At 44.3% G+C, this 57,671-nt stretch carries 50 protein-coding genes (2 of these 50 only partly in view); 25 read left to right on the forward strand and 25 right to left on the reverse strand.

The annotated features are described in order from the left end of the window. A protein-coding gene (locus LJ707_RS09140) for an alkene reductase (protein WP_228950502.1) crosses the window boundary here: on the forward strand, window positions 1-712 show its 3' portion. It extends 362 nt beyond the left edge of the window; 712 of the gene's 1,074 nt are visible here — the last part of the coding sequence; the start codon falls outside the window, past its left edge; the stop codon is at window positions 710-712. Here LJ707_RS09140 and LJ707_RS09145 read toward each other — a convergent pair. Further along, window positions 697-939, reverse strand: coding sequence for a hypothetical protein (locus LJ707_RS09145; protein WP_228950503.1), 243 nt, complete (start codon window positions 937-939; stop codon window positions 697-699). The two genes, LJ707_RS09140 and LJ707_RS09145, sit on opposite strands and share 16 nt — an antisense overlap. Before the next feature lie 228 nt (window positions 940-1,167). Between LJ707_RS09145 and LJ707_RS09150 the strand changes: the two genes are divergently transcribed. From LJ707_RS09150 to LJ707_RS09170, 5 genes are read left to right on the forward strand one after another with little or no spacing between them, the layout of a single operon-like run. Continuing rightward, on the forward strand, window positions 1,168-1,971 hold the full coding sequence (locus tag LJ707_RS09150; RefSeq protein WP_228950504.1) for an SDR family oxidoreductase: 804 nt from the start codon (window positions 1,168-1,170) through the stop codon (window positions 1,969-1,971). Further along, window positions 1,968-2,402 (forward strand): DUF2147 domain-containing protein, encoded by a 435-nt coding sequence (locus tag LJ707_RS09155; RefSeq protein WP_228950505.1) that lies wholly within the window; start codon window positions 1,968-1,970, stop codon window positions 2,400-2,402. The genes LJ707_RS09150 and LJ707_RS09155 overlap by 4 nt, the downstream gene beginning before the upstream one ends. A gap of 17 nt (window positions 2,403-2,419) precedes the next feature. After that, on the forward strand, window positions 2,420-2,620 hold the full coding sequence (locus LJ707_RS09160; protein WP_228950506.1) for a hypothetical protein: 201 nt from the start codon (window positions 2,420-2,422) through the stop codon (window positions 2,618-2,620). A gap of 3 nt (window positions 2,621-2,623) precedes the next feature. Continuing rightward, on the forward strand, window positions 2,624-2,977 hold the full coding sequence (locus tag LJ707_RS09165) for a hypothetical protein (RefSeq protein ID WP_228950507.1): 354 nt from the start codon (window positions 2,624-2,626) through the stop codon (window positions 2,975-2,977). Window positions 2,978-2,990: 13 nt separating this feature from the next. Continuing rightward, window positions 2,991-3,899 carry an AraC family transcriptional regulator gene (locus LJ707_RS09170; protein WP_228950508.1) on the forward strand — a complete coding sequence of 303 codons (909 nt, stop codon included), beginning with the start codon at window positions 2,991-2,993 and terminating at the stop codon, window positions 3,897-3,899. A 121-nt stretch (window positions 3,900-4,020) separates the two neighbouring features. Here the strand turns inward: LJ707_RS09170 and LJ707_RS09175 are convergent, their stop codons facing one another. Together LJ707_RS09175 and LJ707_RS09180 are read right to left on the reverse strand one after the other, a co-directional pair. Then, window positions 4,021-4,896, reverse strand: coding sequence for an AraC family transcriptional regulator (locus LJ707_RS09175; protein ID WP_228950509.1), 876 nt, complete (start codon window positions 4,894-4,896; stop codon window positions 4,021-4,023). Between the two features lie 60 nt (window positions 4,897-4,956). Then, window positions 4,957-5,697, reverse strand: a complete 741-nt coding sequence (locus tag LJ707_RS09180) for an SDR family oxidoreductase (RefSeq protein ID WP_228950510.1) — start codon at window positions 5,695-5,697, stop codon at window positions 4,957-4,959. A 187-nt stretch (window positions 5,698-5,884) separates the two neighbouring features. Here LJ707_RS09180 and LJ707_RS09185 point away from each other — a divergent pair, with 187 nt between their 5' ends. After that, the gene (locus LJ707_RS09185; RefSeq protein ID WP_228950511.1) at window positions 5,885-6,652 is read left to right on the forward strand and encodes an SDR family NAD(P)-dependent oxidoreductase; all 768 of its coding nucleotides are present in this window, start codon (window positions 5,885-5,887) and stop codon (window positions 6,650-6,652) included. 89 nt (window positions 6,653-6,741) lie between these two features. Further along, window positions 6,742-7,659, forward strand: coding sequence for an AraC family transcriptional regulator (locus tag LJ707_RS09190; protein WP_228950512.1), 918 nt, complete (start codon window positions 6,742-6,744; stop codon window positions 7,657-7,659). A 13-nt stretch (window positions 7,660-7,672) separates the two neighbouring features. On the opposite strand, the gene LJ707_RS09195 is transcribed toward LJ707_RS09190, so the two are convergent. The 3 genes from LJ707_RS09195 to LJ707_RS09205 form a co-directional block, all read right to left on the reverse strand. After that, window positions 7,673-8,395, reverse strand: a complete 723-nt coding sequence (locus LJ707_RS09195; protein ID WP_228950513.1) for a LytTR family DNA-binding domain-containing protein — start codon at window positions 8,393-8,395, stop codon at window positions 7,673-7,675. Continuing rightward, window positions 8,373-9,443 (reverse strand): sensor histidine kinase, encoded by a 1,071-nt coding sequence (locus tag LJ707_RS09200; protein WP_228950514.1) that lies wholly within the window; start codon window positions 9,441-9,443, stop codon window positions 8,373-8,375. The genes LJ707_RS09195 and LJ707_RS09200 overlap by 23 nt, the downstream gene beginning before the upstream one ends. A 123-nt stretch (window positions 9,444-9,566) precedes the next feature. Further along, window positions 9,567-10,010, reverse strand: a complete 444-nt coding sequence (locus LJ707_RS09205; protein WP_255678821.1) for a helix-turn-helix domain-containing protein — start codon at window positions 10,008-10,010, stop codon at window positions 9,567-9,569. 95 nt (window positions 10,011-10,105) lie between these two features. Between LJ707_RS09205 and LJ707_RS09210 the strand changes: the two genes are divergently transcribed. From LJ707_RS09210 to LJ707_RS09235, 6 genes are all read left to right on the forward strand, one after another. Beyond that, entirely contained in the window at window positions 10,106-10,849 is a 744-nt protein-coding gene (locus tag LJ707_RS09210; protein ID WP_228950516.1) for an SDR family oxidoreductase, read from the forward strand. Between the two features lie 326 nt (window positions 10,850-11,175). After that, window positions 11,176-13,551, forward strand: a complete 2,376-nt coding sequence (locus tag LJ707_RS09215) for a TonB-dependent receptor (RefSeq protein WP_228950517.1) — start codon at window positions 11,176-11,178, stop codon at window positions 13,549-13,551. A 31-nt stretch (window positions 13,552-13,582) separates the two neighbouring features. Beyond that, window positions 13,583-14,404: a DUF4249 domain-containing protein gene (locus LJ707_RS09220; protein WP_228950518.1), complete on the forward strand. Its 822-nt coding sequence runs from the start codon at window positions 13,583-13,585 to the stop codon at window positions 14,402-14,404. A 332-nt stretch (window positions 14,405-14,736) separates the two neighbouring features. Beyond that, on the forward strand, window positions 14,737-15,627 hold the full coding sequence (locus LJ707_RS09225) for an SDR family oxidoreductase (protein ID WP_228950519.1): 891 nt from the start codon (window positions 14,737-14,739) through the stop codon (window positions 15,625-15,627). A 4-nt stretch (window positions 15,628-15,631) separates the two neighbouring features. Continuing rightward, entirely contained in the window at window positions 15,632-16,558 is a 927-nt protein-coding gene (locus LJ707_RS09230) for an NAD(P)H-binding protein (protein WP_228950520.1), read from the forward strand. Window positions 16,559-16,578: 20 nt separating this feature from the next. After that, entirely contained in the window at window positions 16,579-17,502 is a 924-nt protein-coding gene (locus LJ707_RS09235; protein ID WP_228950521.1) for an AraC family transcriptional regulator, read from the forward strand. A 68-nt stretch (window positions 17,503-17,570) separates the two neighbouring features. Here LJ707_RS09235 and LJ707_RS09240 read toward each other — a convergent pair whose 3' ends face one another. The 8 genes from LJ707_RS09240 to LJ707_RS09275 form a co-directional block, all read right to left on the reverse strand. Beyond that, the gene (locus LJ707_RS09240) at window positions 17,571-18,479 is read right to left on the reverse strand and encodes a hypothetical protein (RefSeq protein ID WP_228950522.1); all 909 of its coding nucleotides are present in this window, start codon (window positions 18,477-18,479) and stop codon (window positions 17,571-17,573) included. A 107-nt stretch (window positions 18,480-18,586) separates the two neighbouring features. After that, window positions 18,587-19,036, reverse strand: a complete 450-nt coding sequence (locus LJ707_RS09245) for an AraC family transcriptional regulator (protein WP_228950523.1) — start codon at window positions 19,034-19,036, stop codon at window positions 18,587-18,589. Between the two features lie 308 nt (window positions 19,037-19,344). After that, window positions 19,345-22,068: a glycoside hydrolase family 2 TIM barrel-domain containing protein gene (locus LJ707_RS09250; RefSeq protein ID WP_228950524.1), complete on the reverse strand. Its 2,724-nt coding sequence runs from the start codon at window positions 22,066-22,068 to the stop codon at window positions 19,345-19,347. 10 nt (window positions 22,069-22,078) lie between these two features. Further along, a complete protein-coding gene (locus LJ707_RS09255; RefSeq protein WP_228950525.1) occupies window positions 22,079-23,722 on the reverse strand; it encodes a glycoside hydrolase in 1,644 nt (547 codons plus the stop codon). A 45-nt stretch (window positions 23,723-23,767) separates the two neighbouring features. Beyond that, the gene (locus LJ707_RS09260; protein ID WP_228950526.1) at window positions 23,768-25,333 is read right to left on the reverse strand and encodes a RagB/SusD family nutrient uptake outer membrane protein; all 1,566 of its coding nucleotides are present in this window, start codon (window positions 25,331-25,333) and stop codon (window positions 23,768-23,770) included. A 17-nt stretch (window positions 25,334-25,350) separates the two neighbouring features. Continuing rightward, on the reverse strand, window positions 25,351-28,467 hold the full coding sequence (locus LJ707_RS09265) for a SusC/RagA family TonB-linked outer membrane protein (RefSeq protein WP_228950527.1): 3,117 nt from the start codon (window positions 28,465-28,467) through the stop codon (window positions 25,351-25,353). A gap of 236 nt (window positions 28,468-28,703) precedes the next feature. Beyond that, window positions 28,704-32,066: a DUF5107 domain-containing protein gene (locus tag LJ707_RS09270; RefSeq protein WP_228950528.1), complete on the reverse strand. Its 3,363-nt coding sequence runs from the start codon at window positions 32,064-32,066 to the stop codon at window positions 28,704-28,706. Between the two features lie 13 nt (window positions 32,067-32,079). Beyond that, window positions 32,080-33,426 carry a sugar porter family MFS transporter gene (locus LJ707_RS09275; RefSeq protein ID WP_228950529.1) on the reverse strand — a complete coding sequence of 449 codons (1,347 nt, stop codon included), beginning with the start codon at window positions 33,424-33,426 and terminating at the stop codon, window positions 32,080-32,082. A gap of 169 nt (window positions 33,427-33,595) precedes the next feature. Here LJ707_RS09275 and LJ707_RS09280 point away from each other — a divergent pair, with 169 nt between their 5' ends. After that, a complete protein-coding gene (locus LJ707_RS09280) occupies window positions 33,596-34,498 on the forward strand; it encodes an AraC family transcriptional regulator (RefSeq protein ID WP_228950530.1) in 903 nt (300 codons plus the stop codon). Between the two features lie 200 nt (window positions 34,499-34,698). Further along, window positions 34,699-35,712 carry a mechanosensitive ion channel family protein gene (locus LJ707_RS09285; protein ID WP_228950531.1) on the forward strand — a complete coding sequence of 338 codons (1,014 nt, stop codon included), beginning with the start codon at window positions 34,699-34,701 and terminating at the stop codon, window positions 35,710-35,712. 42 nt (window positions 35,713-35,754) lie between these two features. Here LJ707_RS09285 and LJ707_RS09290 read toward each other — a convergent pair whose 3' ends face one another. Further along, entirely contained in the window at window positions 35,755-36,234 is a 480-nt protein-coding gene (locus tag LJ707_RS09290) for a PA2169 family four-helix-bundle protein (RefSeq protein ID WP_228950532.1), read from the reverse strand. Between the two features lie 149 nt (window positions 36,235-36,383). Between LJ707_RS09290 and LJ707_RS09295 the strand changes: the two genes are divergently transcribed. Then, window positions 36,384-37,715, forward strand: coding sequence for a putative sensor domain DACNV-containing protein (locus LJ707_RS09295; RefSeq protein WP_370632387.1), 1,332 nt, complete (start codon window positions 36,384-36,386; stop codon window positions 37,713-37,715). Window positions 37,716-37,785: 70 nt separating this feature from the next. Here the strand turns inward: LJ707_RS09295 and LJ707_RS09300 are convergent, their stop codons facing one another. Then, on the reverse strand, window positions 37,786-38,877 hold the full coding sequence (locus LJ707_RS09300; protein WP_228950534.1) for a PAS domain-containing sensor histidine kinase: 1,092 nt from the start codon (window positions 38,875-38,877) through the stop codon (window positions 37,786-37,788). Between the two features lie 108 nt (window positions 38,878-38,985). Here LJ707_RS09300 and LJ707_RS09305 point away from each other — a divergent pair, with 108 nt between their 5' ends. Both LJ707_RS09305 and LJ707_RS09310 read left to right on the forward strand, forming a co-directional pair. After that, window positions 38,986-39,216 (forward strand): hypothetical protein, encoded by a 231-nt coding sequence (locus tag LJ707_RS09305; RefSeq protein ID WP_228950535.1) that lies wholly within the window; start codon window positions 38,986-38,988, stop codon window positions 39,214-39,216. A gap of 189 nt (window positions 39,217-39,405) precedes the next feature. Next, the gene (locus LJ707_RS09310; RefSeq protein WP_228950536.1) at window positions 39,406-39,801 is read left to right on the forward strand and encodes a hypothetical protein; all 396 of its coding nucleotides are present in this window, start codon (window positions 39,406-39,408) and stop codon (window positions 39,799-39,801) included. A gap of 178 nt (window positions 39,802-39,979) precedes the next feature. Here LJ707_RS09310 and LJ707_RS09315 read toward each other — a convergent pair whose 3' ends face one another. The 4 genes from LJ707_RS09315 to LJ707_RS09335 all read right to left on the reverse strand — a co-directional run bounded on the left by LJ707_RS09315 (window position 39,980) and on the right by LJ707_RS09335 (window position 42,705). Continuing rightward, window positions 39,980-40,402 carry an organic hydroperoxide resistance protein gene (locus LJ707_RS09315; RefSeq protein ID WP_255678825.1) on the reverse strand — a complete coding sequence of 141 codons (423 nt, stop codon included), beginning with the start codon at window positions 40,400-40,402 and terminating at the stop codon, window positions 39,980-39,982. A 27-nt stretch (window positions 40,403-40,429) separates the two neighbouring features. Next, entirely contained in the window at window positions 40,430-41,107 is a 678-nt protein-coding gene (locus tag LJ707_RS09320; protein WP_228950537.1) for a type 1 glutamine amidotransferase domain-containing protein, read from the reverse strand. 423 nt (window positions 41,108-41,530) lie between these two features. After that, on the reverse strand, window positions 41,531-41,950 hold the full coding sequence (locus LJ707_RS09330; protein WP_228950539.1) for a MarR family winged helix-turn-helix transcriptional regulator: 420 nt from the start codon (window positions 41,948-41,950) through the stop codon (window positions 41,531-41,533). A 164-nt stretch (window positions 41,951-42,114) separates the two neighbouring features. After that, the gene (locus LJ707_RS09335) at window positions 42,115-42,705 is read right to left on the reverse strand and encodes a TetR/AcrR family transcriptional regulator (protein ID WP_228950540.1); all 591 of its coding nucleotides are present in this window, start codon (window positions 42,703-42,705) and stop codon (window positions 42,115-42,117) included. 256 nt (window positions 42,706-42,961) lie between these two features. Here LJ707_RS09335 and LJ707_RS09340 point away from each other — a divergent pair, with 256 nt between their 5' ends. The 5 genes from LJ707_RS09340 (at window position 42,962) to LJ707_RS09360 (ending at window position 49,757) form a co-directional block, all read left to right on the forward strand. After that, entirely contained in the window at window positions 42,962-44,023 is a 1,062-nt protein-coding gene (locus LJ707_RS09340; protein ID WP_228950541.1) for an efflux RND transporter periplasmic adaptor subunit, read from the forward strand. Between the two features lie 9 nt (window positions 44,024-44,032). After that, window positions 44,033-47,140 carry an efflux RND transporter permease subunit gene (locus LJ707_RS09345; protein WP_228950542.1) on the forward strand — a complete coding sequence of 1,036 codons (3,108 nt, stop codon included), beginning with the start codon at window positions 44,033-44,035 and terminating at the stop codon, window positions 47,138-47,140. A gap of 10 nt (window positions 47,141-47,150) precedes the next feature. After that, window positions 47,151-48,437: a TolC family protein gene (locus tag LJ707_RS09350; RefSeq protein ID WP_228950543.1), complete on the forward strand. Its 1,287-nt coding sequence runs from the start codon at window positions 47,151-47,153 to the stop codon at window positions 48,435-48,437. Window positions 48,438-48,487: 50 nt separating this feature from the next. Then, on the forward strand, window positions 48,488-49,075 hold the full coding sequence (locus tag LJ707_RS09355; protein ID WP_228950544.1) for a TetR/AcrR family transcriptional regulator: 588 nt from the start codon (window positions 48,488-48,490) through the stop codon (window positions 49,073-49,075). Between the two features lie 139 nt (window positions 49,076-49,214). Further along, window positions 49,215-49,757: a hypothetical protein gene (locus LJ707_RS09360; protein WP_228950545.1), complete on the forward strand. Its 543-nt coding sequence runs from the start codon at window positions 49,215-49,217 to the stop codon at window positions 49,755-49,757. Between the two features lie 222 nt (window positions 49,758-49,979). Here LJ707_RS09360 and LJ707_RS09365 read toward each other — a convergent pair whose 3' ends face one another. The 3 genes from LJ707_RS09365 to LJ707_RS09375 all read right to left on the reverse strand — a co-directional run bounded on the left by LJ707_RS09365 (window position 49,980) and on the right by LJ707_RS09375 (window position 54,374). Beyond that, complete coding sequence (locus LJ707_RS09365; RefSeq protein WP_228950546.1) at window positions 49,980-51,767, reverse strand: M1 family metallopeptidase; 1,788 nt, start codon at window positions 51,765-51,767, stop codon at window positions 49,980-49,982. 381 nt (window positions 51,768-52,148) lie between these two features. Then, a complete protein-coding gene (locus tag LJ707_RS09370) occupies window positions 52,149-53,153 on the reverse strand; it encodes a hypothetical protein (protein WP_228950547.1) in 1,005 nt (334 codons plus the stop codon). A gap of 168 nt (window positions 53,154-53,321) precedes the next feature. Next, a complete protein-coding gene (locus LJ707_RS09375; RefSeq protein WP_228950548.1) occupies window positions 53,322-54,374 on the reverse strand; it encodes an aldo/keto reductase in 1,053 nt (350 codons plus the stop codon). Window positions 54,375-54,649: 275 nt separating this feature from the next. On the opposite strand from LJ707_RS09375, the gene LJ707_RS09380 reads away from it, so the two are divergent. Continuing rightward, window positions 54,650-55,537, forward strand: a complete 888-nt coding sequence (locus LJ707_RS09380) for a helix-turn-helix transcriptional regulator (protein WP_228950549.1) — start codon at window positions 54,650-54,652, stop codon at window positions 55,535-55,537. Between the two features lie 53 nt (window positions 55,538-55,590). Here LJ707_RS09380 and LJ707_RS09385 read toward each other — a convergent pair whose 3' ends face one another. Further along, complete coding sequence (locus LJ707_RS09385; RefSeq protein WP_228950550.1) at window positions 55,591-56,175, reverse strand: Crp/Fnr family transcriptional regulator; 585 nt, start codon at window positions 56,173-56,175, stop codon at window positions 55,591-55,593. Between the two features lie 23 nt (window positions 56,176-56,198). Further along, a protein-coding gene (locus tag LJ707_RS09390) for a TonB-dependent receptor (protein ID WP_228950551.1) crosses the window boundary here: on the reverse strand, window positions 56,199-57,671 show its 3' portion. It continues 945 nt past the right edge of the window; only the last 1,473 of its 2,418 coding nucleotides appear in the window; its start codon lies beyond the right edge, outside the window; the stop codon is at window positions 56,199-56,201.

Raw genomic sequence — 57,671 nt, forward strand, 5'->3', positions numbered from 1 at the left:
AGGTATAAAAGGACAACAGCACTTCACCTCACAAGGTATGAAGGATTACGAAACACCCAGGGAATTGACTACCCGGGAAATCAAACAGATCGTTAAGGATTATGGACAAGCTGCCCGCAATGCCATCGAAGCAGGCTTCGATGGTGTTGAACTGCATGCCGCATTCGGCTACCTGCCGAACCAGTTCTTATCAGAAAGTGCAAACCTGCGCACAGATGAATACGGAGGAAGTGTGGAGAACAGGAACCGTTTTGTGCTCGAAGTGATGCAGGAACTGGTTGATACTGCAGGTTTTGATAGAGTTGGCATCAAACTTTCGCCAACCGTATATTACAACAACATTGAAAATAGTGACCCCGTTGCACAATTTGCACCACTGATCGAAGGTTTGAACCAATTGCCGCTGGCTTATATCCATCTGATGAATGGCTTGTTCCCATTGGATAACTACCCGCAATATCCTAAAAATGCGGTCGAAACATTTGGAAAGATCAGTAAACATTTAGTTATCGCCAATGGCGGGTTTGATAAAGACAGTGGTGAAGCAGAACTGGAAAAAGGCATAGCGAAAATAATTGCTTACGGCGCACTATTTCTGGCTAACCCGGACCTGCCAAAGCGCTTCGAATTAGGGGCCGGATTCAATGAACCGGATAGAGCGACGATGTATGGTGGAGGTGAGCACGGGTATACAGACTATCCTTTTCTATAAATGATCGTATACCATACCTGGTAAGCATAGAATTTTCTCGACGTAGTATCGCTCTCATATTCAAGTGCCGAATTAGTCTGGTGATAAGGATGTTGCTCAAACAGAAAATGATAGTGCTGCTGCTCTTTCAGAACCGTTTTTGATTTCAGGAGTTTGAAGAAGAAATCACCTCCAGACAAAGTACCCAGGCCGCCTACGATTCCGAATATTCTTTTACTGTATTCCATCTCGTTATAGAAACGGTAAAGTTACCAGCAACAACAGGTAATAATTACTCGAAAAGATTTAAGGAATTATTAAAATGCTGAAACAGCGTGCTCCATCTTGGTCGTTACATTAGCAACGAAGATCAGGCTGGATGTGCTATCTGAATTTCGGCTACAACATTGCGAGTTTCGAATACATTCAACCTCCACGCATCCTGCAATTTTGCTGTATAATAAATATCAGCAAATATGGATTTAAAAAATAGTACAGTACTGATCACCGGCGGAACCAGTGGTATCGGTTTAGAACTTGTTAAACAACTTACAGAACTCGGCGCGAATATCATGATTACCGGTCGTGACCTGATTAGGTTAAGCGAAACTCAAAGCCAGTTCCCGAAGATTCACATCTTTCAGAGCGATGTAAGTGATCAGGACAGTATCAGGAATCTATACAACAAGGTTTCGAAACAGTTTCCTGATCTGAATATTCTTATTAATAATGCAGGTGAAATGCGCCTGCTCGATCTGCAGGATAACACGTTAAGTCTGGAAAATTTGACCCGCGAGATCGATATCAATCTTTCAGGCACGATACAAATGACGCACCAATTCCTGCCGCATTTGTCCAAACAGCCTTCGGCAGCCATTATAAATGTTTCTTCAGGTATCGCTTTCATGCCCTTTTCAGTTGCGCCGGTTTACAGCGCCTCTAAAGCGGGGGTACGTGCTTACACGCAGGCCTTGCGCTTGCAGCTTAGAGGTACTGCCGTAAAGGTTTTTGAAATGATCCCTCCAGGCGTTAAAACTAACCTGCAAAAGGATTGGGTATTACCAACAGACTCAAATTCTTCATTAACAATGGACGTGGATAAAATGGTAAAAGTGGCCATTGAAGGGTTGCAGAAAGATAAAATAGAGCTCAGGCCGTTTCTGATCAGCATCATCAAATGGGCAAGCAGGATCGTTCCGGGCGCCCTGATCAATTTCGGTCACAAAGAGTTCGAAAGATTCAAACAGTTAAATACAAACGCAAAATACTCAACAAGATGAAACGAACAATCTTATCGTTCATGCTGCTGTTCGCAGCTATGACATCCTTCGCCCAAAAACTATCCGCAGACCAGATACTCGGTACCTGGCAATGCAGTGATTATAAAATAGAGGTTTATAAATCGGGAAGTACCTATTCAGCCAAACTACTGTGGTCAAAGTATATGTTCGAGGCTGATGGCAAAACATCAAAGAAGGACAGCAAGAATCCCGACGAAAAGCTTAAGGACAGGCCGGTACAAGGTCTAACACATATCACCTCGCTTACCTATAAAGACGGTGAATACGCAGACGGTAAATTGTACAGCGTACAGGATGGCAATACTTACAGTATAAAAGGTAAATTGAATGGCATAAATGATCTGGAAACCCGTGGTTATAAAGGAGTGCCAATGCTGGGAAAAACTTTTAAGTGGAAACGAGTACAGTAGCCCATTAGAATCAAAACATGAAAGACATACAAAACGACGAGCTATCGAGATTATGGTTTATGATTTGCAATGCCGTACCACCGGTGGGTATCTTCCTGTACTTCAGGCACAGAGAACGTTATCCAAATAAAGCCAGAAGAGCGTTAACCAGCGCAATGACCGGCATACCCATGGCACTGGTTATGGGTTATATTATCAACAATCAAATTACTAAATAAGCTATGATCAAAAATATCATCTCTTTACTATTACTGATCGTTACTGTATCTCTGAGCTTTAAACATGCCTGGGATACCGCACATTATCAAAACCATCCCGAATCTTTTAAGGTGATGGAGAGTCTGGGGATCAGCAAGGCCGCAGTTCCGGCATTGGTAGTTTTAACATTATTGACGGGGATCCTTACATTGATACCAGGAACCTTTTTTCTGGGTAACATGATCAATGCGATCTCTATCGTGTTCATTATGGGCATGGCGTTAAGAACAGAAAATACAAAGATGGCCCTGATCGAGGTCCCATTCCTGATCATGCCCTTATTGATGATCTGGTTGAAATATCCTTTTAAAAATTAAACTATCTTGTGATATGCAAAATGCCAAGCCATACCGCATCAGTTCAATAACAGAGATACATCGACTGATGGCGTTGCCTAAACCGCAACATCCGCTGATCAGTATCGTTGACCTGAAAGGACTAAAAAATGACCACGACATAGATGCCGTGGTGTTTGACCTCTATGTTATCTCGATGAAAAGAGGCTGCGACAACCTGATCTACGGTCAACAAAAATACGACTTCGATGAAGGCCTGATGGCTTTCTTATCACCCGGCCAGCTATTACGGGGTGATAAGAATGGCATACCTGCCAAACTGGAGGGCTGGATGCTTTTTATTCACCCGGATTTTTTATGGAACACTTCTCTCGCCGCTAAGATCAAAAGATATGAGTATTTTAGCTATGCGACGCATGAAGCGCTGTTCTTGTCAGACAAAGAGGAAATGATCATCAATGATATTATCAGAAATATCAAAAATGAATATCATTCCAATATCGATAGTTTTAGCCAGGATATTATGATTGCGAATATTGAAACACTGCTAAATTATGCCGAACGCTTTTATCAGCGCCAGTTCATCACACGTAAAATAACTAATCACAAAATTCTGGAACGGTTGGAGAATATTCTAAGTGCATACCTTGACAATGAAGCGTTACTCTCCAAGGGTGCGCCAACCGTTCAATACCTTTCTGAAACGCTAAATATGTCTTCTAAATACCTAAGCAGCTTGCTCAAACAGTTGACCGGGCAGACTACACAACAGATCATTCATAAAAAAATGATCGATAAAGCCAAAGAGCAGCTATCGACCACGACGCTTAGTGTCAGCGAGATAGCCTATGGTCTCGGATTTGAACATTCGCAGTCATTTAGTAAGTTGTTCAGAAGTAAAACTAAGCAGTCTCCGCTGGAATTCAGGGCCTTATTCAATTAACTGATCAAACGTATAAATCAAAAAAGCATAGTAAGTTACATGGCATTACCGCCGCCTTTTTTGAGTATGATGCGTAAGGAAAAGATATTAACAGGGATGCATTTTCCGCGTGTCAATTCTGTCATAGCATATTTTGCCTGAATTGCGCCGGAGTTATCCTGGTTTGCTGTTTGAACAGTTTGTTGAAAGACTGAGGATGCTCAAAACCTAAGCGGTAAGCAATCTCGGCAGTGGTCAGGTCGGTCTGGTTCAGCAGCATCTTTGCTTTCTCTATCAAAGCCAAATGAATATACTGTTGCGTAGTTTTACCGGTGAGTGACCGGAGCATGTCAGAAAGATAGCGTTGCGAAACGTTCAGGTGGGCAGCAATATCCAAGGGTGATGGCAAACCGCTGACGAGTGCATCGTTAAAGCGCTCGGTCAGCCACTTGTCCATATTAGCGATGAGTTCATGATGGAAATTTTTCCTTGTCAGGAACTGCCTGTTGTAAAAACGGTTGCTGTGGTTCAGTAATAGTTCCAGTTGAGACACCAGCACGTCAGTACTGAATTGGTCTATCGTATTATTTAATTCGACGTTGATAGCTTCGAAAAGTGCTTCTATCGTCAACTTTTCTTTAGCCGAAAGGAACAAAGCTTCTGCAACCTTATAATCAAAGAAACCGTAGTGATAAATTCCCTGTGAAAGGGAATATCGTGTCAGCAGGTCAGTATGAAAGTACAAGGCGTAACCCTGATAGTCTTCGGGTTCGGCCGTCATTTGTACGAGTTGTCCCGGCGCAAGAAAAGCCATTCCCCCTTCTTTGAAATCATACGTTCCGGGCCCGTATTTTACGCTCCCATTAAAATTTCTTTTGAAGGTGATCTTATAAAAGTCAAGCTCCACCCAGTTTCCCGCATCGCGTAAGTCGATGTTCACCTTATCATAATCAACTAATGTGATCAGCGGATGAGCAGGCGCATTGAGCCCCATGCGGCGCGTCAGATCGGTTATCATATCAAATTTTAGGGTGTTCACCTGCTTCTGCTTTCAATATGTATATGTAAATATACTTTTTTAACCCTGAACGGATGGCCGGACCACGATGTCACCAACATCTACATTCTGCGGCTGGCTGATGGCATAGGCAACAGCCCGTGCAATAGCCTCAGGAGGAATAGAGATCTTATCAGCGGTCTCTTGGCTCGCTGAACGTATCGCGTCATTTTTAATGTTGCTCACAAACTCTGTTGCGACATAGCCTGGTGAAATACCGGTTACCCGCCAGCGACCTTCAGATTCCTGACGAAGCGCTTCACTGATCGTGCGTACCGCGTTCTTTGTGCCAGCATATACGCCCATGGTAGGTACAATGGCAATACCGGCGGTCGAGATAATATTCACAAAGTGCCCTGATCCATTCCTGAGGAATTCAGGCATTGCTGCTGCTATGCCGTAAAGCGTGCCTTTTATGTTCACATCTATCATCTGTTCCCAGCCTTCTACATCCGTTTGTTCCATACGGTATAACTGTGCAATTCCGGCATTACTGATCATGACATCCAAGTGGCCGAAATGTTCACGAGCCAACGCGACCATATTTTCCAGGTCCTGGCGTTTGGTTACATCTGCTACTGCATGAATAGCCTCGCCTCCATTCTGTCTGATACTTCTAACTACCATTTCCAATTGTTCGGTGCGGCGTGCACCTAATACAACTTTTGCGCCACGGGAGGCCAATAATTCTGCCGTTGCTTTGCCTATACCACTGCTGGCTCCGGTGATGACCACAACTTTTCCTGCTATTCTGTTTTCCATGATTGTTATAATTTATACAAAGCTCCTAATACCTTTTCCGGCTCTTGTATCCAATATGGTAAAATGTGTAGCCGTTTTGGAGGATAGCGTTATTCTCTTTCATTTTGGCTACAACTCTCCTTGATTTGGTTACAAGTACCTTCAGTTTGATGCCCAACTTTGTATTAAACATAAAATAATCATTCTTATGGAAGATCAAACATTTACAGGTAACAGATCGATCGCGCTCGTGACCGGTGCGAACCAGGGTGTAGGCAATGAGATCGCGAAAGCATTGGCCAACAATGGATATATTGTATATGTAGGCTCACGTAAACTGGAGAACGGAGAAAAAGCAGCCGCTGAGATCGGCGAAAATGCCAAAGCAATTCAATTGGACGTTACGCAACAACAAACCATTAAGGCCGCTATTGAACGTATTAACTTAGCGCATGGTCATCTGGACCTGCTTGTCAACAATGCCGGTATATCTCATAGTGGACCATCACCTATAAGCCCCGAGGAAATGATGGCGACCGGCAGGGCCGTTAATGTATCGTTGGACGAAGTGCGCACCGTTTGGGAGACTAACGTATTTGGGGTGATCTCGATGACGCAAGCCGCCTTACCATTGCTTCGCAAGTCATCGGCTGCCCGGATCGTGAACGTATCAAGCGGTTTAGGTTCGCTTACCTGGATCTCTGATCCGGAATGTTGGGCAAGAGAAAATTTCGGCATTGTGTATGCAGCTTCTAAAACTGCGCTTAATGCCGTTACGGTGGCTTTCGCTTTAGAATTGGAAAAGGAAGGCATCAAAGTGAACGCTACCAGTCCGGGCTATACTGCCACTGCCCTGAACAATTTTCAGGGAACAGATAGTTTAGAGGTCGGCTCGCGTGAACCTGTTCGCGTTGCGCTGGAAACTGATGGCCCGACAGGTTCTTTTACCGGTCCTGAAGGCTCTTTACCATGGTAAGCTTCCTGAAAGAGGTATAGCTACCCTAATCAATAAATTTTTATGGCCGGTGGCTATTTAGCCTCCGGCCATAACTGTTAACTTAGAGTATGAAAGACGAGACGCCCAAGATCACCAAACTGAGTTCTATAACTGAGATACACCACATGCTGGATCTTCCGGGCCCTAATCACCCGCTCATCACTTTGCTGGATACCCACGATGGCAAGATCAACCTGAGCAAGTTACCGGTGCGTTATGTGACCACGCTTTACAAGATCTCTTTCATCAGCAAACTGGGTGGCAAGTTCAGATACGGACAAGGTTATTATGACTTTGATGAGGGCAGTATGGTTTTTACCGCGCCGAACCAGGTAGTTGGAAGTACAGCCATCTATAAAGGTAACGAGGGCTTCTCATTGGTCTTTCATCAGGATTTCCTTCAGGGTTACCCTCTGGCAGCCAAGATCAAACAGTACGGGTTCTTTTCTTATACTTCGAATGAAGCATTGCATCTCTCGGAGCAGGAAAGAACAATGGTATCAGCAATTTTCTCTATCATTCAGGAAGAATTGAACAGCCGGATCGATGATTTTAGTCACGAGGTCATCATCGCACAGATCGAATTGCTCCTGAGTTATGCTAAACGTTTTTACAAGCGTCAATTTTTGACGCGTCATGCAGCAGGCAACTTACTCCTTGAGCAATTGGAAAATTTGCTGAATGCCTATTTCAATGAAAAGCCGACGGCCATTAATGGCATACCCACTGTGCAATACCTGGCTGAGCAACTGAACTACACGCCGAATTATCTAAGTGATATGCTGCGGTCACTTACCGGATTGAATGCACAACAGCATATACATGAAAAGCTGATCGAGCGGTCAAAGCAATTGCTATTAACTACTACAATGAGCATAAGCGAAGTAGCCTACGAATTAGGCTTTGAACATTCACAGTCTTTTAGCAGGCTCTTTAAACTCAAAATGAAGCTTTCTCCCTTACAGTTCAGAGCCAGCTTTAACTGACCATCCCTGGGGATCACTTACTTAAAATTTTTCTGGTCACGAATTCATTAAAAAAGTGATCCCTGTAAATATTGCCGATCGGTATTTCGTTTTCCCTGATGTAGACCGTATTGTTATCTACAGAATCTATATTGTTTACATTGATGATGTACGATTTGCTGACCCTGACAAAAAAACTTTTTGGCAGCAATTCATGGATCGTCTTTATATTCATCAGGGTGATCACCTTTTGAGTTGCCAAATATATGATCACATAATCTTTTAAGCCTTCAATATAGAGTATATCGCTGAAATAGACTTTGAATATTCTGCGTTCTGATCTCACAAAAATATAATCAGTGGTTATGTTTTCTATATTGCTATTAGCTTGCTCGGTATGGAATAATTTACAATATGTTTGCGCCTTGTCAACCGCTTTTTGAAAGCGCTCCGGTTTTACAGGCTTGATCAAATAGTCAATAGCGTCTACCTCATAACTTTCAGAAGCGAATTCGTGATAAGCGGTGGTAAACACTACTAAAGTATTTTTAGGGATGGTTCGGGCAAATTCAATGCCGTTCACGCCCGGCATCTGAATATCAAGAAACACCAGGTCTACAGTATTTGTTGCCAAAAAATCTTTAGTAGCTTCTGCTCCGTTAAATGAGCCTGCAATGTCTAAATTATCTGTCTGACCAACCAACTTTTCAATGGCCTTTCTTGCTAATGGCTCATCATCTACTATAATACAGTTCATTATTTAAATGTAGGGATAAGGTAACACTGTAGGTGTCTGGATTATCTTCGATCTGCAGAATGTGTGATGATGGGAACATTAACTCTAACCGTCTTTTGATATTAGCCAGACCTAATCCTCCGGGCTTACTAACTGCTTTTACAGCCGGTTTTGAGTTTACGCATTTAAAAAAAAGCTCGTTATGGCACACATCAAAATACAAATTAAGGTAAGATAGTTTCGCAGAGTCGTTATTGTGCTTTACGGCATTTTCTACAAATGATATAAATAATAAGGGCGGCACCTGAACACCGCTCAATTCGCCTTCCTTGGATATTAAGAAATTGAAATTATCGCGTCTGACTTTTTCCAGGTTCAAAAAATCCTCCAAAAAGTGGATCTCTGAAGTTAACAGAACCTTATCTCTTGAACTGTCATAAAGCTGATAACGAAGCAGGTCACTTAACTTTACTAATACCTGTGAAGCTTTTTTAGGATCATCCTCAATCAACACATTAGCATTATTGAGCATATTAAAAAGAAAATGCGGGTTGATCTGGTTTTTGAGCTGCTCCAGTTCAGTATTCGTTTTGGCCAGCTCCAGTTCATAAATTAGTTGCGCGTCAGATATCCATTGCTGGAATATTTTAACCGCTGCTGATGCAATAATAAGCATCATGATCATGAAGGAAAACGTAATAAAGTTAATAGTGTCATCCTGGTAGGGAAGTGATTTATGCTTAAAGTAAAAAGCAAAAAGCTCGTGAATGTAGAACGAAAGGATAATCCCTAAAAGCGCAAAAATTCCATAGCTCAGGTATTTTTTTTTGAATAAAAAATTCGGCACTAAAAGATACATATTGCAGTAGGCCAGTAATATTATCTGGAAAAAGATAACCAGTCGATTGTAGGTTTCGAAAGGTTCTACATAATCCGCAGGGCTGTAATACAAAACAACAATACAAAAGGCGATCACAAAAAAATGACGTTGAAATTTGTATTTTTCTGCAATAATCCACTGTAGCATCAAATTGGTATCTATGGCTTTTGCGTGTAGAGGTATACTCATAAATTTAAATATAAGGCAAATCAAGTGATCCCCCGGAATTGAAAAGAACTTACTATACAAAAGCCTGTTAATTATATACCAAATTAGGTGGTTAAACTTTTTAGCAACTAAAGCAGGTTGCTTCTAAAAAGTGTGGGCTTGTTTTTCTGTAAGTGATTGCCGCTGGCCCCTCAGTTTATCCTGTAGCTCAGTAATCAGTTTCTTTTTATTTTTTTTAATTCCCTCAAGTAATGTTTTTGGGCCGCCGTCAGGGTTATACCTGGACCCCCAGTTCAAAAATTCTACCATAAAAGGTATCATTTCAATACCCTTATCTGTTAGCAGGTACAGAAACTTAGAGGCATTTTTTGGTGAGGTTATTTTTGAAACGATCCCCTCATTTAAAAGCGTGTTCAGCTTTTCGGTAAGCACAGCAGAAGATATTTTCTCGTCCGATGCGCGAAACTCCAAAAAGGAATTTTTGCCGTTAAACATTAAATCCCGTAAAAGCAATAGCATCCATTTATCGCCGAAAATTTCCACCGAATAATTGATTGGACAGCTTGATCTCCTTTCGATTGTTTTCATATTGTCAAAATAAAAAGCAGTTTATTTTTAAAACTACTTTTGGATATATTTGTAGTTCGAAAAACAGACTACAAAATTAACTAAAAAATTTAATTATGGACTTTACAAATAAAAACATAGTTATTACAGGCGGAACCACAGGTATCGGCCTTGCAACTGCAAACGCATTTATAGCCGCAGGGGCAAATGTTTGGATTACAGGAAGAAATGCGGAGAATCTGCAAAAAGCAGCCGCGCAAATAAACAGCCCGAAATTATTTACAGTGATTTCAGATACTTCAAAACCCGAAGGCATCTCGATTTTGGAAAAAGCAGTTTCGGAAAGTGGACAGCAATTAGATGTGCTGTTTCTTAATGCGGGAATTGGGGTGTTTGAGCCAATGGAAAAGGTAACTGAAGAAAATTTTGACGCACAATTTAACACCAATGTTAAGGGGCATTTTTTTACGTTGCAAAAATTAATTCCTTACCTGGCAAACGGGGCGGCTGTACTATTTACATCATCAACAGCGGCCACTGCTGCAAATGCTGGTTCTATCGTTTATTCAGCAACAAAAGGCGCATTGAACAAGATAGCCCAAATTGCCGCGAATGAACTGGCCGGTAGAAAAATTCGCGTCAATATCGTAAGTCCGGGACCGATAGCCACACCTGGCTTAGATACCGTAGTACCTGCTGATGCACAAGCATTTTTAGCCGGTGCTACAGCCCTTCAACGGTTGGGTGATGCGGATGAAATTGCTAAAACGGTGTTGTTTTTGGCCTCTGATGCCGCGAGTTTTATCACAGGAACAGAGATTATTGCGGATGGCGGCTACCTTAACTATGCGCTAAAATAAACGCTGAATACAATATAACTCATTACGGCAGCTTATTTTATATACCGTAATGCTTGCATAGTAAAGTTTAAAGAAAAAGGAGTTAGGTTTCTAACTCCTTTTTTTGTGAATCGCCAAAATCAGATTGATCCATTCCAAATAGTAGAGGTGTATTTCATTTAACACTCCGGTTTATTTTGCCGAAGTATAAAGCACCATTTATTTTACTATATATAAAAGCTGCTTTAATATATAAAGAGCCACGTTTGGTATATATAAAAATTGCGGGGTCTGTAAAAAAATAGTTTAGCCGAAAATTATAGCATTTAACTCTAAACTTTTTTTAAATGAAAAGCAGAATCTTATCCGTCATGGTACTCCTCTTTGCCTCAGCATTTCATGCCTATTCGCAGGAAAAAGTCACCCTTAGCGGCACGGTCATTAACAAGTTTAATACCGAAACACTTATTGGCGTAAGCATTTACATTCCGGAAGCGAAAGTTGGTCTGACCACCAATTCTTACGGGTTTTATTCCACCACATTGCCAAAAGGCAACTATACCGTTATAGTTAGCTATGTGGGTTATGACCGCCTGGAAGAGCGTGTTACGCTGACCGAAAATACAAAACGGAACTTCGGGATGACAGAAAGCAGCAAAACGCTGGATGAAGTTTTGATCAAAACCAATACCCCGCAAGCCAATATCCGCAAACCCGAAATGAGTACCAATAAACTGTCCATCGCCACCATCAAAAAGATGCCGGCCGTTTTGGGTGAGGTTGATGTTCTTAAATCCATCTTACAGCTTCCCGGCGTTGCCAATGCACAGGAAGGTGCCACTGGATTCAACGTCAGAGGCGGTTCTGTAGATGGGAACCTGGTATTGCTTGATGAAGCCGTTGTTTATAATACGTCGCATTTATTCGGCTTCTTTTCTGTCTTCAATGCCGATGTGATCAAAGATCTGAAACTCTACAAGGGAGGTATCCCCGCTAATTTTGGCGGACGCATATCATCAGTACTGGATATTTATCAAAAAGAAGGAAATAACCAGGAATTTCATGTTAACGGCGGGATTGGCTTAGTTTCAAGTAGGTTGCTTGTTGAAGGCCCTATCGTTAAGGACAAAAGTTCATTCGTTTTGGCGGGAAGAGGATCATATGCCCATCTTTTTTTAAAAATTGCTAATGATCCCAATTCGGCCTATTTCTATGATTTGAACACCAAGTTCAACTATAAGTTCAATGATAAAAACAACGTGTACGTTTCAGGCTATTTCGGCAACGACAACCTGAATTTCAATAATAGTTTTATAAATACTTACGGTAACAAACTATTTAACCTCAGGTGGAACCATATATTTTCAGACAAGATATTCTCTAATGCATCTGCCATTTACAGTGATTATGACTACCGGATCAAAGTAAAATCCGCCGGTCTTGACTGGAAAGCAGAGGTTAAAAATTATAATTTTAAGTATGATTTTAAACATTATGTTTCAAATGACCTCACCTTAAATTATGGTGTAAATACCATCTACTACAATTTTAATCCGGGAACGATCAGGCCGTTCGGTACCATCTCGACTGTCAATCCGGATCAGTTGGCCAAAAAATATGCTTATGAAAATTCGGCATACATCAGTGCTGAACAAAACCTTTCTGAGAAATTATCACTGAATTACGGACTTCGCTACAGCAACTTTCAGCGGGTAGGCGCGCAAGAAGTTTACACCTATGCCAATGATCAGCCGGTTGTTTACAACAAGGAGCTGCAAATTTACGAAGAGGCTACTCCAACAGGAACGATAAACTATGCGAAAAATAAAAAGATAGCAAGTTTTGGCAATCTGGAACCCAGGCTTGCCATAGCTTATTCGCTAAACAATAACCAATCCATCAAGGCCAGTTACAATAGAATGAGCCAATATGTACATCTTATCTCCAATACGGCTTCTGCAAGCCCGCTTGACATATGGGCACCTACCGACAAATACCTTAAACCAGAGATATTAGATCAGGTAGCACTGGGTTACTTCCATAATTTTAAAGACGGTAAATATTCTTTGGAAACTGAAACATTCTATAAAAAAATAAAAAACAAAGCAGATTACATTGATGGCGCGGATCTGTTAGGGATCGACGCGGTAGAAAGCGTGCTGTTGAACGGTGAAGGAAGGGCGTATGGCCTGGAAATGATGCTGAAGAAAAATACAGGAAGGCTGACGGGCTGGGTATCCTACACGCTTTCTAAAGCACAGCAAAGAACACCAGGCAGAAATGCAGATGAGCCGGGTATAAACAACGGGGAATGGTACAGAGCTAATTACGACAAGCTGCATAATCTATCCGTCACGGGGGCTTACTCGGTAAGTCCAAAGTGGTCTTTTGGGGCTATCCTTAATTTTCAGAGCGGAAAAGCAGCCACATTCCCTAACGGAAAATACCTGTACCAGGGTGTTACTGTAGCCAGTTACGGCGCAAGAAACGAGAATTCGTTATCAGCGTATCACCGTTTGGATGTATCTGCAACCTATACGCCTAAACCCGACAAGAAAAAAGGCTGGCAGGGGGAGTGGAATTTCAGCATCTACAATCTTTATAACAGGAATAACGCGGCATCATATTCTTTCCGTCAGAACGAAGAAACAGGAAGAAACGAAACAAAGAGAATATCAATTTTCGGCATTGTACCAAGTGTAACCTACAACGTGAAATTTTAAAAACTACTATCTACTTTAATTAAGATAATAAATGAAACTATTTAAAATAATACCAATATTACTCGCCGGACTAATCCTGACAGGATGCGAAAAAGTAATTAAAGAGGATCTTAAAACGGCTGCGCCACGATTAGTTGTGGATGCCTCGATTGACTGGGTTAAGAACACTGCGGGCAATGAACAAAAGATCGTGTTATCCACAACAACAGGGTATTACAGTTCCGAATTCCCGGGCGTTTCCGGCGCGATAATCACTGTAACCAACGCATCCAATACGGTTTTTACTTTTGTGGAAAAGCCCGGAACAGGGGAGTATATCTGCAATAATTTTATTCCCGTTATCGGCGAAACTTACAACTTAAAGATCGTTTTGAACGGCGAGACATACACAGCCTCAGAAACATTTACGCCGGCACCTGAAATTGAAGATAAAATAGATCAAAACGATAAAGGAGGCGAGGTTGGTGACGAGGTTGAGATAACGTTTTATTACCAGGACGATGCCGGTCAAAAAAATTACTATCTGAACAGTGTTACCCAGCCTCATTCAACGTTTCCCGAACTGGAAGTTGAGGACGATGAACACACCAACGGTAATTTAAACCAGGAATCGTATTCGCATGAAAAATTTAAGCCCGGTGACCGCGTTGACATCAAACTGTATGGCATTTCAAAAAGCTATTATAACTATATGTTCAAATTGATCGTGGCTACCGGTAATGATGGCAACCCCTTCCCGGCCATACCAAGTGCCGTTCGCGGCAATATTGTCAATCAGTCCAACGGCAATAATTATGCTTTCGGTTACTTCAGGCTGGCAGAGGTAGCTACTAAAAGTTATACGATAAAATAACCCGATCTGATGAGCGGAGTAAAGTAAATACTCCGCTCAATTTATCATGCATCAGGTTCAGCAATATCATACACTTATTCTACACAGAACGCAATATGTGTAATTGAATATCGAAATGAGTAAGATATTAATTGCCCTTTTCCTATGCTTATTCTTCCTGACGGTTGACGCGCATTGCGTAGTTCATTCATGATTTGCCCGAGGTAATAAGCCAGCAATTTCACCTGTGCTATTGTTTGCTTTTACATGGTTTTGGCTAAACCAAACGCAGATTCGGATAAATCCGGCCAGTAAAAGCCGCCCATCTTTGTATCAACAAAAAGAGATCAATTATGCGCGTATTTGTTACAGGAGCTACAGGCTTCATCGGAACTGTCATTGTGCAGGAATTAATAGGTGCCGGCCACCAGGTACTGGGACTGGCCCGCTCGGATGCGTCAGCCCAAAAACTGATCGATGCGGGTGCGGAAGTTCACCGCGGCGACCTGGAAGATCTGGATAGCCTGCGCAGCGGGGCCGCTCAAACAGACGGCGTCATCCATGCCGGCTTTATTCATGACTTTACCCGCTTTGCCGAAGTTTGCGAGGTGGATAAGATCGCTATCGAAACTATTGGCGAGGTGCTGGCCGGTTCTGACCGTCCGTTCGTTGTAACTTCAGGTACGGCGCTGGTAAACCCTGGTAAGCTGGCTACCGAAGACATCATCCCGCCGTTTAACCCCGCCTGGCCGAGGGCGTCTGAACAAACTGCGGATGCCGTTGCTGATAAAGGGGTGCGTGCTGCAGTAGTTCGCTTATCACCGTCAGTACATGGCGACGAAGACAGGCACGGATTTATCCCGATCATGGTCAGCATCGCTAAGCAAAAAGGTGTATCTGCTTATCTTGGGGAAGGGCAGAACCGTTGGAATGCGGTGCATCGTTTAGATGCTGCCCGTTTATTCCGTTTAGCTTTAGAGGGTGCCTCACCAAAAGCCCGTTATCATGCATCCGCTGAGGAAGCCATTACTGTTAAGTCAATTGCAGAAGCTATAGGTAAACAACTTGACCTGCCGGTAAGTTCCATCACATCTGAAGCAGCAGCAGAGCATTTTGGCTGGTTCGCACAAATGGCCGCGATCGACTGCCCGTCGTCAAGCAAGTGGACCCAGGAGCAATTAAACTGGCAGCCAGCACATTCCACTCTGCTTACTGATATTGATAACGGTATTTATACCCAATAGTGCCATGAAAATTATTGTAACCGGTTCTTTAGGGAACATCAGCAAACCGCTGACTGAAATTTTAGTTGCCCAGGGTCATGACGTGACCGTGATAAGCAGCGATAGCAATAAACAAGCCGCCATAGCAGCATTAGGTGCAGTGCCAGCTATTGGCTCGATCACCGATGTTGGCTTTTTGACCAGTATTTTTCAGGGAGCAGACGCGGTATATGCGATGATTCCGCTGAGTTTTACCGAACCTGATCTGGGCGAGTATCTGCACCGTGTGGCGCAAAACTATGCACAGGCAATTAAACAAGCGGGCAACAAACGGGTAGTAATGTTAAGTGGCTGGGCGGCAGACCTGGTGAGAGCGGAAGGTGTAGAATACCTGTTCGACGGGCTGGAAGCTTCAGTGACCATAATGCGGCCGGCTGCATTCTACACCAACTTTTACCAGTCGATAGACCTGATCAAAGGCAAAGGCTTCATCGGCAAATTTCTAACGCTGCGTTATTCAGGCCTTTGGGCTTTGCTGACCGGTAAAACCGGTCTGCTCATGGGAAATTATGGCGGCGATGACCGCATCGTTTTCGTATCTCCGAGGGACATCGCGGATGCCGTGGCAGAAGAACTGCTTTTAATGCCCGGGGAGAAAACCATCCGTTACGTAGGCAGCGAGGAAATGACCTGTAATGAGGCGGCAAAGATCATTGGTACAGCGATAGGCAAGCCCTGGCTAAAATGGGTACTACTTTCGGATAAGGAAATGCTGCAGGGATTCAAGATGGGCAAATTACCCGAAAAACTGGCAGAAACCCTGGTAGAAATGCAGGCCGCCATGCACAGCGGCAAAACACTGGAGAACTTTCATCGGAGTAAGCCAAAAATGGGTAAAGTGAAACTTGCTGATTTTGCCCGGGAATTTGCCACAGTCTATCATCAAAAATAAATAGCTACATTTAATAAATCATGAGCAGCAATCCGCTTTTTCATTTCCACACCATTTCCGAATATCACCGGGCTGCTGGCCTGCCTAAACCGGCACATCCACTCATTAGCCTGGTGCATATGGATGACCTGAACAGGCCGCTGGCAGAAGGCTCATTTAGCGTGGTTTACGATTTCTATTCGATCTCCATGAAAAGAGTGAAGGACGTGAAATTCAAATACGGCCAGCAGGCCCATGATTTTGATGAAGGTGTGCTGTTCTTCATGTCGCCCGGTCAGGTTTTTGGCGTTGAAATTGAAAAAGGAACCGTGAGGCACAGGCCCGAAGGCTGGATGATCCTGGTCCATCCTGATTTTTTATGGAATACGCCATTGGCCAAAACCATCAAGCAATACGAGTTTTTCGGCTACTCTGTTTATGAGGCGCTTTACCTGTCGGACAAGGAAGAAACCATGCTGACCACCATTGCGCAAAATATTGAGCATGAATACAATGCTAATATAGACCGTTTTAGCCAAAGCGTGATCATTGCGCAGTTGGAACTCTTGCTGACCTATTCTGAGCGCTTTTATCAGCGCCAGTTTATCACCCGTAAGATTACGAGTCACGAGATCCTCATCAAACTGGAAGACCTGCTCTCTGCTTACTTTAACAGCGGGGCGCTCGCGCAGAAAGGCTTACCAAGCGTAACTTATATTGCTGAGAACCTGAACATATCACCGGGTTATTTGAGTAGTCTGCTCAAATCTCTCACCGGGCAAAACACCCAGCAGCATTTACACAACAAGCTGATCGATCTGGCTAAGGAGAAACTTTCAACAACCAGGCTTTCCGTCAGCGAGATTGCTTATGAACTGGGTTTTGAACACCTGCAGTCATTCAGTAAATTATTCAAAACCAAAACCAGTCTTTCGCCGATGGAGTTTCGTCATTCTTTTAATTGATCGATGTGTTGCTTTTAAAGAGGAATATATTTAAGGCCTGCTGTTAAACCAGATGATCAACTACTGAATTATCTTATGCCCGAAGCAAAGCGGCCTTTGTATACCCGGATCAGTCTTTCCAGTCCACTTTTAGTTATGTCAAGATCGCTGATGTCGATATGCACAATTCCGCCGGGATGCTGAAAGCTTAACGTGAACTTGACACCTCTTTTTCCCTGATCTGTTCTGGTCACTTTTTCATTGAAGATCTGGTCCCAATTCAAAAATCCGGTCTGTATTGTGGTAAGCCCTTGGTTTTCCAGCACAAGCTCCGGCTGCTTTTTAAACATCCTTTTAAACGCTATGAATATTTTGTAAAGCGGAGCAATGGCGATCAAAGGTGCTATTAGTTTTAAGCTTAACTGCCAGTTGTTTTTGATAGCCAAATAAGCAATGATGGAACCCATTGCAACGAACAGTAAGCCAAACAAGATATTAATGGTAAGATGTACTTTAGAATAAAAGATATTGGTTGTGAACGGAATATTAGGATCATCTTTAAAAACTTCAGGAAAATCAAATCGACCCTGCAACTCACGCCATCGTTCGCGTTCGTTTGCTGACTGGATCTGAAGCTTATCCATTAACGTGCCGAAAGCAGGGCATAAGTTAGCTTGTACTGCCATGATCCTTAATTCGTGAACATTATCAACGTTGTCAAACGCCCACAATTTCCAGCGTGTTGTAGTTTTACTCCAATACAAAAAAGGCAGGTAAAAAAATATGATAAAGCAAAATAAGACGATACCTGCGCAAGCCAGCCAGATATTAATGGTAAACGCCGATCCTTCAAGTAACGCCATAAAGATCATCGCTAAAGGAAATAGAAAGAAAAACAAACCAGAGATCATCAGAATGCGGGGTAGGAGCAGCATCCTGCGTCCTTTGGCCAATGCATCATCAACAGAAATTAAAGTGGTTTTACGGTAGGTACTCATGTGCTTTGTGCACATATAACCATCTTAAGAACAAAACAGTTTTTGATAATCCATCCAAACGTGTTAAGGATGATTTGGAGACTTAACATACCGGCTTAAGAGAAGCCTTAATTCAACGATCTATACTCCAGCGGTGTTTGCCCTACTTGTTTTTTAAATAACCTGGCGAAATGCTGCGGGTATTTAAAACCCAGGTCAGCGGCAATCTGTGTGATGCTTTTGCTGTTATCGAACAACTGTTCCTTAGCCATATCAATCAACTTAAACTGGATATATTCCTGCGCGGTTTTGCCGGTCTCTTTTTTGATCAGGTCGCCAAAGTAGTTAGGCGAAAGGTTCAGTTGCTCTGTGCACCACGCAACACCAGGCAAGCCGATGGTTTGTGGTTTATCGGTTGTGAAATATTCGTTTAACAATTCCTCAAAACGTTCCACCACGCCACGGGTAGCATGATCGCGGGTGAGGAACTGCCGCTCATAGAAGCGAACACTGTAATCCAGGAAGAGTTCGATACTTTTAACACTAATGCCGGGTATGGTATTGGCAGTGGTTTTCAAACCGTGAAGGAGCTTTGCCCGAAAAGTAATGTGTTGGATGGTTTATCTATTCGGGGAGGCATTGAACGCGACTATGTGCTATTTGTGATGGAAGGTGACCGGGAAAAGCAAGCCCAAACTGAGTTAAGTAACTGGCTAAAGAAATTAAAGCTTATTCGCGGTTATCTGTGTAAATCCCGTTGCCAAGCAACGGGATTTACACAGATATTTCTAAATAGAAAGTACGCTAAAACAGATAATTTAGACTGGTCTGAATACTCTTGTTTTCAAGATCACCTGAAGTGACTGAACCAACATGGTGAGCATGCTTATTTGAAAAACTTCGAGAGTTCTTCCATGGTGGTTTGCTGGGACGGGCGGAATTTATCAGAACTGGCGTATCGCATCAGGCTGCTTTTCAACTGTCTTGCTGCCGGGCGTTTATCCAAATCATGCTGAATATCCATAGTGCAAAGTAATAGCTTGCCATTACCCATTCTGAACTCCATCAGTAAACCAAGGTTCCGGTTTCTAAAAAAGTTATCTATCACCCGCACAATAGGGTCCTGCCGGGTAACTGATCCGTCGAATTGTACGGAGCGTGATCGGGTTACCAAATCCCACCACTGCCAGTCGCTGTAAGTATTGGTCGGAAAGTCGGTCAATGCCGGGTGCTGATTGTTGATCAGAAGCCCCATACTGCCGGGCTGATCCGGGAAGTGTACCGGACTCCAGAACACCGGCGCGAACCGGCCGTCTATGCCTTGTATATGAGCGGTATCCGGGTTTAACACAACGGTTTTACCGGCCTTGAGTAATTGCAGCGCTGAATCAACAGAAGTGGTAAATTGTACGCCAGTCACCTTTGTCTCCGGTTGAGTAGGGTACACCCATATCTTCCACTGGTTGCGGTAACCCGACCTGGCCAACTTCAAGGTAACGGTCAGTTCCTGTGCACGGTTTATACTGTGTAATGGTACCGTAAATTTCCCCAGCGGGCGGCCATTGCCTACGGGCAAATTGTTAGTGCCAAGCGTTCCCTTAAAAAGCGTTTTGTTGTCCTGAGTGGCGATCGTCCATTGCAGTTCATCTTTCAGCGCTTTATCCAGATAGTTAGCTATCTCAGCGCTCGCTTCAAAGTTTTCAGTATTGGTATAACCGGCCTTGTAAAAACGGAGCAGTGGTACTACCGGCCCGCAAAACTGGCGGAAATCCTCAGGCTTAATAATGCCTTTACTCTCCCAAAAAGCGTTCAGGATACCTACCAATGCAGTGCCCTGTCCCGGAAAGTCATGCAGGTCCAACAACTGAAAGCCGCCAACACCTGGTGTTTTCAGGGCACGCTCAATCTCCTCCTTATATAAATTAGCTGATAACTTACCGCTGGCTTTCAGGTAGGGGTCAGCTAATCCAAGCATTCCCTTTTTGCGCAGATCATGACGAACGGCTGAAAAATTGGCAGGCACCAGCACTCCGGTATATTTATCGATCTCCTTCAGATCAGGGTATACGGAATATTGACCGACCTCATGGATCACCAGCGGAACGGTAGTGCCTGAAACCGCTTTGCCGTAATCTGTCTTAAAGTCGGGTGGGTTGGTATTGAAGATGCCTTGTCCGCGTACCCAGCCCTTATCGGTATACTGGGTAATGAAAAAGTCATCGGAAGGTTCGGGTGTTTTACCATGACCGTTTTGGAAACTAAAGGTGGTGGTCGTATATAGGTGACGGTTATCTTGTTTTTTTAGTTTTTTGACCAGGCCCCCCAGCCAGGCAAAATCACCTTCCAGTTCGTTTCCCATGCTCCAAAAACAGAATGACGGGTGATTGCCATAATTCTTGATCATTTGCTGTGCCTCATCCTCCAGGTAGCGAAGCGTAGCGGTATCTTCACCCACCTTAAGCGACCAAAGCGGCAGCTCCACATGCAGGTAAAAGCCCAATGAATCTGCAACCCTGAAGGCGGCCTCCGGAGGGCACCAGGAGTGGAAGCGTAAGTGATTCAGGCCGTATTGTTTTGCGGCGGTGAAGACTTTCAGCCAACCTGCACGTTCCATGGGCGGATGGCCTTGTATTGGAAAAATGTTGCATTCCAGCGTTCCCCGCAGGAAAAGCGGCCTGCCGTTGATAAGCAGATTGCTGCCCTGCGCGGTAAGTGTCCTGAAGCCAAATCGCTCTGTCCTGCTATCTAATACTTTGCCATTGCGGTCTGTCACCTCAAAGGTCCAGGTATAAACGTTGGGGTTGAACTCATTCCATTCCTTTACCTGGGGCAGGTTAACCTTTGCCTGCTGTACGGTTCCGGACCTTAACGGAACCCTTTGAGATGATTTAACTGTTTTACCTGCCAGCATAATCCGGTGCTGTAAATAAAGATCACCGGGCGGACGGGAGGTTAGTTGTATGGCGGCTGTAGCTGTTTTGCCAGCAAGTGAAGCTGTAACGTCGATCTGTGCGAAGGTTGCATAACCTTTATCGCTGATCTCCATGCGGCCGATGACACCGTTCCAGATGATCTGCGTACCGTCGGTATAGGCATGCGCAAAATCATTGAAACTGATGTCGTGCTGTTTTCTGTTATCGATCCTTAGCGTGATCACATGTTTTCCCGGCGATAGTTTGCCTAATGAGAAATGCTGCGGGGCGATCAGGCTTTCGGCCGAACCGGCTGGCTTGCCGTCAACCCAGCAGTCTGTTTTCCATATCACCCGCTCAAGCAGTAGCTCCGCATTGGTCATTCCTTTGCCGATGGTGATCGATCTTTGATACCAGACCGCACCTGTATACCTGACCCGGCGCGACAGGCGTAGCATGATGTCTTTGGACAGCACACTTGTATCCGTTTTTACCGGTTCACCTATATGCGCGTCATCCAGTGTTCCCGGAAGCGTGATCACCCGGGTGAATCGCTGATCGAACCATTTGCCGGCGACTCCCCGGTCCGCAGAGTCTAATTTGATCGTCCAGCTACTGGCCAGGGAAACCGGAGCACGCTGCGCATGGGTATAAAAACAGGCTGACAATAGCGTAGCCAGCAAAAGTGCTTTTTTCATGAGTTATATATTATTGATAGCTGCCCGTTATCGTCGTAACTGACTTGCCTTCCAAAACGATATCCATAGTGTTGTTCACCTTCTTTTGCAGGCTCTTTGAAGCGCTGGTTGTGTAAGATATCATATCCTGGCCGGGTTTGAAATTAGTTGTATCAAATTGATAGGTTTTGCTGTTACCCGTCATGTTGATCAGCACGACCGCAAACTGCTTTTTTCCGGCGTCCTTATAGGCAGATACCATAAACGAACCTGCAGCGGCAGCCGGATCGTTAACATCACTTAGCGATGCATTTACCCGCACCATACCGGGTCTGATAAAGCGCGAATAATTTCCGAGGCACCATAGTTGCTTCGAATCGCTGACAATACCATCTGTCTTCATCGCGGTCAAATCATAGCCGCCTGCCGGATCGTTAATATACACCAGCCCGTCACTGTAGTTGTAGGTATCTACCGCCAACCACCACTGCCAGGAGGTCACATTGGCGATGGTCAGGTCATGATGGATAACCTTAGCCACGTATAAGCCATAATCTATACCTGTGTTTTTAGGATATCCATTGAGTTGCCCGCAAATGTCGCCCAGGATGCCAAACTCCGATTGCCACATTTGTAACGATGGGTCTACCGCGTTTTTTTTGTTAACGGCGTTGGTGCGATAGGTGATCAGGTCATTATTAGGACAGGTGGTGAAATAGCTATGCGCCGAGATCAAATGCTCTATCGACGGAACGCTGCCGACGTAATTGGCCGAATTAGGGTTGAAGAATTGGTTGATCTGATCACCCCGGCCGTCGCTGTTATTGCCATCAAGTGAGTTCCACTGGTTCGCTTCGCCCAAGGCAATCGTTGTTGCTAAACCTGCTGCTTTTATTTTTGGGCCTAACAGCCGGATGAATGCAGCGATCTCTGCATTGGTTGCACCGGTACCTTCCTGGCTCGGCTTTTCGCCCCAGTTCCATTGCGGTTCGTTAAACGGACTAATATAGCTGAACGGAGTGGATGATGAGGCAAAATGTTTAGCCACACTAACCAGGAAATCCGCAAAGGCATCCTGCTTGTCTCCTTTGAGGTTCAGATGGTTATTTGCCAAGCCATAGGCTTTGTTATTCAGGGTAAATTGTACCGGCGGCGAGATCGGAAAGCCAAGAAATTTATTCACGCCACGTGCTTTAGCTGCCGAAAGAAACCACTGCTGTCCGGCCTGCTTGCTCCAGTCATACGTACCATCAGGTTTCAGAAAGCATTCTTCGCGGCGGTACTCATTAGGGATACCACTTTCATCGCCCTGTTCGAAACTTCCTGCACCGATATTGAATCGCCACATGGACAAGCCAATGCCCTTCGGATTGCCTTCGTTATCATTTTCCAGACTAAAAAGGTAATCGGCTATCTTATTTTTCTTTGATGCGTCGGCCCATTTGCCGATAAATTTGGTTGTCCAGCTATCCGACGCGCCGAAACTGTGGATGGTCTGCCCTTCATCATTCAAACTGATAACAATGCGGGGGGATGCCTGAGTGCAGGTGTTCACGCCGTTAATGATACAGCCATTCTCCGGAGCGGCCTCCGCCTTTTTTTTACTGCAGCAAATGCCCGTGATCATGATCATCAGGCCTGCAGTGAGCAAGTAAGATTTTAGATTTCTTTTCATAGCGTAGAAATTTGCCGCCTGCCTCAGGCAGGCGGCTGTGGTACATTAATATCCGGGATTCTGTGTGATCCTGCCTTGTGAAGCGATGACCTCTTTGGTCGGAATAGGCCAAAGATTGTGTGTGCCTGCTATAAAGCTCGCGCCCTTATTTTGCGGTTCGTTGTTGTTGGTTTTCTCGTAAGGGTCAGTGCTAACCTGCGTATTGTAACGAACAAAACTGCCGTTAGCGCCCATGATGCTGTTGATGACGGGCTGGCCGGCCTGATCTTTCCATCTTCGGATATCATACAGGCGATCACCCTCCAGCGCCAGTTCAAGCCTGCGTTCCTTCCGAACGGCATTGATCAGGTTCCATCCGGTAAGCGTCATGTCGGTGTTCAGATTTACCCGGCTTCTTACAATGCGTAAGGATTGCAGGGCCTGCTGGGGCTGTTGCAGCATAGCCGCTGCTTCAGCGTTCATCAGGTACACATCTGCCAGCCGCAGATAAATATGGTCTTTTGAGAAACGGCCGTTGGGTGTACGTTCGGTTCTGGGGATATAGATTTTCCGGTTAAACCTGGCTGATTTTTCCTGTGATGGATTGGCATTAAATAACGGCACTGCCGGATCGCCTGCAACCGGTTGATTATGGCGCATGATGGTCCAGTTCAACCGAACGTTATCGCCTTCAGACAAGAAGGCATTTTCCAGATCACTGGTGGGATTGAAATAGCCCCAGCCACCTTCAGAGGGTGCCATTGATGTTGTTGGAAATACATTGCCCAGGTTCGGGAATTGCGTTGACCATTGGAACTGGATCTCAAATAGTGATTCCCTTCCATTATAATTGTTCGTCTGCCAAATATTGCCGAATGTAGGTTCCAGAGTGTATTCACCCGAAGAGATGATCTGGTTAGTTTGTTCCAGCGCCCCGGTCCAGTCCTCGGCATACAGGTCAACCTTGGCCAGCAAGGCTTGCGCGGCACCTTTGGAAACCCGGTATTTATCACTCGTGCTGTATACTGACTTTGCCGGAAGCAAACTTGCGGCATCAGCCAGTTCAGCTTTCAAAAAGGCCAGTACATCTGAGGCGCTTGTCCGTCCGTAATCATTTTGTGTAGGGGAAAGGGTTTTGGTGATCAGTGGAACTGCTCCCCAATTGCGAACCAGCTCGAAATACTGAAACGCGCGCAGAAAACGAAGTTCTGCCGATAACCGTTGAACCAGCGCCGGGTCTACCTGTGATTTTTGTAAACCTTCGATCGTCGCATTGAACAGATAGATGCTTTTGTAGAGCATGATCCAATGCGCTTCAATACGGTCATTTTCAGCGTTAAGGGTGTAATGCGCTGCCTGCACGGCTGTACCCTGCCCGCCGTTTACACCGATCCACTCATTATCCGAGGCAGCTTCTCCGCCCACCTGTTTAAACCACTGGGTTTGCCACCAGTCGTCATAATCAATATACTTATAGCACACCGTCGTAGCGCCGGTTGCTTCCTCTGCATTGTTATAGAAGGTACTGGCCTGGATAGCGTTCCCGTAAGGCTCCTGTTGCAAAAAGTCTTTTTTGCAATTCGTCATACCGGTAACAACCAGTATTAAAGCTATATATCTTAGAGATTTCATGATGTTACTGCTGATGATTAGAAGTTTGCGTTAAAACCGATGTTGAAAAACTTCGGGATAGGGTTTTGCCCGTTATCAATGCCATAGCGTAAAATACCGGCAAATGGCACTTCCGGGTTCAGCCCGTCATATCCGGTGATCGTAAACAGGTTCTGCGCCGATACATACACCCTGATGTTTGCTTTACCATTAAAGGTTGAAGATGGAATGGTATAGCCAAGTTGTACTAACTTATTACGTACATAGGTGCCGTCCTTGATGAAGAAGGTCGAGTTTTTAGAAAAGTTGCCGTTCGGGTCAGATAAACTGAGTATGGGGTATGAATTTGTACTGCCCGGACCTGTCCAGAATTGGTTCTGCTTCCCGCTGATAAAGTTGTAACCATATACCGGATTCATTCTCACCAGGTAATCATCGGCGATCTTGTTGCCGAATGATCCGTAAAATTCCGTACGGAAATCAAACCCATGATAAGAGGCTTGCAAGGTCAGCCCCGAAGATAATTTAGGATAAGGGTTTCCAATGTTCTTGCGGTCGTTAAGGTCGATCGTGTTATCGCCATTAATGTTTGCGTACTTGAAGTCGCCGGGCCTGGCATTAGGCTGCAACACGGTTCCATTGCCGCTCCGGTAATCTTGTACTTCCTGTGCGGTTTGAAATACGCCAATAACATCATAACCATAATAACCACCCAGTATGTCTCCTGCTTCTGTTTTGGTTCGCCTGGTAGACTGGAATACGTCGTTTGATATCTCGTCATACAATACTTGCCCGCGCAGGTCCACCGCTTTGGATAGGAACCGCTGCAAAGTGAGACCAACACCAAAGGAAACGCCGCCTACCTTATCTTTATAGTTCAGGCCAACTTCCCAGCCGCTGGTACGGATGCTGCCCACGTTGGTATAAACTGTTGGAATGTAGCCCTGCGGGTAACCCAATGACGGCTGCACGGGTAAAAACAGCAACATGTCCTTGGGTGATCGCCAATATTTATCGGCAGTTACCGATAGTTTGTTGTTGAACAGGTCAGCATCAAGCCCGATAGTTACATCCTGCGTGGTTTCCCATTTAATATTGGGGTCCGGCACGTTAGACGGCACGTAACCATAGATACGGCTGCGGTCGCCGCTTACATAATCGGCCAAGCCAAGTGTACTCTGATAAGCGCCGGGCGCGCCAGGCAGATTGCCGCCTACGCGGCCGTATGATCCCCGTAGCTTCAGGTAGCTCAGCCATTTGATGCTCTTCATGAATTCTTCGTTGGTGATCACATAAGCACCGGATACTGTCGGGAAATATCCCCAGCGGTTCTGCGGTGACAGGAGCGAAGAGCCGTCTGCCCGGAATGAAGCGGCGATGTAATAGGTATTGTTAAAATCATAGGATACCCGGCCAAAATAAGAGGTCATCTTGCCGAATGGTCCGGCACCGGGCTGGCGCGTGCCGCTTGCATCGGCGATTGTTGCCCCGGAGCCTACATAGCGGTACGGTTCGGCGTCATAGGGTATATTCTGCCGGAACACGTAGCTGTTATTGTAGGTATAGTTATCAGCCGATTGTCCCGCAAGGATGTTGTAATGATGCTTGCCTGCACTTCCGATGTAATTGATCGTATTGTCAATCTGCCAGCGATAGTTTGTTACCGTGTTTTGAGAGACACCTGATACGTCATTCCTGTCCTGCGGATCGATAAAATATTTAGGGGCATAACTCGTGGTGTTTTGGGAATTATAGAACCCGGCAAGGCTGCTCCTCAACGTTAGCCCGGTGATCGGCTTGATCTCGATATAAGTCGACCCCTGCGTGCCGAATAATTTGGTATTGTTGAAGTTGCGTGCCATGGCAGCAACCGGGTTATTAATGTTGTTGAAATTAGACCGTGTGAACTGGCTGTATGCCGGGTTATAAGCGGTGAAGTTCCAGCTCGGGTTAGATGCCGCATAGGTATTAACATCGGTCTGGGTTTGCTCCGCCGATTTTGTCACGGCAACATTTGGCGCAATTGACATGATGTTGAAAAGGCCTGTTCCGCCACCGTTACCATAATCTTCCATGCGGGGTGCAAGGTTTACACCGATCTTGAAAACTTTGGATATCTCATAATCGATATTGAACCGGGTTGTGATCTTGCGATAGTCGGCAGTATTGCGCTGTGCCTGGTAATTAGAACTTTGGTCGAAATAACCAGCGCTGCCATAAAAGGTCAAACCGTTTTTTGACCCCGATGCACTGACATTATAGTTGTGGGTATACGCATTTTTGGTAGACTCTTTCCACCAGTCGGTATTGATACCGGTCACCGCAGCGGTTGCCGGCAATGTTTGATTATTGTCGGCATATATCCGGCTATAATGATTTACAAATTCCTCCGTTCCGGCAAGTTTAGGGTTTACCCAATAGCTCATTCCCGAAGTGCCGTTAAAGTTGACCTGAGTTTTTTCTTTTCCGCGCTTGGTGGAAACCAATAATACGCCCGCGCCACCCCTTGATCCATAGATCGCCGTAGCCGCGGCATCTTTCAGTACATCCACTTTGTCGATATCTGATGGATTGATATCGTTCAGGCTGCCGAAAGAGGTGATCACGCCGTCGACCACGATCAACGGGTCGCTTGAGCCGGTAATGGTAGCAAAGCCCCTGATCAGCATTTTAGGCTGCGAACCCGGGTTGCCACCTCCCTGGAATACCTGTAGGCCGGGTACTTTACCTTGCAATGCCTCGCCGACATTGCTCGTTGTTGTTGGCGCAATATCCTTGGTGCCCACGGAAGATACAGCCGTAGTCACACTTCTCCTGGAGATGGTCTGATAACCGATCACAACCGTTTCATTGAGCATGTTATCCGCCGAACTTAATTTTACGTCATACTCATCGCGGTCGGAAACGGTGACCTCTTTGGTCACATACCCCAGATAGGATACAATCAGTATATTCCCGGCAGAAGCATTGATACGGAACCTGCCAGCCGTATCGGTAACCGTACCGGTTGATGTACCTTTGATCAGGATACTGACGCCAACAAGCGTTTGATTGGTGTTATCGGTCACGCGTCCCCTGATCGCCCTGGATTGAGCGAAAGTCAGGCTACAGCAAAGCGCCAAAAACACCAGGGTTAGTGTAGATCTTCTTTTCATAATTTGGTTTTTAGGATATAATTTGGATGAACAAATCTAACCGCTAACATTAGCTGGAGTATAGACTATTCCGTGTAAAAGCTGGACAATTTTCTGATTGGTCGTTAAAGTCTAAACATTTTAAAAATGGTAGTTATCAGAGCCAAAGTTAGGCTTGGGGTTGTGGATCACTGATCATCCTGCGCCACAAAAAAAGCGGGGAACATGTCCCCGCCGTTTTTATGAGTTAAAATTCGCTACAGGGCAACCCTGGTGTTTTCTTTATGATGAATGGCATTCATAAGCCGCTCGTTCTGCAACAGCCCGGAATGAACGATAGCACCTAAGTGAGCCGTTTCTGATTCCAAAACTTTATGAAAGTAGAGGTTGCTTTCAGTGGGATTATTCAAACCCAAATTACCTAATGCCATCAGGTAAAGGCAATGGGTTTTGTTCTTCATGTCAAGGTCGCTGTCAAACACCATCAGGTCAGGCAGGGAAACCGCAAAGTAGTCGATCCTGATATGATCGTTCATGTGCTGATGCCCATATGCGACCAATCGCTTGAATAATTCACCGGCATGTTGTGATTCGCCGGTTTTGAGCAGGCACAAACCCTGGTAGAATATTTTTTCCGGTGGCGAATCATTGTAAAAGACAGCGGCACTCGGTTCTTCGTCACCCGATGTTCCGGCTTGCCAGGCAGCGGTTGCTTCCGCTTCCATTCCCATTCCCCGGTAAGCACAGCCCAGCCAAAAATAAATGTCATTGTCCCGGGTTCCCGGCAGTTTTCCTTCCCCTAAATTTTCCGGATAGCGGAGGCTTTGTTGCAATCTTTCAACTGCTGCTTTGTACTCTCCTGCAAGTATCAGCTTCTTCGCCATTTCGGTCAGGCTGAAGATATATTGGGCAGACACTTTGCCTTCGCCACCTTCCCACGGGTGAAATTTTCGTTGCATCAGTAATTCAAAAGCCTGTTCTGTGTGTCCGAGTAAGTTGTGTAAAGTCACGATTTCCAGGTAAAGGTCATCACGTTCGATGGCCGTTAACCTGTTTTCTTCTAAAAAGCGGAGACGGAATTCAGGTGTTTTGTTGATGCGTTTGTATAACTGGTCAAGTTCCAGCAATACCCGTGCATCGGCCTTGTCTAAGGCAAAGGCTTTCTCAAGATGGAACAGTGCCGCTTCCGGATTGCCGGACTTATTGAACAAGGCAATACCGAGGTTGCGGTTTACCGTTGGGAAATCACTATCCAGTTGATATGACCTCGTCCAATATTCGATGGCCTGGCTATATTGTCTTTTATCATAGTAGAGATTGCCCAGGTAGTAATTTGCTTTGGCTGAATTTTCGTTTCTTTTAACGGCATGTTCCAGCACGATGATGTCATGCAGGCGATTAGGGAAGCAATAATCCGGGGACGCTTTTTCTGCGTCGAGGAGATATTGATCACTAATTTGGTGATTCTTAAGGCCACTGCTTGCATAAGCTCTGTAATAGTCAATAAGCGGATCTTTAGCTTCGTTTTCTCCGGCCAGGTTCAGAATCTCCCTGACATCATTATAAGCATAGATGTCCAGGTATTCTATCGCGCATTCGATCAGGTTAAAATTGGTCCGCCGGCTTCTGTTTAATAAGTTGTGCAGTGTAGCTTTCGCTTTGTCTGTATCGCCGGCCTTTGTGTAGGTGGCAGCCAGGGCGTATAACACACCATAATTAAAACGGTCACGTTCTATAGCTTGTTCAGCTATAAAAATAGCTTCATCAAATTTACCCAGTGCGGTAAGCGCCTCTACTTTGATGAGGTAGGCACGGCCGTTACGTGCATTCCGGTCCAATGCCCAGTTGATGTGCTCAAGCGCTTTTTGGTAATGGCCGCGCTGCATGTCAATCTTGGCTACGTAGTGGTAGGCCGCATCTTGCCAGGCGCTGTTCCAGGTGGCTTTGAAAAAGGCATCGTAAGCTTCATGCATTCTGCCCTGATAGAACAGGCTTAATCCCAAATTGAAATAGGGTTCGCCGTCATAAGGGTTCGGATTTCGGACGGTCAGCGCTTCGACGGCTGTCCGGAAGTAGCCTTCGGCTTTATCAAACCTGCCGCGTTTCAGGTACCATGCACCCAAAGCATTATTGTTGCGAATATCTTTTGCATTTAATTCCAACGCTTTTTCATAGTAGGGCACCGGGCTGAAGGTAGCATGGCGGTATTGCTCCAGGTGCTGTCCTGTCAGAAACAGTTCTTCGGTAGTCTGTAACTCCTCCGGAAACAAGGCAGGTACCGCTGCTTTTGGAATGTCTTTTTCTGCCTGTTTTACAAAATGGTCAAGCAGAAGGTTGTTCTTACTATCGTGTATGGTAACGGTGATAAGCTCACTGTTAACCGGCTGCTCCGCCTGCCATTGATACCGGTAAACCTCACTTGCCTTTAAGGATATGGCTTGCTCAAAAAGCACCTGTTCTCCGCTGTTAACGGCGATCCGCAGATCGTTCAGCGCGGTGGTCGCGAATAAGCTGATCGCGACAGCGCCGCCATTCACCTGAACACTGAGCAGCAGGTCTTTATTGGCGTTGCTGATCAGGCCGAGCTCGCGATACGGTAAAAAGTATTGGGTAAAAGTTTTTTCCTCAAAGGGCATCAGCCAGGTAAAGTCAGGCTGATTGTCGGTAAACACCCCGGTCATCAGTTCAATGTATGGCCCGTCTTCATCAGTGAGGTTGCGGTCCCAGGCCACGCCAAAATCACCATTACCCCAGGTCCATTGCTTTTTACCCGGCGAAACGTGGTGATCGGCAACATGCAGCATGCCTGCCTGGGTGTCATGCTCGTAGCCACCTACAAAATCGTATGATGAGTTAACGGCCATATAAGAGGTGGGCACCGGGATATTCTTGTACATGGATATATCAGTACCGGGACTGTAATCAACCTTGTAATATGTACCGGTCGCTATCGGGAATGAGGATACATCGCGCTTGCCGTGATCAAATACCGCGTTAACATCGGGCGGAAATACGGACTGATAATGGTCGTTGACTTTGACAGCGGGATTTGCCCACCATAAAAATGTTTGCGGCAAAGGGGTAGCGTTAAATAACTTTGCTTTGATTTCCAGGTAAGCATAATCCGGATGCAGGGTAAAGCCAGCCATGCCTTTGGTATGAAACATCTTCTCCAGTTCGCTCACCCAAACGGTTATACTGCCGTCGGCATTATGTTCAATATCAAAATCGACCGGATCAAACGTACTTGGGCGATGGTGTTGTGGCCAGTTAAATTCAATACCGCCCGATATCCAGGGGCCGCAAAGACCCACCAGCGCCGGTTTGATGACTTGATTGTAGTAGATAAAATGCCTTTCGCGTATCTTGTCATAGGCCATTTGCACGCGTCCGCCCAGTTCGGGCAAAATCATGATCTTCAAATAGGCATTCTCTAAAAATACACCCGTGTAATCACGGTCTTGTTTTTCGTCAAATATTTTTTCGATAACGGGATTGGGATATACCACCCCGCTGCTGCCCTGATAAACCCGCTTTTCAAAAAACATGGGGTTTTTATCAGGGGTCCCGATGCCATAGGTCGGGATAATAACTTTCTCTATCCAGGCTTTTACTTCCATTTTTTATAGGTTATTAATGTGCTGAAAAATGTGATTCTAATTCTTCGAGGCTTTGCCCCTTCGTTTCTTTAACTTTAAGCCTGATAAATACAAAACCGGCCAGGCATATCCCTGAGTACAAATAAAACGGGCCGAAAGTGCCAAGCGATTTTGCCAGTATCGGGAAGGTAAACACCAGGATAAAATAGGCGCCCCAAAGGCACAGGATAGCGAATGAAGATGCCTTGCCCCGTATATGGTTAGGGAAGATCTCGGAAATGATCACCCAGGTAACAGGTGCCAGGGATGTGGCGTATACGGCGATAGCCAGCAAAACGAATAACGAGATCCATGCTGCCGGGGCCTGGTTGCGCAGCAGTATGGCCAGCACCAGGTAACTAAAGCTTAACGCAATTGAGCCGTACATGATAAGCGGCTTTCTGCCAAGCTTATCCACCTGCCACATAGCGAAAAGGGTAAAAAGTGTGTTTACTATGCCAATGATAACGGTTTCCCATAATTGCCGGTCAAGGTCGGCGCCTACAGCGCTAAAGATGGTTGATGTGTAGTTGAAAACTACGTTAATGCCGCAGAGCTGCTGAAAAACTGCCAGTGTAACCCCGATGAGCAGTGCCGGCCTCACCGCCTTTGAGAACAGGCCACCGGAAGGTGTCTTCACTTCTTGCAGTGATCTGCTGCCAACTTCATCGATCAGTGTATTTGCATATGCTGCACCGCTGATCTTCGTGAAGGTGATCCTGGCTTTTTCAATTTGCCCTCTACCGGCCTGCCAGCGCGGGCTTTCAGGCAAAAAGAGCACACCTGCCATAAAAAGCAGCGATGGCACTACGCCAAGACCGAACATCCATCGCCAGGCGTCAGGGTCCATATCGGCAAGCGAATAGTTGACCAGGTTGGTAATGAGTATCCCCAGTACCACCGTGAGCTGATTGATGGCGACATTGCGTCCCCGAACGGCTGCGGGTGATATTTCGGAGATGTAAAGCGGACTGAGCATGGATGACATTCCAACGCCAATGCCCGCCGCGAAGCGAAACAGGACAAATACAGTCAACGTGCCTGAAAGTGCCATAGCGATAGATGATAGGGCAAATATCGCCGCAGAAACGAGCAGTGCCGGCCGGCGGCCATATTGATCCGCCAGTTTTCCGGCGATCAGGCAGCCGCACATGCAGCCCAGCGCAAGCGAGCCGGTAAGAAAACCTTCACCAAGCGCGGTTAACTGGAACTGCGGTTTCAAAAACGGCAAGGCTCCGGAAATAACGGCAAAGTCAAAACCGAACAGGTAACCGCCCAATGCCGAAACAAATGATATGAACAGTATATAAGAATGGTTGTATTTTTCAGGTACAGATAGCATAATCGGTAATTATAAATGGTGATGTAATTTTCGAAATATTCAACCGATGTTTTATGGAGTAAATTCGGTTTTAGCTGGACTATTTTCTTATTTTTATAGGTGTTGCACCCGTCTGAATATATTTGAACTGATATCGACCAGCAATACGACCTAATTAACGCAGTGCTATATGATGAACTTTAAAAAAGATGGTTTTGATGGACAACGGGCCATTGTTATTCCCCGCTCCATACAAAACAGGTTTTGCGCGGATAGTCCAACGATCGGAGGAGCCTTTATTACCGACATCGGCTATTATCCCAAGGCCCGGCTGCACAAAAGAAAGCGGGCGCAGGGTGCCGAACAGAATATTTTGATTTATTGTGTGGAAGGAAAAGGTTCCGTCATTATTAAAAATACGCCATATAAAATATTGCCGGGCGACTTTTTTATCATCCCGCATGGGACGGCGCATTCATACGAGGCCAGTGAGGATAGCCCCTGGACCATCTATTGGTGCCATTTTAAGGGTGCGCAGTCAGACGCGTTGCTGCAAGTGCTTTTGGGGAAATCAGACAGTTATAAATCCAGCATTGTTTTTCTTCAGGAAAGGATCGATCTCTTTGACAGGCTTTATACTTCTCTTGAACAAGGTTATAGTATGGAGAATCTCACCTATATCAATCTTGTCTTCCTGCAATTTTTGAATACATTTCTTTTTAGCGACCGTGTCACCACACACAAGCCGGATAAATATGGCGACCTGTATGAAAGATCCATCAATTTTATGCAGGAGAATGTCGGACAGGAACTTACCTTGTCGGAGCTCGCGGAAGCAGTTCACTTGTCTGTCAGTCACTTCTCGGCGGTTTTTAAGAAAAAAACGGGTTTTTCGCCGATAGAGTATTTTAACCACCTGAAGATCCAGAAGGCTTGCCAGTACCTGCAATTTACCCGCTTGCGCATCAGGGAGATCGCTTTTAGGGTTGGGATCGAAGACCCGTTCTATTTCTCCCGCTTGTTTACCAAAACCATGGGTTTCGCACCCAGGGAATACCGGGAAACACGATACTCCCTGGATAAGCATGACTAATTGATAATTTTTAGTCGAAATTATGGCGGCCCTTTAGAAGCTTTCAGGAAAACGCTTAGTGATAAATTATTTTTTTTGAATCTGCAAAATTATAGTCTTGACAATCTATACTACATCCAACCGATAGAAAAATCATGCATGATCAAGTAAAAAACTAATTGTTGAGATTTTTCGTAAAATAAAGTTACAGTATCAAGAAAATGGAAATTAAAGCTCAGGAGGCTACACCCGAACAAAAAGCAACTATCAAAAAGTTGCATAATGACGATGTTAAAAAATCAAAGATAGGTACTTATATTACAGGTGCTGTTACCTGCATCATCGTTATTTTCCTGATCCGACTGAAGATCTTCAATTTCATAGGCTCATATCATGAGTTATTTGACCACCTTCTTTTTGCAGGCGCCTGCAGCTTTGCAATCCTTATCATATCTACCTTTATACAAACCCAGATAGCCAAAGCCGCATTTGATAAAGGATTATTATATAACCTGATACAGGTTACACGACTGGTTACTTACATCGTTATCATATTTATATTCATTTCTTTTTTGAACGCCAACTGGTATACGGCAGCGGTGTCACTCGGTCTAATCTCCTTGTTGCTGGGCTTTGCTTTACAAACGCCTATCGCTTCACTGATCGGATGGTTCTACATCATTATGCGGGGCCCATTCAAGGTAGGTGACCGGATACAGGTTGGAAGTTTTAACGGTGATGTTGTGGAAATAAATTTTTTAGATACTACGCTTTGGGAATTTGCCGGGAACCTGATGAGCAGTGATCTGCCCAGCGGCAGGCTGATCAGGTTTCCGAACAGCCTTATCTTTCAAAACCAGGTTTACAATTACTCATGGCAAAAATTACCCCTGGTATGGAATGAGGTATCATTTTATATTACATTCAACAGTGACCTGGACTGGGTTGAGCATACGGTGCGTAAAGCCTGCCTGGAACAACTGGACGCCAAGACGAAGGAGAGCATACCGGATATGCGTGATCAGATCTCTGAGGTACTGGTAGAAGACTTTGAGATCAAAGAATTTCCTTTCGTAAATTTCAGGATCCATCAGAATAACTGGGTAGAAGTACTGCTCATCTATATCGTTAACCCAAAACAATCCTCTCAAACCCGAAGTAAGATAGTCAGAGCGGTGATCGCGGAAATGTTAAAGGAGCCCACAAAGGTTTCATTTGTATCTGAAGGAAGTTAATTTGTAAATGATAAAGGGTTGCTTTTTGGCAACCCTTTATGTTTAACTATTTTCCTGAACTATCCGTGATTCGATCTCTGACAGGGCAGATCTGATACCTTCCCTTTGTTCGGTAAGTAATGTTATATGATCTGCATGGTCTGTATAATCCGCAATGCATGTATCATATTTCTGTAATGCGGCTTTTTCGCCGGTGGTAATGGCGCTAAGTATCGCTTTATCCTCTTTACTGCTCAGCGCCTGTTTAATGGTAAGCCATGTTCGGTGTATGCCGCCCAGAATCCCTCCATTATCATTCTCAGCATCCTCACCGTGTAGCGCGATGTGTTCTTTTAATTCGGCTGCGTAAACGATACGTTCGCCTGAAAGTTTTGAAAATAATGCTTTCAACTCAGGGTTTTCTGTTGCTTCGGAGGCAGACTGGTAACCTTCCTTTCCGTCATTAACTAATTCCAGTATTTCTTTAAGGTCATTAATAACCTCCATTTTGCTTTTTAAGGATGATGAATTGATGGTTTCCATAGTTTCTTGATGTTTCGCTGTATATGGCAAAAACTCAGCCAACTTAGGTAGACCCCGATAGGGTGATGATTAAACAAAAATTATAATGCATCCGTTGCAACTTTTACACCGTATGTTTTGTTGAATGGCATATATTTAAATCAGGATCAATGGGCTTGTTGAACGCTAAACCGAAAGACCTCGCACTTCATGTGTTGGAAAAACTTCAGCATACTAAGTTGTCTCTCCCCGCTCCACCGTTAAGTGTTTTGGAAGACCTTTTTGAATGTCTCTTTTTTACCAGTATGCGTACCGAAGAAAGTGACCTGGTTAAAGTAACCGTCACGCTGATCGACCCGGAAAATCCTGATCCCAAACCACCTAAGCAAATTGTTGCGGAACGTTGGAGCTGCGTTAAGTTTGATCTCCCGTTAGAAATGACGATCAAGTCGCTGGTTAAACTTTCCAAAGCTTCTGATCCGTCAAGTACATCACTTGCCGTTTATTATGACCAGCAAGGCAAATTGTTTATCTGGGGAATGATCGATCAGGCCATCCATTATCAAAATTTTTTGAATTACGAATCAGAATCCGGCTCTGAACAACCCGGTCTGTTTCAGGTAAGCATCAATGATATTGGCACATTGAATGTACTTTTTGACTATGAACTTTTAGCCACACTTAAACAGAATGTGCTGGTGCCGCGCTATCTGGATGTATTTACCATCGGGCCGGTATCTAAAATATTAAAAGCGAATGCTGCGCACCTTAAATCAGAATTGGAAACTTTTTTGTTAGCCTCGCATAAAGAGGAATATTTTGAAGACTGGGAAGCTTTTATGGACGGGATCTGGATACAGATATTATCAAGGTTGTTACTTCGCATTCAAAACTATCATCACGGCGGAGCGATCCTGATCACTGATGATCATAACGAGATCGATGTAAAGTATAAGGTACGGTATGACCGGCTGAAATTTGCCATCAGCAATTATGCAAAAGAAACCGTCAATAATTATGTTGCTGAAACAATGATCGATGACCATATCAGCAGCGGTAAGAAAGCCATCGCCAAGAACTGGTATCTGGAAGAATCGCGATCCTTGTTTGCCAAAAAAGAAATAGCTGATGAGATCAAAGGATGTATTTCTTTTCTGGCTTCGCACACTTGTGTTGATGGTGTTCTGCTATTCTCACGGGATATGGTCTCTCAGGGATTTGGCGGCGTACTGAAAACAAGAAGAATGCCGAGAAAGATATTTGTTTCCCCAACAGCGACCGCAAGTCCCAAAAGTTTAATACCTGCAGATCCCAGCCATTTTGGTACAAGGCATCGTTCAATGATCGCTTATTGCTGGAACCATCCCGGCAGTCTTGGATTGGTCATCTCGCAGGACGGAGAGATCAGGGCATTTCATCGGATTGACGAAAAGCTGATCATGTGGGAAAATATTAAGACGCAGCAATTTTTAAAGAGCAAAAAACTTAAACGGCGGAATTGATTAAGTTGCAGTTGCATTTAATTATTGCTGATTTCTACTGTTCGCATATCGTCTAAATAGAGATCTTTAATCAATTAGGAAGTGTGAAATAAAACTCAGTACCGGCACCTTGCTTTTTTTCCTCAATTCCGATCTGTCCGCCGTGCCGTGTAATGATCTCTGAACTGAGATACAGGCCTATGCCGAATCCTCCGGCGATTTTGGAACCGCTCCCCGTCCGGTAGAACTTCTGAAAAACTTTTGCATGTTCATCTTTATTGATACCTATGCCGGAATCAATAACCTGCACTTTGTTCCAGCTATCTTCCGTGCTTAAACGGATATCGACATGCTTATGATCAGGAGAATATTTAATGGCATTATTAACCAAGTTAGTCAATACCTGTCCGATCCGGAACCGGTCAGCCAATACCATAAAGGATTTGCCAGTACAAAAAATCTCTATAGTATATTCTGGATTGATCAGCATGGCATTCCCTGCAATCTCATCAATAAGTGTCCGCAGGTCAAAATGTTCTCTGGATAACCGGATTTGGTTAAGATGGCGATGAGCCGGGTCCGCTATCTCTGTTAACAGCCGGGTAATGCGTTCTGTCGAACCCAGTGCCCTGTTTGAAATATTAATGAACTTCTCGTTATGCGTTGTCTCAATAAACCGGTGAAGGATTTGTAAATAGCCCTTTACTGCTGAAACAGGTGTTTTCAGTTCGTGTGTAGCCACATTAAGCAATTCATCCTTCAATAATTCCAGATCTTTTTTCTCTGTGATATCCAAAGTCGTCCCGATCATACGATAAGGTGTGTTATCTCTGAATAAAACCGTTCCGTTCGCTTCAATCCAATGCAGGCTACCGTCAGGATGTCTTGCCCGGTATTGTGAATGATATATACCGTTACCCGGAACCAAAGCTTTGGCGACATCGGTCTGCATCATTTGCCTGTCTTCAGGAACGATACACGCCAGCAGTTCCTCATAGCTCAAACTTGGTCTGTCGCCCATGCCGAAGTTCATTTTGCACTGCGGTGTACAATTAAGCGTCATGCCGTCCAGATCCAGTTCCCAGAATCCGAGTCTGACCTGATTAAGCGCGATATCAAGATGCTCCTGTGATACGATCAGTGTCTTATCAATGGGTATTGTTTTTTGAGAGTTTGTCAGCATTACTAATTATAATAGTAAAGGTAAAAAACTATGATGAAAAATTGAAAATAAGGTCAGAATATGTAACCGCTGTTCAGACAAGCAATAGAAGCGGCCGGGTAAAAAAGAATGATGGGCAATCCCGTTTTTACCAGTGACTTGCTTGGTGTTACAAATGCGCGGGATGTAAAGTGGGTCAATGACCGATTGACCGCTCAGGCAATCAAAACATTTACGCAACCGCTTAAATTAGATCATCCGTTCGGCAATGACAAGCAATTAATATACATAGCCTGTACACGTACGGAGCTGCGTGCGATCAAGCCATGCATGGTGTCTGATACCGATCCGTACACCTGAATTTAGTTTTTAGCGGTAGCTTCTGGTAAACGGGGTGATCAGCATACAAACGAGGTTGGAAGATCATGAAATCGTGCTCATGGTAGGAGGGTGTGATTAAATGCGCTGTTTTAAAGCTATGCAGAAAGCGGTTGACCGCAACAAAGTTAGTTAACGATTGTTATGCCTTGAACGCAGCACGATCTACTCATGAAACATTTGACCTGTAAAACTTTATTATTCATAGTGATGGCGTTCAGCTTTGTCCGCGCGAGCGGGCAGCAAGCTAAAGCGTTTGAAAAGGTAATGTTTACGGCGAAGACGGGTACGGGCAAACTACTGCGGTTAGCTTATGCCGATGGCTATATCGGTGCCAGTGAGATCACTTTAAAGGTCAGACAAAGACCGGCTCAACTGTTTGTTCCTGTCAGCGGGGTACCTGAACCTAACGGCGACCTTTTATTCCGGCCAAGGTCAGGTGGGCCTAAAACCGGTATCATTTTACATGGCATCAGTGATGAAAATGCTGCTCCGGAGATTATCAAGGGGATCTATAATGATGGTAAAGTTAGATGGACGTTAACTTTTCAGCGGTCAGGGACGTAGTATGGAACATCCGTCTGATCAGATCGTTATAAAGTTTTTCCAAATTGAAAATGGTATAGTTATAGCCATGATCCTGGTATCTTCCTGGCTTATTTTCTTAGTCAGATCGTATCTCTTGATGACATTTTGTTCAATTAGATAACCCCGGGCTAAGCTGAACTAAGCCCGGGGATAATTCTTAATTATTGGTAACCGCTAATTTTACTTCAATATTACCACGGGTGGCATTAGAGTATGGGCACACCTGGTGTGCTTTGGCTACCAAGTCGTTCGCCTTTTCCAAATCTATATCCTTAATATTCACATCAAGTTCAACTGCCAGGCCAAAACCTCCGGCATCGTTTTGCCCTATGCTTACTTTCGCGGCTACGGTAGTATTGCCGGTTGAAATTTTTTCCTGTTTAATAACCAAATTCAGCGCGCTGTCAAAACAGGCAGCATAACCCGCTGCAAATAATTGCTCGGGGTTGGTGTAGTCATCATTGGCCCCACCCAGTGCTTTTGGCATTCTTACCTCAACATCTAAAACGCCGTTATTGCTTTTCACATGGCCATTACGGCCTCCGGTTGCAGTTGCTTCTGCAGTATATAACACTTTCATTTTTTTTATATTTATTTATAGAACCAATTATCTTAAACGCGAAATCATTTTTTCGGCAACACTTTCAGATGATGCCGGATTTTGCCCGGTAATTAACAAACCGTCTTCCACTACGTGTACTCCCCAGTCTTCCACCTTGCTGTAGCTGGCACCTAAATTTTTCATCTCATCTTCTACCAAAAAGGGTACTATGTCGGTTAATTTCACGGCTTCCTCCTCGGTATTTGAAAACCCGGTTACGTTTTTACCTTTCACAAAAGGGGCTCCGTTTTCAAACTTTACATTTTTAAACGCGCCCGGTGCATGGCAAACAGCACCCACCAATTTACCGTTGTTATAAAAATCTAAAATCAATTGTGCCGAATGCTGATCGTTAGCTAAATCCCACAGCGGGCCATGCCCGCCCGGATAGAATATGGCATCAAAGTCAGATGCCTTCATTTCGGCAAGCTTGTGGGTGTGGGCAATAACTTCCTGTACTTTAGTGTCGTTATAATAGCGCTTGGTAGCTTCGGTTTGTGCCGAAGGTGCTTCGCTGCTTGGATCAATAGGTGCCTGCCCGCCTTTAGGCGTGGCTACCACTACTTCATAATCGGCATCAGCAAACTTGTAATAGGGTGCGGCAAATTCTTCAACCCAAAAACCTGTTTTTTTGCCCGAATTGCCTAACTGATCATGTGATGTTACCACAAATAAAATTTTCATGTTTAACTTTTTTTTGATGTGATTTTTAATTTTTCTTTTTGAGCGCGTTAGTACTCCAAAGCGCCCATAGGATAAGGACCGGTTGAAAAAAAAGACGTATTAACCTTGCATTATCTGTGTTAAGACCGAAGGCATTTACTTTATTGATGTATTGTGCAATGTTGCCCGGAAATATCAGTACGAAAAAAATGGCTGCTGCTATGCCAACGTGTTTTTTGTACTTAACTGCAAAAATGAGCGCTAAACCTAAACTTATCTCAACTATTCCGGATAGTATAACTGTTACATCCGGATTAACCGGAAGCCAGCGCGGTACCTGAGCCAAAAATTCAGTTCGATTGAAAGTTAAGTGACTTACGCCTGCAAATGTTAAAAATACTCCCAGTATAATCCGGGCAACATTTTGAGCTTTGGAAGTGTGCATTACCTTTGTAAAATTTTGTTTAAAATATTTTTAAGCTGAAAAAGTTCATCGATAGATACGTTCATGCAGTTTACCAACTCCATGGGTATATTCTTAGCGCTTTCTTTCAATTGAATACCCAATGCTGTTAGCGAAATCATTACTACACGCTCGTCTTCTTTACTTCGCGTCCGGTTTACCAGTCCCTTTTGTTCTAATCTTTTTAACAATGGCGTAAGCGTTCCGGTATCGAGAAGTAGCTTTTCGCATAGTTGATTTACCGTTTGCTGCTTGTGCTCCCACAAAACCATTAACACTAAATACTGCGGATAGGTGATGTTTAGCTTAGCCAGCAATGGCCTGTATAGATTAGTAAGATTTCTTGAAAAAGCATATGCCGGGAAGCAGATTTGATGTTCGAGCTTGAGTAAATCTTCCATATACTGTAAACACATGTAACAAATAAATGTTTTGCACAATATAATTTTGCACGATATTTATGTATCAGCGTAACCAAGTTAGTACTATATTCCATGCGGGTACGGGTATGTTGTTAGCGATCGCCGCCACATCCGTAACTTCAGGCTAATACACTTCCTAATATTTAAAGCAGCCCTTTTTGCAGCATTTGGGCTAACCAGGCAACCTGACTGTCACTCTGCGGGAATTTGCCAAAAACGAGTACTTCCTGCTCAAAGCTTTTAAAAGCAGCATTCAATGTTTCTGATAAAAAATCAGTATCTTCTTCTGAAAGCTCGGCGATATCTTTGTTTTCTATCGCCCATTGGATGATCTGTTTAAACACAGCGATCTCTTCTTCGGCAAATCTTCTGAATTTGAACATAAAGCCTGATGGATCTAAACGCAGATCGTCGATGGCCAGTTTATACTTTGATACGATATGGCGGAGATGCTTTAATTTGGTGATATTGAAGGATTCGATATTGGCTGAAAAAGAGCGACGCTTGCTTATAGTATCTTTGCTTTCTGCCAAACAATTTAAAAAGAGCTTTTCGCATACCCCATCCAGCACCTCTTCCTTATTTTTAAAGTAGTGATATATCGTGCTCCGCCCTTTCTTACACTCATTAGAAATATCCTGCATAGATACCCTGAGATAACCGTAACGCTCAAATACAGCGTCTGAAGCCAAAATTATTTCTTCCCGCACCTGATCATTTTCAATCCTTTTCATTGTCGACAAAAATACATTATTTGTTCATACATAATGAACGATTTTATTCATTTAGATGAAAAGTTCATTATAGCGCTTTTATGACAATGAAATTAAAAAATATTAAAATACAAAAAATGTATATTTGTCGAATATTTAAATGATCGGACTTTTAAAAGCCTTTCGCAAACATTATGTTGATCGGGAGGTAAGTTTAATCCGGCTTTATTTATGCAGTAATAATCGACAAAAAAACAATAAACGTTCAATTGATTAAATGAAAACAACGATCACACTGGCCGGAGCAGTTATAACTGCCCTATGGATTACCGGCTGCTCAAACAGCACCAAAATGAAACCGGGGTCGGATACGCTTACGGTAAAAGTATTTAGTTTATCTACTGATGCTACGGCAATTGATGATCGTATTGTTTATGATGGAACGCTGGAAGCAGAAAAAACAATTGACCTGAGCTTCCAGGTTTCCGGCACTATTTTGTCTTTCCCCGTAAAAACAGGAGATTTCGTTAAAAAAGGTCAATTAGTTGGCTCGGTGGACGAAACTACTTATCGCAATCAATACAACGCACAGTTGGCACAGGCTAAACTGGCCAGCGAAAATTATAACCGCATTAACGAGGTATATAAAAAAGGTAGCGTAGCCGAAATTAAAATGCTGGAGGCTAAATCCAATTACGAACAGGCTACCTCCGCCGCGCGTGCAACCTACCAGAATATAGCGCATACACATCTTTATGCCCCGGTAAGCGGCTACGTGGGCGATAAAATGGCAGAAGCCGGAGCAGTGGCCAATCCCGGACAGCCGGTACTGCAATTGTTAGATACCCGCTCGGTAAAAGTATTGGTAGCCGTGCCCGAAAATGAGATCAACCGTTATAAAGCAGGTACGCCTGCAACTATCAAAATTGATGCGCTGGGCAATCAGCCGCTGCAAGGTAAGGTTACCGAAGTGGGCGTGATCGCTTTGAACGGTAGCGCCAATTATAATATCAAAATAGCTCTTCCTAATACCGGTTTGCAGTTAAGGCCGGGCATGCTTTGCAAGGTTTCTTTTCATTCGGCTGAAAACAAAAACATCCAATCTGCTGATGCCAAAGAAATTATTGTGCCCGTACAGGCGGTACAGGTTGATGAAAAAGGGACCAACTTTTTATACATCATGAATGCTCAGAACAAGGCTGTGCGAAAGAATGTGACCACGGGCCAGCTTTACAGTAACGGCGTAACTATCAAATCCGGTCTGTCGGGCAATGAGCAGGTGATCACCTCCGGTTACCAGAAACTTGCCGACCAAACTCCTGTCATTGCCAGCAAATAAGCGCATATCATGAAGAAGAACTCAAACTTAATTGAATGGGCAATGGAGTACCATGTATTCCCGCTCGCGCTATCCGCTGTACTTGTTTTGATCGGCTTAGCCGGGCTTTTTAACATGCCCCGAAATGAATTTCCTGATTTCACCATCAGGCAGGGCCTCATTGTGGGTCAATACCCCGGCGCTTCATCTAAACAGGTTGAAGAACAGCTTACTAAAAAGGTAGAAGAGTATTTATTCAGTAACAACGAAGTTAACAAGAAGAAAACCTACTCTTTTTCACGCGATGGCGTAATGTACATTTTTGTGGAAGTGGCTGATAACCAAAATGCAATTCAAACCAAGGCGTTTTGGAACAAGATCAAGAACGGGATGCTGATTCTACAAAGCCAGCTCCCAAAAGAAGTTAAGGGCTTTTATATTGATAGCGACTTTGGCAACACATCAGCATTGCTGATGGCCGTAGAATCAAAAACAAGGCCTTATAAAGAGCTGCTCCGTAATGTAGAGGATATAGAGGCAGAATTAAGGCAGGTACAGGATGTTGCCAAAATATCGCATACGGGCAACCTGAATGAGCAGCTTACGGTTTATGTAGATAACAACAAGCTGCTGCAAAAAGGGGTATCTGTAAGCAATGTGATGCAGGTGCTGCAAAACGAAGGCGCAATCAATGCAACAGGTAAAGAGGAGGGGAGCGTAGTAGACCAGCCCATTCATTTAAGCACTTATTATAAAACCGAGGCCGAACTTTCTGAACAGATCATCAGGCAGGATCCTGGCGGCAACTCCATTCGTTTACGCGATGTGGCCACTTTAAAACGCGAGTACGATGAGCCGGATAGCTACGTTACCTCCAACGGTACAAAATCTATCGTGATCTCGCTGGAGATGATCACCGGTAAAAATATTGTGCAGTTTGGTAAGGAACTGGAAGAGCATATTGAAAAAGTAAAGCAGCGCCTGCCGGCAGACATTCAACTGGTTAAGCTGGCCGATCAGGCGGAGGTAGTGGATGATTCGATCAGCCATTTTATGAAAGAATTTGCTTTCGCGCTTATTGGTGTGGTAGGTGTAGCCCTGCTGCTGCTGCCATTCAGGGTTGCCGCGGTTGCTGCTGCAACTATACCTATAACCATCGCCGCAACGCTGGGTATCATGTACATGGCCGGTATTGAACTGGATACGGTAACACTTGCCGCCCTGATCGTGGTGTTGGGGATTGTGGTGGATGACCCTATTGTGGTAATTGATAACCACGTAGAAAAGCTGGACCATGGCATGTCGGTTTGGGATGCGGCCATCAGCAGTGCTAAAGAGTTGTTTCCATCGGTGTTTACCGCTACGCTGGCCATATCGGCAACGTTTGTACCGCTGGCATTTTTCATGACCGGTACCGCTAAAGATTTTATCCGCTTATTCCCGGTTACCATCATGATCGCGCTTACCCTGTCGCTGATCATCTCCATGCTGGTTGTGCCTTTTTTTAATACGCTGTTCATCAAAAAAGGATTATTACATAATAAAAAGGAAGAAAAGCGATCATTTTTAGACCGCTTACAGGACTTTTTTAACAGCCACATCGGTAATTCCATGAAGCACTACAAGCTCACCGTATTTTTCGCGGTGCTGTCTGTGGTGATCGGCATAGCCCTTATGGGGGTGCTGCCTCAGCAACTTTTCCCAAAAGTAGAGCGAAATCAATTCGCTATGGAGATCTACCTGCCATCAGGTTACAGGCTTTCACAAACAGACAGCGTGGTTAAGGGCATGGAAAAAATATTAAAGCAGGATAAACGAATTTTGAATTATACCAGCTTTATCGGCAGCAGTTCGCCGCGTTTCCATTCGGTATACGCGCCAAACCTGCCCTCAAAAAACTACGCGCAAATCCTGATCAAAACTGAATCTGAAGACGCGACCGCGGAGGTGATCGTTGATTATCAGCATAAATACGGCAACCTGTTTCCGGCTGCGTATGTTCGCATGAAACAATTGAACATGATCAACGCGCTGGCCGCCATAGAGGTAAGGATCAGCGGAAACGATATTCCGGCTTTAAAACAGGTGGCTAACCAGGTATTGGCTATTGGTAAAACGCATAAACAGGTAACCTGGGCCAGAACAGATTATAACGAGATACAGCCAACCCTTAAAATAGATATTAAAGCGGCCGAAGCTTCAAGGCTTGGATTAAGCAAGAGTGATATTGCCAATGCAATAGCCATGCATTCAGAAGGTATTACAGCTACGCAGATCTGGGAAAACACCTACGCGGTGGATGTGAAAATCAAATCACCAAAAGCGTCGCGGAGTGACCTCTCAGCCCTGCGCGACCTGAACATTGTATCACCACAAACCCAATCAATCATTCCGTTAAGACAGGTTGCGGATGTAAATCCGGATTGGAATGATGGCCAGATAACCCGCAGAAATAGCGTGCGTACGCTAACCGTGCGTATGGATGTAACCCAGGACGCGGTGGCCAACGCCGTATTGATGGATATGCAGCCCGCTATCGAAAAAATAAAACTTCCGGCAGGGGTAGAGCTGCGTTATGGGGGTGAACTGGAGCTACAGGGAGAGAACCAGGGCCCAATGGGTATCGCGCTTGGCGTAAGTATCATTTTGATATTCCTGATCTTGCTGTGGCATTTTAAACATCTCAAACATGCCTTGCTCAGTATCACCACCATGCCGTTAAGTTTATTGGGTGCCGCGTTCGGCCTGTTCATCATGGGCTATCCGTTCGGCTTTACCTCGTTTCTTGGCTTGCTTGCCCTTTGCGGTATTGTGGTGCGTAACGGTATCATATTGATTGACTTTGCAGAAGAATTACGGTTACATGAAGGTAAATCCGTATTTGAAGCGGCAAAACTTTCTGCCGAACGCAGAATGCGGCCAATCTTTTTAACCTCTTCCGCAGCGGCTGTCGGCGTAATACCGATGGTGATCAGCAGGTCATCGTTATGGGGGCCGCTGGGTACCGTTATCTGTTTTGGGTTATTGTTATCCATGCTGCTAACCTTGTTTGTGCTGCCTACCCTGTACTGGCTTTTCTTTCGCAAGGAGGACAAAAACAACCCGGAGAACGAAACACCGCAAACTGTAACCGCATAAGTATATCATCATGAAAGTATTAATAATATCCATCATTATATTAACCGGCTTGCAGGCAAATGCCCAGCAGCATACCATATCCCTGCAGCAAAGCAAGGAGGCCGCCATTGCCTATAGTTACGCGCTTAAAAATGGCCAGCTCCGGGTAAATTCGGCAAAAGCAGAGGTGGCCGCGGCTAAATCAGATTATTTGCCTTCCGTAAGCGCTACGGGTGTCGGGTTGTTTGGCTTTAAAGATTTTGTTCCGGCCATTCCGGATGTATTACCCAAAGGCATCAACAACTTTTACCTTTTAGGCGTTACAGGCACACAAACAATTTATGCCGGCGGTAAAATCAAAACAGGAAACGAATTGGCCGCACTGCAACTGCAGGTAAACGAGATCCGCAAAAAGCAATCGGCCGATTCGGTCATTTTACTAACCGAGCAGAAATACTGGAACCTGGTGAATATACAGGAACAGCAAAAAACGCTGGCTGTTAACGAAACCCTGCTTAACAGTGTGCTTAAGATGCAAAAGGATATGCTGGCTTCGGGCCTGATTGCCCGTAATGATCTGCTGAAAGTAAAAGTGCAGTTAAGCCAGCTACTCGTTAACAAAAGCAAATTACAAAATGGCCGTCGTGTAGCCCTGCTTGATTTCTCGGTATATACCGGTATCCCTTTCGACTCGCTAATGGTGATGCAGGATACATTTGATAAGAACAATACCCCCGCACTGCCTTCATTGCAACCCGATACCGCTTTGGATAGAAATACCAATTACCAGTTGTTAACCAAGCGTGTGTTGGGCGAAAAGCTGCAAACCCGGTTATCTAACGGTGATAATTTGCCCAGCCTGGCGGTAGGTGTGAGTGCCTCACAGGTGGGTTCTTTTGGCAATAGCATAGGCAGTACTTTTTCTCCGGCCAGCTTTGTAACTCTTAGTATACCCATATCTAACGGTTTGTGGGGCCGCGGCAAGCAGAAGATCAGCCAGCGCAGGATCAATGAAGAAATTGCACGGAACGATTATAAGGACGGGCAAAACCAATTGCGGGTAGGAATAATCCGTTACTGGTATGATATGCAGGACCAGCTAACGCAGATCCGCTATGCCAAAGACAACCTGGAGCAGGCTACTGAAAATTTAAAGGTCAATCAGGATAATTACAAAGCTGGTTTAGCCACTGTATCTGAAGTGCTTGATGCGCAAACCGCGTATCAGCAGGCATCCGGTACAGTTGTTACCGCATTCGCGGATTTTTATGTGCGGGTAGCTATTTACAATTACGTTACCGCTAAAACAGATAAATAGCAGTGGTGTGTCGGGTTTCTTGAGGGACGATATGAGTTAATAAGCGAAAAATGGACGATAAAAGAGCGTTTATAATAGTTTGTGCGATTGAACTTTTTATAAAATATGGTATTGTTAGTGTAACGATGGATGAGGTTGCGACAGCTACAGGCATGTCGAAGAAAACTGTTTACCAATATTTTGACAATAAAGCCGTCCTGGTTGAAACGGTAATTGATCATTTAATAAAAAAATGTAAAAATATTATCAGCTCAAATATTGAAACCTCAAAAGACCCTGTTCAGGAGTTAGTACTTCAACGGGGTCTTTTTAAGGAATTGATCGCTTTGAGAAATGTGTTTAATGAAGTTATACTCAAAAGGTATCCGAGGGCTTTAAGAGCGCTTCGTAAATTTAAGGGCAATTGCCTGAAAGCAGTAATTGAATTAAATTTATTGAATGGCGTGGCAAAGGGGCTATACCGGCAGGAATTGGATATTCAAGGGACAGCAGCTATTTATATATCTGTAGCGGATTTTTACCTTTTTCATAGCTTGAATAATCGGGATGAGATATTTGAAGCCCTTCAGCTATTTATCAACGGTATAATTACTAATGATGTGGATGCCGCGTTGTTGCAAAATATGATGAAAGGGTAAAAGTTTAAATTTTGTAGTTGCCGGCTCGCGGTAACCGCTAATTCATTCAGCGGAAAAAGTATTAGCCGGTAAGATATTAATTGCCATTTTTCTATACCTAAAATGATTATAGAGCGGAACCAGGTAATTATAACCAAAAATGATGCAGGAAACTAAAAGCTACTACCTTCCGGCTTACCGGTCTGTTATCATCGGTATAATCCTGATCCTGGTGGGGCTTGGTGCCACTTTCGGCGGGATTGATCCCCATCAAAATTTATGGTACAACTTTCAAATTATATTGATCAGCTTTGATGGCGTATTTGACTTTATTGTTTCCATTATGCTGTTATTTTTTAAAGCTGGTTTTATTGCAGGCGGATATCTTTATATCAGATACGCCAAAGGTGTGGAGCGGGCCCGGCTGGATAACAAAGGCTTTTATTACCGGGAAATTCCAAAGGGATCGGGGCTATCCAAACTGGGGATGGACACGGGGCCTTTAACCTTTTCTCCCTATCATGCCATTAGGGATATCAGCTTTAAAAAGAATTTCTGGACCGGCAGTCAGATCATTATAACATTAAACTCGGGTATTTTACCTTTAGTGGCACTGGGCGTATTAAAGGATCACGAAAAATTGGAAATCGTTACCACGATCAGATCACATCTTCAAAAAGCCGATGAAGCGCCCGGAACTTAGAGCGAAACAGGCAACCCGCAATTGAAAAAGGAATTCTTCCAACTATGGTAACTACAAACCTTTCTGTACCTTATACCGCATCAAACTGTGTTTGTAAAGTCGCATTCGATGCAATATACGATCCCAATACCGCAGGCAGCTACAACGAAGCGATAAGCTATTAAACATTAATTTACCACCCAGTGTAGTAATATGAATTGTTTACAGGTGCTTTTTGAGCGTTTATCGGCCGGAAGTATGCCAGTTGTTGTTTTGCGGATCTACATCTGCATCATAAGCATTGCCAAGTAACACCCGTTCCACCTGCTCGGCGGCTTTGAATGATATAACAATCTTAACCCGGTTCTGTGACCATATCTCCGCCGTCTTTGTTATATTAAGCTTTCGGCCGCTTTTTAAAAGCACTGTTAAATGAACAGGCACAGGTGCTTTACCGACATTAGTAACTGTGATGCGATAGCTTGAGCCATAACGTTTAACATTGCTGATAGCGAGATCAGGGATTGCCTTTTCAAAGTACCATGCTTTCCAAAACCAGTTCAAATCTACACCAGCTTCTGCATTCATACTATTAAAAAAATCGAAAGGAGATGGATGTTTTCCCGCCCATGAGTTAATAAAATGGCGTGTTGCCTGAAGGAATTTTCGCTCGCCCAGCATTTCTCTAAGATAAAAAAGGGCAAGCGCAGGTTTTAGGTCTTTATCAGCAAAACGTGCTTTGCCGTAAAGCTGTGCGGTGGGTGTCATTACAGGTACATCTTCTGCCAGGCCGGCATAGTCATTTACTGAACTCAGATCATATTTTAGTTCAACAGCAGGGTCCAGAAAAGGGTGAAACAGAAATTCCGTCATTGTTGCCCAGCCCTCATCCATAAAAGAGTACTTGGTTTCGTTGGTACCCACATAAAAAGGAAAAAGCGTATGAAAAACTTCGTGTGCTGTAAATTCAACCATATCCTTTGGGTCTTCAAAAGGCAGGTTATTCACCATCATCGGATATTCCATCGCATCCAATCCGTCAAAAATGGTCATGTGCGGATAAGGAAAAGGTATACCCGGAAAATGATAACTCATTTGCTGCACGGTTTGCCTGATATAACCCGCAACCGGGTAATAGGTACTGTGCCTGTGGTTGTATACGGCGTCTACACGGGTTCGCCGCCCGGTTTTTGCATCTACTTTTAAACTTGATGCTTTCCAAACGTAATGGTTGCTTACGGCAAAGGCAAAATCGGTTACACCGGTCGCTTCAAACATCCAGGTATTCAGGTTGCGGTTTTTAGTGATATGGCCTTTTTCAATGTCCGTGTTGCTGATAATATCAACAATACTGTCCTGCAACTCTGCCCTGGCGATCCGGGCAGCGAACTCTGGTTCATAAACCTCAGCCGTATTTTTCAGGTCGCCGGTAGCCCATACCTGATAATTGCCGGGTACAGTAACGCGTACGTTAAAATTGCCGTAATCATTATAAAATTCTTCCTTGCCCAAGTAAGGGTATTCATTCCAGCCGTCAATATCATCGTAAACAGCCACCCTTGGAAAGCAATAGGCCACAAAGCAGGCACCTTTTTCAATCTGTCCTGTTCGGTTGAACGACCCTGCATTGAGCTTGTAAGTGTAAGATATTTTGATGGCGGTGTGTTTGCCTGGCGTAATTTTCAAACCACGGATGTGCATATTGGTTCCGTTGATACGTCTATTCACACTATCAACCGGTGATCCGTCGACGCTCATGGCGCTAATCCTGACACCGGGGCCCAGATCCGAACTTGCGATGCCGGTATTCCTCATCGAATTGGCTTTATATAAATTAGGATAGAGCTTAAATAATAACGTAGAAAGCGTATCGGGGCTGTTATTTATGTAAGCGATTTCCGCTTCCCCGATCAGTTCCAGTGTTTCAGGATCAAAATGGATATCGAGTTTATAGTCAGCCGAATTTTGCCAATATTTTTTACCTGGAAAACCTGTCGTTGTTCGTGTTCCATTTTTGACCGCCTTTTCCATATTTCGGTCCAGAGGCAGCGCTTGTCCTGAGCAAACCTGGGCATAAAATAGCACTGATAACAGTAATATAGAAAATGACTTAAAATAATGATTGGCTGCTTTCTGAAAAGCGGGTTCTGAGTTCATGAGATACAGTTATGGAATTTAGACCACTGATAGATCCGCTTGCAAATGTATCGCAACCCATTGTTATTCTATAATACAATTTTTATCAAAAAAGGCTGTCTCCAAATGGAGCAGCCGTGTATTTATTGGGGGCAGGGGGCTTTAACAAATGTAAGGGGAATAGTTTTTAAGAGCATATTGTATAGGCCCCTGGTACGTTTTTCGAGGGTTTGGCTTTGGTTAAGATCCTATGGTGTGGTAATAATTAACACGCTATTACAATGCCTGTATTATTACGTCAATTCCGAACTCTTCTATGCGGGTTGTTATTTCATCCGATAATAAGATGGTTTCTGGAAGATACAGACCGCCTGCCGGGATGCCGGGATGATCACCCAAACCGAGTATTTTTTCGGTTATCAGAAAAATACTGACCGCAGTGAGGTGGCCGTACCCTTTCGGATCGGAAACTATCGTACGTAACTTACTGTTTTCTCCAGTCGTTAGTACGCCTTCCATATCAATGTAAAGATCATGCGAAGCTGAGATACCTTTATGTGTACCTATGGATACCCCTGTAGCAAAATCAAAACGAACATTTGGAGAACCGGTAATAGCAGCAAGACTTGGTACATCCAGGGTACCCATTGGATAGCCGGTAGCTTGTGTGCCGTTATATAAATGAATATCCCGGGCATTCTCTTTCGCATCAACAAACTTCCATTCTCCCTGACTCCGGAGGAGTGCATTGCCAACAAATTTTTTGACCTGCTCGGCCACCATTGGCCCAACCGGGTCCCGTTCGTCATACAAGCCTGCTGTTTCTACACGGGTTATCTCGCTGAATTTTGTCGAAATCTGTTTGGCTATCAATGTTATTATTCCTGCCTGCCAATGGCTTGCTAATACGATAGGTGCCGGGAAGGCTTTATATAATGATCGACACACTACCGGCGAAATATCTTCGGCCATCTCAGTTATGGTAATGCAGGCAAATCCATTTAAAATGGCTGCTTCCTGCAATATGTTGCTACGATCCTCGGTTGCTGCAATTACCAGATTGATAGCGCCGTATTGTTCCGCATTGAACCCTGCTTTTAAATCAAGATAGGCAGTTTTTGCATTCCCAAGTTCGCGGGCTAACTGTTCTCCATGCTGAGGAGTTCTGCCCGCAAGGATCAGTTCAACATCCTGATACCGCTTTCTGATAAGGCGGGCAACGTTGCCTCCAACTAATCCGTAACCGCCGGCAATTAAAATGCGTTTTTTCTTTAATTCCATATCATTAAACTAATCATCTGTAAAAAGCTCACCCGGCCTCAACACCAGCCGGATGAGCATTGGTTGTTTAATTCTCTTTTATGTAAGATGAATTGATAGAAGAAGGATCAGAAACTTCTTGTTTTAAAAAGCGTTTGCTTAGCTGTTAAAGCATATTGCTACAATCTTTTAAGACGAACGTCCTTCCCATAGATTTACCTCACCAAGACGGTCGGCACCCTGGGTATCTATCATCCATCCCGGATATTCAGGCGGCAAGGTGCTCACCTCATCCAGTTGTTTGATCTCAGCTTCGGATAGCTGCAAATCAATAGCTGCAAGATTATCCTGCAGTTGCTCGTTACGTTTTGCACCTATTACTATAGTTGTAACCACTTTTTTTGATAACAACCAAGCCAGCGCAACACGGGCCGGGCTACAGTTATGTGCTTTTGCTATCGGCGCAATAACATCTAATATATTCCAGGCCCTTTCCTTATCAACGATAGGGAAATCAAAGCCCGACCTTCTGGAGTTTTCGGGGTTTTGGTTCTCCCTGCTGAACTTGCCTGAAAGTAAGCCGCCAGCCAGCGGACTCCAAACCATTAAGCCCATTTTTTCTTCTTCCAGCAAAGGAATTATCTCACGCTCCAGATCCCGGCCTGCGATAGAATAATAGGCTTGCAGGGAATCAAACCGGGCGAGATTTTTTGAAGAAGATATGCCCAGTGCTTTCGCGATTTTCCAGGCCTGCCAGTTTGAGCAGCCTATATAACGTACTTTACCTGAGCGAACCAAGTCATCCAATGAGCGTAATATCTCTTCGGTTGGCGTTAGAATGTCGTTCGCGTGGATCTGGTATAGGTCTATGTGATCTGTCTGCAGATTTTTTAAACTGGCTTCAATACCATCCATGATGTGTTTTCGTGATGCACCTACATCATTCCGACCGGGCCCCATACGGGAATATACCTTTGTAGCAATGACAACGTCTTTTCTGGCGATATTCAGATTTTTGAAAGCCTGACCGAGTGTCCGCTCGCTTTCACCGGCAGAGTATACATCCGCGGTGTCAAAAAAGTTGATGCCGGCATCGAACGAACTTTTAATGAGTTGGTCGGCATCGGTTTGGCCAACGTTACCAATATGTTCATAGATACCTGTACCCGGCCCCATAGTCATGGTGCCTAAACAAAGCCGCGATACCAGCAGCCCTGTGTTTCCTAATGTTTTGTATTCCATTTTCTTGTTTTTAAGTGATAAATGATAAATCAAAGTTATGGCGGGTTGAAAAAACCAAGTTGCGGTAATCAAACCATAAACTGCAAAAATCAAACCTCCTGAAAAGGGATAAACAAAGGTTTAAGGTGTTTCGTATTCGCAACTTTCGGTTTGATTTGCGCAGGTGCTGACGGTTATGGCGTGTTTACCTTTGTAAATGAATGGTGTTGGCTTTATCCGGATGCATCGGCGCGAGCCAATAATACATGGTGAAGAAGCAATAAAAGACAGGAATTATGGGAACTTTAGCAGAACTTGAAAAACATATTTGGATGCCCGATCATCTCCAAAGACAGATGGGGCAATTCAATGTTTTTGCAATAGATAATACACCCGGCAATTATGTTAATTGCCAGCCATATAACCGGAAAGGTTTTTATAAGATCAGCCTGCTCAAAGGGCATACACGGTTGTTTTATGCCGACAAGGACCTGGAGTTTAAAGAAAGTGGCTTGCTGTTTTCAAACCCTTATGTACCGTACTCATGGGAGCATTTAGGTAATGCGCAAACCGGGTTCTATTGCATTTTTACCGAAGCGTTTTTTGACGAACACTATCAGATGAAGGATTATCCGGTTTTTAAACCCGGTAATAATGCGTTATTTGAACTATCAGCCACGGAGGTAATTGAGATCAGCAGCGTATTCCGGCGCATGCAGGAAGAGATTGATACGGATTTTGTATACAAATATGATGTTCTGCGCAACCTTACGCTCGACTTGATCTATAAGGCGCTTAAAATGCAACCGGCAAAAAGTCTGCCGGGTTCTGAGTCTAACGGATCGGTCAGGGTAGCAGCCCTGTTTACAGAATTATTGGAGCGGCAGTTTCCTATTGAATCAACAGGCCAGCGCATTAGGCTCAGGTTTCCGTCTGAATATGCCGACCACCTATCGGTACACATTAACCACCTTAACCGTTCCTTAAAAAAGGTAACAGGGCAAACAACTTCGCAACTCATTGCAGCAAGGGTAATGCAGGAAGCACGAATACTTTTACAACATACCGATTGGAATATCTCGGAAATAAGCTGGTGCCTGGGGTTTGAAGAGTTACCTCACTTTATTAATTTTTTCAAAAAGAATGCGGTGTTGACTCCGAAGCATTTTCGTAACAACCACTAAATTATTTCAAGCGAATAAAAAAAGGAGCTGATCAGCTCCTTTTTTTATGGTATCTAAAAAATCTTCTTCCTTATCCGGCTTAAAGTTTCGGGCTTGATGCCCAGGTAAGACGCAATGTGATGCTGAGGTATCTCCGCGATAATATTAGGATGTTCTGTAAAAAGGTTCAGATAACGTTGCTTAGGCGTATCATAAATAAATGAAACCTGCCGTTTTATACTTGCGCGCAATGAAGCTTCGTAAACGAGGAAAAAGCCTTTTAATAAATTAGGATATTTAAATGCCAATTTTTCTACCTCAAAAAAGTCAGCCTCGAAACATACCGAATCTTTCATTGCCTGAGCGTTGGAGAGCCCGGGCGAACTATCTCTTATTGAATCCAGATCTGCGAGCATGTATGGGTTGAAGAAAAAATTGGAGGTATGCTCTTCTCCATCATTCATATAATAGCATCGTAGCGCGCCCGAGTGCAGAAAATATAAATTTTTTATCGGCTCTCCCTCCCGGTAAAGGTGATCCCATTTCTTTATCTTCACTACCCGGAATAAATTAGCATATTCATTGAATTCTTCTTCAGTTACAGGCGACATGAAGTTTGTGAACGCTTTCAATGAATCCCTTATTTCCTGATCTTCCATAAGCTCAAAATTATGATAAAGGTTTAAAACTGCAATTTGTAACCAAAGTCCGGAAACAAACCTATCTGATCTGCCTGATCCACATTATTGGTAAGGCGATTATATCGACGTACAAATACATTCTTTTTATTGGTTACGTTTTGCAGATCAATATAAAACTGGTGCGATATTTTTTTACGGCTGCTGTTCAGTTTCATCCCCAGTTTTATATCCATACGAAAGTAAGCGTCGTATTGTCTGCTGAAGGCATTATTATCCTGTAATATCTCATAACCGGCCGAGCGGCTGGCTGCCAGGTCTACCGGTGTATAATAGCGGCCACCGGCCGTGCTAAGTCGTGTATCGGCAAAAAATACATTACGGCCGCTGCCCACCTTAAACTCTTTTCCGGCAAGTACGTTCACTACGTAACCATTATTAAAAGGCGAATTACGTTCTATGCCGTCACTTCCTTTATATTTAGCCTCAAATACCGAAGCCGTTGTAAGGCCGTACCAGCCGTTTGATAAAAATTTCTCAATTGTTAGCTCAACGCCGGTATTACGGCCCGTTCCCTTGCTAACTAAACCAAACTTATCTATACTAAAGCCAAAAGTTGCACCTTCGGTAAGCGACGAATAGCTGCCCGGGGTGGCTTCAACCGCTGCCTTGCTGATGCTTTGGTAGTAGGCTTCAATTTTGGTACGCCAGCCGCTGGCCGGGCGCACATCATAACCCACTACATAGTGGTTGCTCTGTACCAGATCAAGGTTCTTGTTGCTTTGCACCGGGCTTCCGTTGACGTATTGGTTAAGGAATAATATAGGTGCGGGAACATTTTGATGGTGCAGGCCGTAACCAAAGGAAATATTGTGTGCGGGAGCCACTTTCCAGGTGAGTGAGGCACGCGGCTCGGCCACAAAAGCCTTGTTTAATGAAAAGTACTGCCCATGCAAACCCGCATTTAGTGTCAGGCTTTCCAGCAGCCGGTACTGCCCCTGCACATAAGGTTGAAAAACAGTATAGTTGTTATCGCTATTGATCAGGTTAATATAATCAGGGTAGCTGTCACCATTAGCGTCCCCCTGCCGTTCGCGGGTAGTGAGCTCAGCGCGCAACCGGTACTGCTCTAACAAGATACCGCCCCGCAACGTAAAGCGGTTATTATAACGGGCATTATAAACCGACGAAAGGGTAATGCGCCTTTCGTTGTTATCAATGTTGGTAAAAGGCAGGGTTGTTGGTTGTGTGGTGCCATAGTTAAAAATGCGTTCGCGGTCTACCTTTTCGGTACTTGACGAACCGCCGATGGTAGTTTTGATAGAGGAATGATCATTGATAGATATCTGGTGCTTTAAGCCAAGTACACCAAACTGCGATTTTACATCTGTATTCTCATCTTTTGCAGCAAACAGGTCAGACTCATCAATACCATCGCCCCTGAAATTTATGTTGGAGCGGGCTGCTATGCCGAATAAGGAAAAGTTACCGATCTTAGTTTTTCCCAGATCGAAATT

This window comes from Mucilaginibacter sp. UR6-1 (genome assembly GCF_020880975.1).
GTDB lineage: Bacteria > Bacteroidota > Bacteroidia > Sphingobacteriales > Sphingobacteriaceae > Mucilaginibacter.

Excerpts from the sequence above, each read along its gene's own strand:
- LJ707_RS09145 (WP_228950503.1), bottom strand. The coding sequence starts at position 939 with ATGGAATACAGTAAAAGAATATTCGGAATCGTAGGCGGCCTGGGTACT.
- LJ707_RS09150 (WP_228950504.1), top strand. The coding sequence starts at position 1,168 with ATGGATTTAAAAAATAGTACAGTACTGATCACCGGCGGAACCAGTGGT.
- LJ707_RS09155 (WP_228950505.1), top strand. The coding sequence starts at position 1,968 with ATGAAACGAACAATCTTATCGTTCATGCTGCTGTTCGCAGCTATGACA.
- LJ707_RS09160 (WP_228950506.1), top strand. The coding sequence starts at position 2,420 with ATGAAAGACATACAAAACGACGAGCTATCGAGATTATGGTTTATGATT.
- LJ707_RS09165 (WP_228950507.1), top strand. The coding sequence starts at position 2,624 with ATGATCAAAAATATCATCTCTTTACTATTACTGATCGTTACTGTATCT.
- LJ707_RS09170 (WP_228950508.1), top strand. The coding sequence starts at position 2,991 with ATGCAAAATGCCAAGCCATACCGCATCAGTTCAATAACAGAGATACAT.
- LJ707_RS09175 (WP_228950509.1), bottom strand. The coding sequence starts at position 4,896 with ATGATAACCGATCTGACGCGCCGCATGGGGCTCAATGCGCCTGCTCAT.
- LJ707_RS09180 (WP_228950510.1), bottom strand. The coding sequence starts at position 5,697 with ATGGAAAACAGAATAGCAGGAAAAGTTGTGGTCATCACCGGAGCCAGC.
- LJ707_RS09185 (WP_228950511.1), top strand. The coding sequence starts at position 5,885 with ATGGAAGATCAAACATTTACAGGTAACAGATCGATCGCGCTCGTGACC.
- LJ707_RS09190 (WP_228950512.1), top strand. The coding sequence starts at position 6,742 with ATGAAAGACGAGACGCCCAAGATCACCAAACTGAGTTCTATAACTGAG.
- LJ707_RS09195 (WP_228950513.1), bottom strand. The coding sequence starts at position 8,395 with ATGAACTGTATTATAGTAGATGATGAGCCATTAGCAAGAAAGGCCATT.
- LJ707_RS09200 (WP_228950514.1), bottom strand. The coding sequence starts at position 9,443 with ATGAGTATACCTCTACACGCAAAAGCCATAGATACCAATTTGATGCTA.
- LJ707_RS09205 (WP_255678821.1), bottom strand. The coding sequence starts at position 10,010 with ATGAAAACAATCGAAAGGAGATCAAGCTGTCCAATCAATTATTCGGTG.
- LJ707_RS09210 (WP_228950516.1), top strand. The coding sequence starts at position 10,106 with ATGGACTTTACAAATAAAAACATAGTTATTACAGGCGGAACCACAGGT.
- LJ707_RS09215 (WP_228950517.1), top strand. The coding sequence starts at position 11,176 with ATGAAAAGCAGAATCTTATCCGTCATGGTACTCCTCTTTGCCTCAGCA.
- LJ707_RS09220 (WP_228950518.1), top strand. The coding sequence starts at position 13,583 with ATGAAACTATTTAAAATAATACCAATATTACTCGCCGGACTAATCCTG.
- LJ707_RS09225 (WP_228950519.1), top strand. The coding sequence starts at position 14,737 with ATGCGCGTATTTGTTACAGGAGCTACAGGCTTCATCGGAACTGTCATT.
- LJ707_RS09230 (WP_228950520.1), top strand. The coding sequence starts at position 15,632 with ATGAAAATTATTGTAACCGGTTCTTTAGGGAACATCAGCAAACCGCTG.
- LJ707_RS09235 (WP_228950521.1), top strand. The coding sequence starts at position 16,579 with ATGAGCAGCAATCCGCTTTTTCATTTCCACACCATTTCCGAATATCAC.
- LJ707_RS09240 (WP_228950522.1), bottom strand. The coding sequence starts at position 18,479 with ATGAGTACCTACCGTAAAACCACTTTAATTTCTGTTGATGATGCATTG.
- LJ707_RS09250 (WP_228950524.1), bottom strand. The coding sequence starts at position 22,068 with ATGAAAAAAGCACTTTTGCTGGCTACGCTATTGTCAGCCTGTTTTTAT.
- LJ707_RS09255 (WP_228950525.1), bottom strand. The coding sequence starts at position 23,722 with ATGAAAAGAAATCTAAAATCTTACTTGCTCACTGCAGGCCTGATGATC.
- LJ707_RS09260 (WP_228950526.1), bottom strand. The coding sequence starts at position 25,333 with ATGAAATCTCTAAGATATATAGCTTTAATACTGGTTGTTACCGGTATG.
- LJ707_RS09265 (WP_228950527.1), bottom strand. The coding sequence starts at position 28,467 with ATGAAAAGAAGATCTACACTAACCCTGGTGTTTTTGGCGCTTTGCTGT.
- LJ707_RS09270 (WP_228950528.1), bottom strand. The coding sequence starts at position 32,066 with ATGGAAGTAAAAGCCTGGATAGAGAAAGTTATTATCCCGACCTATGGC.
- LJ707_RS09275 (WP_228950529.1), bottom strand. The coding sequence starts at position 33,426 with ATGCTATCTGTACCTGAAAAATACAACCATTCTTATATACTGTTCATA.
- LJ707_RS09280 (WP_228950530.1), top strand. The coding sequence starts at position 33,596 with ATGATGAACTTTAAAAAAGATGGTTTTGATGGACAACGGGCCATTGTT.
- LJ707_RS09285 (WP_228950531.1), top strand. The coding sequence starts at position 34,699 with ATGGAAATTAAAGCTCAGGAGGCTACACCCGAACAAAAAGCAACTATC.
- LJ707_RS09290 (WP_228950532.1), bottom strand. The coding sequence starts at position 36,234 with ATGGAAACCATCAATTCATCATCCTTAAAAAGCAAAATGGAGGTTATT.
- LJ707_RS09295 (WP_370632387.1), top strand. The coding sequence starts at position 36,384 with ATGGGCTTGTTGAACGCTAAACCGAAAGACCTCGCACTTCATGTGTTG.
- LJ707_RS09300 (WP_228950534.1), bottom strand. The coding sequence starts at position 38,877 with ATGCTGACAAACTCTCAAAAAACAATACCCATTGATAAGACACTGATC.
- LJ707_RS09305 (WP_228950535.1), top strand. The coding sequence starts at position 38,986 with ATGATGGGCAATCCCGTTTTTACCAGTGACTTGCTTGGTGTTACAAAT.
- LJ707_RS09310 (WP_228950536.1), top strand. The coding sequence starts at position 39,406 with ATGAAACATTTGACCTGTAAAACTTTATTATTCATAGTGATGGCGTTC.
- LJ707_RS09315 (WP_255678825.1), bottom strand. The coding sequence starts at position 40,402 with ATGAAAGTGTTATATACTGCAGAAGCAACTGCAACCGGAGGCCGTAAT.
- LJ707_RS09320 (WP_228950537.1), bottom strand. The coding sequence starts at position 41,107 with ATGAAAATTTTATTTGTGGTAACATCACATGATCAGTTAGGCAATTCG.
- LJ707_RS09330 (WP_228950539.1), bottom strand. The coding sequence starts at position 41,950 with ATGGAAGATTTACTCAAGCTCGAACATCAAATCTGCTTCCCGGCATAT.
- LJ707_RS09335 (WP_228950540.1), bottom strand. The coding sequence starts at position 42,705 with ATGAAAAGGATTGAAAATGATCAGGTGCGGGAAGAAATAATTTTGGCT.
- LJ707_RS09340 (WP_228950541.1), top strand. The coding sequence starts at position 42,962 with ATGAAAACAACGATCACACTGGCCGGAGCAGTTATAACTGCCCTATGG.
- LJ707_RS09345 (WP_228950542.1), top strand. The coding sequence starts at position 44,033 with ATGAAGAAGAACTCAAACTTAATTGAATGGGCAATGGAGTACCATGTA.
- LJ707_RS09350 (WP_228950543.1), top strand. The coding sequence starts at position 47,151 with ATGAAAGTATTAATAATATCCATCATTATATTAACCGGCTTGCAGGCA.
- LJ707_RS09355 (WP_228950544.1), top strand. The coding sequence starts at position 48,488 with ATGGACGATAAAAGAGCGTTTATAATAGTTTGTGCGATTGAACTTTTT.
- LJ707_RS09360 (WP_228950545.1), top strand. The coding sequence starts at position 49,215 with ATGATGCAGGAAACTAAAAGCTACTACCTTCCGGCTTACCGGTCTGTT.
- LJ707_RS09365 (WP_228950546.1), bottom strand. The coding sequence starts at position 51,767 with ATGGAAAAGGCGGTCAAAAATGGAACACGAACAACGACAGGTTTTCCA.
- LJ707_RS09370 (WP_228950547.1), bottom strand. The coding sequence starts at position 53,153 with ATGGAATTAAAGAAAAAACGCATTTTAATTGCCGGCGGTTACGGATTA.
- LJ707_RS09375 (WP_228950548.1), bottom strand. The coding sequence starts at position 54,374 with ATGGAATACAAAACATTAGGAAACACAGGGCTGCTGGTATCGCGGCTT.
- LJ707_RS09380 (WP_228950549.1), top strand. The coding sequence starts at position 54,650 with ATGGGAACTTTAGCAGAACTTGAAAAACATATTTGGATGCCCGATCAT.
- LJ707_RS09385 (WP_228950550.1), bottom strand. The coding sequence starts at position 56,175 with ATGGAAGATCAGGAAATAAGGGATTCATTGAAAGCGTTCACAAACTTC.